General features: G+C 36.9%; 62 protein-coding genes and 1 tRNA gene (1 of these 63 running past the window's edge). 36 read left to right on the top strand and 27 right to left on the bottom strand.

All coding sequences use genetic code 11. The features are described from left to right. A protein-coding gene (locus tag GXZ72_05995) for a phosphoglycerate dehydrogenase (protein ID HHT19093.1) crosses the window boundary here: on the bottom strand, positions 1 to 412 show its start. It extends 1,160 nt beyond the left edge of the window; only the first 412 of its 1,572 coding nucleotides appear in the window; its start codon is at positions 410 to 412; its stop codon lies beyond the left edge, outside the window. A 399-nt stretch (positions 413 to 811) separates the two neighbouring features. On the opposite strand from GXZ72_05995, the gene GXZ72_05990 reads away from it, so the two are divergent. Continuing rightward, the gene (locus tag GXZ72_05990; GenBank protein ID HHT19092.1) at positions 812 to 1,153 is read left to right on the top strand and encodes a heavy metal-binding domain-containing protein; all 342 of its coding nucleotides are present in this window, start codon (positions 812 to 814) and stop codon (positions 1,151 to 1,153) included. Positions 1,154 to 1,197: 44 nt separating this feature from the next. Further along, the gene (locus GXZ72_05985) at positions 1,198 to 1,947 is read left to right on the top strand and encodes a hypothetical protein (protein ID HHT19091.1); all 750 of its coding nucleotides are present in this window, start codon (positions 1,198 to 1,200) and stop codon (positions 1,945 to 1,947) included. Positions 1,948 to 2,004: 57 nt separating this feature from the next. On the opposite strand, the gene GXZ72_05980 is transcribed toward GXZ72_05985, so the two are convergent. Beyond that, entirely contained in the window at positions 2,005 to 2,964 is a 960-nt protein-coding gene (locus GXZ72_05980; protein HHT19090.1) for a transcriptional regulator, read from the bottom strand. Positions 2,965 to 3,002: 38 nt separating this feature from the next. Between GXZ72_05980 and GXZ72_05975 the strand changes: the two genes are divergently transcribed. From GXZ72_05975 to GXZ72_05905, 15 genes are all read left to right on the top strand, one after another. Next, positions 3,003 to 4,298 carry a DUF1743 domain-containing protein gene (locus GXZ72_05975; GenBank protein ID HHT19089.1) on the top strand — a complete coding sequence of 432 codons (1,296 nt, stop codon included), beginning with the start codon at positions 3,003 to 3,005 and terminating at the stop codon, positions 4,296 to 4,298. A gap of 76 nt (positions 4,299 to 4,374) precedes the next feature. After that, positions 4,375 to 5,718: an MmgE/PrpD family protein gene (locus GXZ72_05970; GenBank protein ID HHT19088.1), complete on the top strand. Its 1,344-nt coding sequence runs from the start codon at positions 4,375 to 4,377 to the stop codon at positions 5,716 to 5,718. 58 nt (positions 5,719 to 5,776) lie between these two features. After that, entirely contained in the window at positions 5,777 to 6,676 is a 900-nt protein-coding gene (locus GXZ72_05965) for a peptidase (protein ID HHT19087.1), read from the top strand. Between the two features lie 45 nt (positions 6,677 to 6,721). Beyond that, on the top strand, positions 6,722 to 7,588 hold the full coding sequence (locus GXZ72_05960; protein ID HHT19086.1) for a fumarate hydratase: 867 nt from the start codon (positions 6,722 to 6,724) through the stop codon (positions 7,586 to 7,588). Positions 7,589 to 7,593: 5 nt separating this feature from the next. Further along, the gene (locus GXZ72_05955) at positions 7,594 to 8,445 is read left to right on the top strand and encodes a citryl-CoA lyase (GenBank protein ID HHT19085.1); all 852 of its coding nucleotides are present in this window, start codon (positions 7,594 to 7,596) and stop codon (positions 8,443 to 8,445) included. 112 nt (positions 8,446 to 8,557) lie between these two features. Next, a complete protein-coding gene (locus tag GXZ72_05950) occupies positions 8,558 to 8,872 on the top strand; it encodes a V-type ATP synthase subunit H (protein HHT19084.1) in 315 nt (104 codons plus the stop codon). 10 nt (positions 8,873 to 8,882) lie between these two features. Next, complete coding sequence (locus GXZ72_05945) at positions 8,883 to 10,895, top strand: V-type ATP synthase subunit I (protein HHT19083.1); 2,013 nt, start codon at positions 8,883 to 8,885, stop codon at positions 10,893 to 10,895. A gap of 1 nt (position 10,896) precedes the next feature. Beyond that, a complete protein-coding gene (locus tag GXZ72_05940) occupies positions 10,897 to 11,376 on the top strand; it encodes a V-type ATP synthase subunit K (GenBank protein HHT19082.1) in 480 nt (159 codons plus the stop codon). 16 nt (positions 11,377 to 11,392) lie between these two features. Then, positions 11,393 to 12,016 (top strand): V-type ATP synthase subunit E, encoded by a 624-nt coding sequence (locus GXZ72_05935; protein HHT19081.1) that lies wholly within the window; start codon positions 11,393 to 11,395, stop codon positions 12,014 to 12,016. A gap of 10 nt (positions 12,017 to 12,026) precedes the next feature. Continuing rightward, positions 12,027 to 13,184 (top strand): V-type ATP synthase subunit C, encoded by a 1,158-nt coding sequence (locus GXZ72_05930; protein ID HHT19080.1) that lies wholly within the window; start codon positions 12,027 to 12,029, stop codon positions 13,182 to 13,184. Then, positions 13,181 to 13,498 (top strand): V-type ATP synthase subunit F, encoded by a 318-nt coding sequence (locus GXZ72_05925; GenBank protein HHT19079.1) that lies wholly within the window; start codon positions 13,181 to 13,183, stop codon positions 13,496 to 13,498. The genes GXZ72_05930 and GXZ72_05925 overlap by 4 nt, the downstream gene beginning before the upstream one ends. Next, positions 13,495 to 15,249, top strand: coding sequence for an ATP synthase subunit A (locus GXZ72_05920; protein ID HHT19078.1), 1,755 nt, complete (start codon positions 13,495 to 13,497; stop codon positions 15,247 to 15,249). Before GXZ72_05925 ends, GXZ72_05920 begins: the two co-directional genes overlap by 4 nt. A 2-nt stretch (positions 15,250 to 15,251) precedes the next feature. Beyond that, positions 15,252 to 16,643, top strand: a complete 1,392-nt coding sequence (locus tag GXZ72_05915; protein ID HHT19077.1) for an ATP synthase subunit B — start codon at positions 15,252 to 15,254, stop codon at positions 16,641 to 16,643. 43 nt (positions 16,644 to 16,686) lie between these two features. Next, positions 16,687 to 17,343 carry a V-type ATP synthase subunit D gene (locus tag GXZ72_05910; GenBank protein HHT19076.1) on the top strand — a complete coding sequence of 219 codons (657 nt, stop codon included), beginning with the start codon at positions 16,687 to 16,689 and terminating at the stop codon, positions 17,341 to 17,343. Further along, on the top strand, positions 17,336 to 17,719 hold the full coding sequence (locus GXZ72_05905; protein HHT19075.1) for a DUF22 domain-containing protein: 384 nt from the start codon (positions 17,336 to 17,338) through the stop codon (positions 17,717 to 17,719). Before GXZ72_05910 ends, GXZ72_05905 begins: the two co-directional genes overlap by 8 nt. 66 nt (positions 17,720 to 17,785) lie before the next feature. Here GXZ72_05905 and GXZ72_05900 read toward each other — a convergent pair whose 3' ends face one another. Together GXZ72_05900 and GXZ72_05895 are read right to left on the bottom strand one after the other, a co-directional pair. Further along, the gene (locus GXZ72_05900) at positions 17,786 to 18,196 is read right to left on the bottom strand and encodes a hypothetical protein (protein ID HHT19074.1); all 411 of its coding nucleotides are present in this window, start codon (positions 18,194 to 18,196) and stop codon (positions 17,786 to 17,788) included. 42 nt (positions 18,197 to 18,238) lie between these two features. Continuing rightward, positions 18,239 to 18,574, bottom strand: a complete 336-nt coding sequence (locus GXZ72_05895) for a hypothetical protein (protein ID HHT19073.1) — start codon at positions 18,572 to 18,574, stop codon at positions 18,239 to 18,241. 63 nt (positions 18,575 to 18,637) lie between these two features. Between GXZ72_05895 and GXZ72_05890 the strand changes: the two genes are divergently transcribed. Together GXZ72_05890 and GXZ72_05885 are read left to right on the top strand one after the other, a co-directional pair. Further along, entirely contained in the window at positions 18,638 to 19,045 is a 408-nt protein-coding gene (locus GXZ72_05890; GenBank protein ID HHT19072.1) for a DUF61 family protein, read from the top strand. A gap of 80 nt (positions 19,046 to 19,125) precedes the next feature. After that, a complete protein-coding gene (locus GXZ72_05885; GenBank protein HHT19071.1) occupies positions 19,126 to 19,326 on the top strand; it encodes a hypothetical protein in 201 nt (66 codons plus the stop codon). Positions 19,327 to 19,351: 25 nt separating this feature from the next. Here the strand turns inward: GXZ72_05885 and GXZ72_05880 are convergent, their stop codons facing one another. The 7 genes from GXZ72_05880 to GXZ72_05850 form a co-directional block, all read right to left on the bottom strand. After that, complete coding sequence (locus GXZ72_05880) at positions 19,352 to 20,515, bottom strand: ATP-grasp domain-containing protein (protein ID HHT19070.1); 1,164 nt, start codon at positions 20,513 to 20,515, stop codon at positions 19,352 to 19,354. Between the two features lie 21 nt (positions 20,516 to 20,536). After that, positions 20,537 to 20,608: transfer RNA gene (locus GXZ72_05875), tRNA-Gln, on the bottom strand. A 103-nt stretch (positions 20,609 to 20,711) separates the two neighbouring features. Beyond that, positions 20,712 to 21,398 carry a CRISPR-associated protein Cas4 gene (locus tag GXZ72_05870; GenBank protein ID HHT19069.1) on the bottom strand — a complete coding sequence of 229 codons (687 nt, stop codon included), beginning with the start codon at positions 21,396 to 21,398 and terminating at the stop codon, positions 20,712 to 20,714. A 123-nt stretch (positions 21,399 to 21,521) separates the two neighbouring features. Then, positions 21,522 to 22,166 (bottom strand): hypothetical protein, encoded by a 645-nt coding sequence (locus GXZ72_05865; GenBank protein HHT19068.1) that lies wholly within the window; start codon positions 22,164 to 22,166, stop codon positions 21,522 to 21,524. A 361-nt stretch (positions 22,167 to 22,527) separates the two neighbouring features. Continuing rightward, on the bottom strand, positions 22,528 to 22,677 hold the full coding sequence (locus GXZ72_05860; GenBank protein HHT19067.1) for a hypothetical protein: 150 nt from the start codon (positions 22,675 to 22,677) through the stop codon (positions 22,528 to 22,530). Positions 22,678 to 22,875: 198 nt separating this feature from the next. Beyond that, entirely contained in the window at positions 22,876 to 23,640 is a 765-nt protein-coding gene (locus GXZ72_05855; GenBank protein ID HHT19066.1) for an ABC transporter permease, read from the bottom strand. A 2-nt stretch (positions 23,641 to 23,642) separates the two neighbouring features. Continuing rightward, positions 23,643 to 24,584, bottom strand: coding sequence for an ATP-binding cassette domain-containing protein (locus GXZ72_05850; GenBank protein HHT19065.1), 942 nt, complete (start codon positions 24,582 to 24,584; stop codon positions 23,643 to 23,645). A 167-nt stretch (positions 24,585 to 24,751) separates the two neighbouring features. Here GXZ72_05850 and GXZ72_05845 point away from each other — a divergent pair, with 167 nt between their 5' ends. Next, positions 24,752 to 26,116 carry an MBL fold metallo-hydrolase gene (locus GXZ72_05845; GenBank protein ID HHT19064.1) on the top strand — a complete coding sequence of 455 codons (1,365 nt, stop codon included), beginning with the start codon at positions 24,752 to 24,754 and terminating at the stop codon, positions 26,114 to 26,116. Positions 26,117 to 26,322: 206 nt separating this feature from the next. Here the strand turns inward: GXZ72_05845 and GXZ72_05840 are convergent, their stop codons facing one another. Then, the gene (locus GXZ72_05840; GenBank protein HHT19063.1) at positions 26,323 to 27,717 is read right to left on the bottom strand and encodes a response regulator; all 1,395 of its coding nucleotides are present in this window, start codon (positions 27,715 to 27,717) and stop codon (positions 26,323 to 26,325) included. Positions 27,718 to 27,928: 211 nt separating this feature from the next. Between GXZ72_05840 and GXZ72_05835 the strand changes: the two genes are divergently transcribed. Both GXZ72_05835 and atwA read left to right on the top strand, forming a co-directional pair. Next, positions 27,929 to 28,513: a DUF134 domain-containing protein gene (locus GXZ72_05835; GenBank protein HHT19062.1), complete on the top strand. Its 585-nt coding sequence runs from the start codon at positions 27,929 to 27,931 to the stop codon at positions 28,511 to 28,513. Between the two features lie 48 nt (positions 28,514 to 28,561). Then, positions 28,562 to 30,160: a methyl coenzyme M reductase system, component A2 gene (gene atwA / locus GXZ72_05830; GenBank protein HHT19061.1), complete on the top strand. Its 1,599-nt coding sequence runs from the start codon at positions 28,562 to 28,564 to the stop codon at positions 30,158 to 30,160. A 423-nt stretch (positions 30,161 to 30,583) separates the two neighbouring features. Here the strand turns inward: atwA and GXZ72_05825 are convergent, their stop codons facing one another. The 4 genes from GXZ72_05825 to GXZ72_05810 all read right to left on the bottom strand — a co-directional run bounded on the left by GXZ72_05825 (position 30,584) and on the right by GXZ72_05810 (position 33,327). Next, positions 30,584 to 31,273, bottom strand: a complete 690-nt coding sequence (locus tag GXZ72_05825) for a DNA alkylation repair protein (protein ID HHT19060.1) — start codon at positions 31,271 to 31,273, stop codon at positions 30,584 to 30,586. A 26-nt stretch (positions 31,274 to 31,299) separates the two neighbouring features. Further along, positions 31,300 to 32,139, bottom strand: a complete 840-nt coding sequence (locus GXZ72_05820; protein ID HHT19059.1) for an amidohydrolase — start codon at positions 32,137 to 32,139, stop codon at positions 31,300 to 31,302. Positions 32,140 to 32,308: 169 nt separating this feature from the next. Next, positions 32,309 to 32,767 carry a GyrI-like domain-containing protein gene (locus tag GXZ72_05815; GenBank protein HHT19058.1) on the bottom strand — a complete coding sequence of 153 codons (459 nt, stop codon included), beginning with the start codon at positions 32,765 to 32,767 and terminating at the stop codon, positions 32,309 to 32,311. A gap of 11 nt (positions 32,768 to 32,778) precedes the next feature. Next, positions 32,779 to 33,327: a PadR family transcriptional regulator gene (locus GXZ72_05810; protein HHT19057.1), complete on the bottom strand. Its 549-nt coding sequence runs from the start codon at positions 33,325 to 33,327 to the stop codon at positions 32,779 to 32,781. Between the two features lie 158 nt (positions 33,328 to 33,485). Between GXZ72_05810 and GXZ72_05805 the strand changes: the two genes are divergently transcribed. After that, the gene (locus tag GXZ72_05805) at positions 33,486 to 35,444 is read left to right on the top strand and encodes a potassium transporter KefB (GenBank protein HHT19056.1); all 1,959 of its coding nucleotides are present in this window, start codon (positions 33,486 to 33,488) and stop codon (positions 35,442 to 35,444) included. Between the two features lie 414 nt (positions 35,445 to 35,858). Here the strand turns inward: GXZ72_05805 and afpA are convergent, their stop codons facing one another. Then, complete coding sequence (afpA, locus tag GXZ72_05800) at positions 35,859 to 36,419, bottom strand: archaeoflavoprotein AfpA (protein ID HHT19055.1); 561 nt, start codon at positions 36,417 to 36,419, stop codon at positions 35,859 to 35,861. Between the two features lie 93 nt (positions 36,420 to 36,512). Continuing rightward, positions 36,513 to 38,021, bottom strand: a complete 1,509-nt coding sequence (locus GXZ72_05795; GenBank protein ID HHT19054.1) for a catalase — start codon at positions 38,019 to 38,021, stop codon at positions 36,513 to 36,515. Between the two features lie 111 nt (positions 38,022 to 38,132). Between GXZ72_05795 and GXZ72_05790 the strand changes: the two genes are divergently transcribed. The 6 genes from GXZ72_05790 (at position 38,133) to GXZ72_05765 (ending at position 43,714) form a co-directional block, all read left to right on the top strand. Then, complete coding sequence (locus GXZ72_05790) at positions 38,133 to 38,519, top strand: transcriptional repressor (protein HHT19053.1); 387 nt, start codon at positions 38,133 to 38,135, stop codon at positions 38,517 to 38,519. Between the two features lie 507 nt (positions 38,520 to 39,026). Next, positions 39,027 to 39,320 (top strand): DUF2769 domain-containing protein, encoded by a 294-nt coding sequence (locus tag GXZ72_05785; protein ID HHT19052.1) that lies wholly within the window; start codon positions 39,027 to 39,029, stop codon positions 39,318 to 39,320. Positions 39,321 to 39,419: 99 nt separating this feature from the next. After that, a complete protein-coding gene (locus tag GXZ72_05780) occupies positions 39,420 to 39,857 on the top strand; it encodes a small multi-drug export protein (GenBank protein ID HHT19051.1) in 438 nt (145 codons plus the stop codon). Positions 39,858 to 40,121: 264 nt separating this feature from the next. After that, positions 40,122 to 41,225 (top strand): inositol-3-phosphate synthase, encoded by a 1,104-nt coding sequence (locus tag GXZ72_05775; GenBank protein HHT19050.1) that lies wholly within the window; start codon positions 40,122 to 40,124, stop codon positions 41,223 to 41,225. Between the two features lie 296 nt (positions 41,226 to 41,521). Beyond that, positions 41,522 to 43,240 carry a sodium-extruding oxaloacetate decarboxylase subunit alpha gene (gene oadA, locus GXZ72_05770; protein HHT19049.1) on the top strand — a complete coding sequence of 573 codons (1,719 nt, stop codon included), beginning with the start codon at positions 41,522 to 41,524 and terminating at the stop codon, positions 43,238 to 43,240. Positions 43,241 to 43,414: 174 nt separating this feature from the next. Next, positions 43,415 to 43,714: a hypothetical protein gene (locus tag GXZ72_05765; protein ID HHT19048.1), complete on the top strand. Its 300-nt coding sequence runs from the start codon at positions 43,415 to 43,417 to the stop codon at positions 43,712 to 43,714. Between the two features lie 12 nt (positions 43,715 to 43,726). Here the strand turns inward: GXZ72_05765 and queC are convergent, their stop codons facing one another. The 4 genes from queC to GXZ72_05745 form a co-directional block, all read right to left on the bottom strand. Continuing rightward, positions 43,727 to 44,419: a 7-cyano-7-deazaguanine synthase QueC gene (gene queC / locus GXZ72_05760; GenBank protein HHT19047.1), complete on the bottom strand. Its 693-nt coding sequence runs from the start codon at positions 44,417 to 44,419 to the stop codon at positions 43,727 to 43,729. 148 nt (positions 44,420 to 44,567) lie between these two features. Continuing rightward, entirely contained in the window at positions 44,568 to 45,761 is a 1,194-nt protein-coding gene (larC, locus tag GXZ72_05755; GenBank protein HHT19046.1) for a nickel pincer cofactor biosynthesis protein LarC, read from the bottom strand. A gap of 369 nt (positions 45,762 to 46,130) precedes the next feature. After that, entirely contained in the window at positions 46,131 to 46,307 is a 177-nt protein-coding gene (locus GXZ72_05750) for a hypothetical protein (GenBank protein HHT19045.1), read from the bottom strand. Then, the gene (locus tag GXZ72_05745; GenBank protein HHT19044.1) at positions 46,307 to 46,810 is read right to left on the bottom strand and encodes a hypothetical protein; all 504 of its coding nucleotides are present in this window, start codon (positions 46,808 to 46,810) and stop codon (positions 46,307 to 46,309) included. The genes GXZ72_05750 and GXZ72_05745 overlap by 1 nt, the downstream gene beginning before the upstream one ends. A gap of 264 nt (positions 46,811 to 47,074) precedes the next feature. On the opposite strand from GXZ72_05745, the gene GXZ72_05740 reads away from it, so the two are divergent. From GXZ72_05740 to upp, 4 genes are all read left to right on the top strand, one after another. Then, the gene (locus GXZ72_05740; protein ID HHT19043.1) at positions 47,075 to 47,521 is read left to right on the top strand and encodes a phosphatidylglycerophosphatase A; all 447 of its coding nucleotides are present in this window, start codon (positions 47,075 to 47,077) and stop codon (positions 47,519 to 47,521) included. A gap of 8 nt (positions 47,522 to 47,529) precedes the next feature. After that, on the top strand, positions 47,530 to 48,339 hold the full coding sequence (cobS, locus tag GXZ72_05735; GenBank protein HHT19042.1) for an adenosylcobinamide-GDP ribazoletransferase: 810 nt from the start codon (positions 47,530 to 47,532) through the stop codon (positions 48,337 to 48,339). Next, positions 48,340 to 48,870 (top strand): tRNA (cytidine(56)-2'-O)-methyltransferase, encoded by a 531-nt coding sequence (locus GXZ72_05730; GenBank protein HHT19041.1) that lies wholly within the window; start codon positions 48,340 to 48,342, stop codon positions 48,868 to 48,870. Positions 48,871 to 48,965: 95 nt separating this feature from the next. After that, positions 48,966 to 49,601 carry a uracil phosphoribosyltransferase gene (gene upp, locus GXZ72_05725; GenBank protein HHT19040.1) on the top strand — a complete coding sequence of 212 codons (636 nt, stop codon included), beginning with the start codon at positions 48,966 to 48,968 and terminating at the stop codon, positions 49,599 to 49,601. Between the two features lie 30 nt (positions 49,602 to 49,631). On the opposite strand, the gene GXZ72_05720 is transcribed toward upp, so the two are convergent. The 5 genes from GXZ72_05720 to rplJ all read right to left on the bottom strand — a co-directional run bounded on the left by GXZ72_05720 (position 49,632) and on the right by rplJ (position 54,930). Beyond that, entirely contained in the window at positions 49,632 to 50,126 is a 495-nt protein-coding gene (locus tag GXZ72_05720) for a fumarate hydratase (GenBank protein ID HHT19039.1), read from the bottom strand. Between the two features lie 140 nt (positions 50,127 to 50,266). Continuing rightward, positions 50,267 to 50,512 carry a hypothetical protein gene (locus tag GXZ72_05715; protein ID HHT19038.1) on the bottom strand — a complete coding sequence of 82 codons (246 nt, stop codon included), beginning with the start codon at positions 50,510 to 50,512 and terminating at the stop codon, positions 50,267 to 50,269. A gap of 374 nt (positions 50,513 to 50,886) precedes the next feature. Further along, positions 50,887 to 52,029, bottom strand: coding sequence for a tyrosine decarboxylase MfnA (mfnA, locus tag GXZ72_05710; protein HHT19037.1), 1,143 nt, complete (start codon positions 52,027 to 52,029; stop codon positions 50,887 to 50,889). A 79-nt stretch (positions 52,030 to 52,108) separates the two neighbouring features. After that, entirely contained in the window at positions 52,109 to 54,400 is a 2,292-nt protein-coding gene (gene ppsA / locus GXZ72_05705) for a phosphoenolpyruvate synthase (protein HHT19036.1), read from the bottom strand. Positions 54,401 to 54,447: 47 nt separating this feature from the next. Beyond that, on the bottom strand, positions 54,448 to 54,930 hold the full coding sequence (gene rplJ, locus GXZ72_05700; GenBank protein ID HHT19035.1) for a 50S ribosomal protein L16: 483 nt from the start codon (positions 54,928 to 54,930) through the stop codon (positions 54,448 to 54,450). 294 nt (positions 54,931 to 55,224) lie between these two features. Here rplJ and GXZ72_05695 point away from each other — a divergent pair, with 294 nt between their 5' ends. The 3 genes from GXZ72_05695 to serS all read left to right on the top strand — a co-directional run. Then, positions 55,225 to 56,013, top strand: coding sequence for an AAA family ATPase (locus tag GXZ72_05695; protein ID HHT19034.1), 789 nt, complete (start codon positions 55,225 to 55,227; stop codon positions 56,011 to 56,013). An 18-nt stretch (positions 56,014 to 56,031) separates the two neighbouring features. Continuing rightward, on the top strand, positions 56,032 to 56,274 hold the full coding sequence (locus GXZ72_05690) for a hypothetical protein (GenBank protein HHT19033.1): 243 nt from the start codon (positions 56,032 to 56,034) through the stop codon (positions 56,272 to 56,274). 3 nt (positions 56,275 to 56,277) lie between these two features. Beyond that, a partial coding sequence (gene serS, locus GXZ72_05685; GenBank protein HHT19032.1) for a serine--tRNA ligase occupies positions 56,278 to 57,671 on the top strand: 1,394 nt, incomplete at its 3' end.

Raw genomic sequence — 57,671 nt, 5'->3', positions numbered from 1 at the left:
TATTGAGTTCCATTCCCATGAACTGGCTTTTCTCCCATTTACCATCTTTAACTGAACTATCTGCAATGGAGATCTTTCGCGACAAAGATAAAATAAGCCCAATAGTGTGTTCAGCAACGGTTATTGAAGTTGATTCAGGTGCGTTCACCACCATTATCCCACGTTCGGTGGCTGCTTGCACATCCACATTATCTACACCCACTCCTGCCCTAGCAATAATTTTAAGGTTAGATGCGACTTCAATAACTTCTTTGGTAACCTTTGTCCTGCTTCTGACTATAATAGCATCAAAATCCTTAATATCCTTTACCAATTCTTCTGGAGTGATATCTGTTCGCACAATAACTTCTGCGACCTCTTTTAATTCTTCAATTCCTTTCTGGTTTATCTGATCAGCAATAAGTACCTTCATAATATCCACATTATCCATTTTTTTACCAGCCCATAAGGTCCAGTCAATTTCGTTATTTTATCTATGAAGGGATATAGATTTAAAACTGTTGTGAATATCAACTCTAAACGAAAAATATCTGATAGTCAAAAAGTACTGGTGATATTATTTGATGTGAAATCTGTTCTAAATTCATATTGTATCTGGAAACAGATAAGGACTTTCTCTCTTGTGATTTTTATTCCAATAATAATAATTATTTAAGAGATTTTTATTATATTAGGTGATAAATATTATTTTAAAGAAGATTGTACCTCTAATATCCTAAAAAGAACAAATTTTATATCGTTGAATTCCCATGTAATAAATAATTAAATTTTGTTAAAAAAAAATTGATAAAATATTTTGGGAGGTTTGATTATGGTCTCAGTGGATGAATTCATAATTGTAAGCTCAAACTATGTACCTGGATATGAGATTACAGAAACGAAAGGATTTGTATATGGTCTTACAGTCCGTAGTAGGGGTGTTGGAGGCCAAATAGGTGCAGGAATACGTTCCATGTTTGGTGGGGAAATTAAAGAATATGTAAATATGATGGAAGAAACTAGAGAAGAAGCATTATATAGAGCTATTGATCATGCCAAAGCAATGGGCGCTAATGCCATAATAAGCGCTAGGTATGATTCTAATGATATTTCCGACGTCATGCAAGAAATATTGGTTTTCGGAACTGCAGTTATAGCCCATAAAGTTGAATAACTTATTCAATCTAACAAAATTATTCCCTTAGAACTATGATTTAAATGTTGGAAGGTTACATCAAACTAAATGGACAAAAATTGCCCCGGACATTACTAGGAACATCCCCCTTCATTGGAGCACCCCAGTTTGGACACCGGGCTAGGCTTTACATTTTAGATTTATATCGGAAACCTGAAGCTATGGCCAAAATTATGGTGAAATCCTACCAGCTAGGAGTTAGAGGAATACAACTCTTACCATACCCTCCTGTGGTGGAAGCCCTTGAAATAGCGCGTGATGAAGGTTGCCCCCTTGATATTATAGGCACAACCCGTCCAGAAGAAGAAAACCATGATATAGAACTTTTATCAAATTTAGGTGCCAAAGCCATAATTTTACATGCAACGATAACAGATAAGGGAGATTGGAATAACATCAGCAGCAAATTGAATGATATCACTGATTTTGGAGCTATTGCTGGCTTAGCAACCCATTTACCATTCAAAACAACTGCAATCCTTTTAGAATCATCCGTCCGGGATGATTTCCAACTGTATATGGTTCCTGTGAATCGTTTGGGATATTTGATGGACTGTGATACTCATGGTCCTGATGAAAGAGAACATTTGAGGAAACTGATACATAAACTGGGTAAAACAGTGATTGCCAAAAAAGTACTTGCTGCAGGTATAATGACTCCAGATGATGCTTTTGATTACCTTAAAACACTGAATTATGTAGATATGGTGGCTTTGGGAATTGCTTCTGAAGATGAAGCTGAAGAAACATTCCACAAGCTTTTTCAACGCTGATTTTGTAAAAACAGTGGATTTGCGCAATTGAATTAATTTTTTATGATTAATTTAATTTTAATTACATTCTCTTCTTTCAGCCAGCATCTTCAGAAACTCAGCAGGGTTTTTCATTTCACCTATTTCCCAGTTATGAACCACAGGAACCCCGTCAATACAATCAACATCCTTTTTTTTCTCTAAGATGAAAACTGACTCTGTGCCAATGACATCAGAAAGATCCTTTAAATTTAAGGCCATTCTAGTGAGAGCCTTGTTATTCCTGTTCTTCTCAAGATCAGTTATGAGTGGTTCTGCTTTTTTTAATCTTTCCGATTTTTTAGTTTCAGGTTGGGCGAGTGCGTCGAATGGTGTTCGATTGGTGTTAATAACCCCAAATCCCAGATCAACCAATTCTCGAGGTTCACCTTCCCTCGATTCATGGGTTTTTTCATGTCGAGGTGCCTGAAATAGATTAACAGAAAGGGTTATCTTCATATCTAGGATACTTTCCAAAAGAAACGCAGTTTCTGGTTGTGCTCGCACCCTACCTGTCTCATATTTATATATGGTTTCCCTAGATACATGGGCTTGATCTGCCAGATCCTTTAAGGAGAGGTTCTGCTCTTCTCGAACATTCTTAATAATCTGTCCATCGATTTGTACATAATATCCGCCACGATCTGCAAATATTTCTGGATATATCTCCTCAACTACAATATTTCGAAGAGTTGTGGGTGATATTACAGGTATTCCGTGGCGTTCATAAACTACATCTTCTTCTAAAACCTCATTTTTGGATTTGAGTCCGATTAATATTGGTGATGCTAAGAAAATTTGTGCGACTCTTTTTATTTCTTCAGCATGGGCAATGCTGAAACCATCCACATTTACCAGTACCTTCATTAAAAGTAATAGTAATTCTCTGCGGGCCACCAGATCAAAACAACTTCTATCATATATATTAGAAGTATCAAAACCATGCTTGGAAAGTAGATCATTGATCTCAGTTAAAACTTGATCTCTATTGAATGGCATGATGGATGGCATCGTAAAAACACCTGGTGATATATTTTATGAATGATTTTGAAACTGATAATTCTGACTTGTTTCCTCTTTATGTTGGTATAGATGATACTGATTCAGTTAGTGGAATGTGCACCACTTATATATGTTCTGTGATATTGGATCGTCTTAAAGATTGCGGTTTTAAACTAGATGGGCCACCTCGACTAGTACGTTTAAACCCTTTTGCACCACATAAAACTAGAGGAAACGGTGCTGTATCATTTAAACTTATTTTGAAATCAAGAAATGAAATTAAAAAAGCTAAAAAGATTATTCTAAAAATGGTGCAGGAATTAGCGGTTTTAGAAGACCCTAAAACCAATCCAGGGCTGGTATTTTTTGAAGGAGATTTAAAAGACCAAACAAAGGTCGAACTTCGCGAATATGCACTGAAAACAATTCGAACTATTATCAAAAAGAAAGAAACTGAAAAACTGGCAAAAAAATTAGGGTTTGAACTTTTCGGATTTAAAAAAGGAATGGGAGTTATTGGGGCTCTGGCAGCTGTTGGCTGTCCTATGGATGATGCTACCTATGAGCTCTTGGCATATCGTGACCCATTAAACTATGGGAAAAAAAGAAAAGTGGACCTAGAATCTGTCAGAGAAATGGACAGACAAACCTATCCTGATACTTTTGATAATTTAGATAATGGTTATATGGCTATAACTCCCCATACTCCGTGTCCTGTACTTTATGGAATAAGAGGCGAGACATTTAATGCAGTTTTAAACGCAATGAAGCTAGTTAAAGTTTCAGAACCCATAAAAGGTTTTTTAATATTTCTTACTAATCAACACACCGATCTTCATTTGCAAGTTGCCAATAATATTTCGCAGATGGAAAAATTCCAGTGTTACATTGTTAAAGGGGTGGTTAAAGATTTTCCAGTGGTTATTGAAGGAGGGCATGTTATTTTCACCATATATGATAGTTCGGGAGAAGTGGAATGCGCTGCATATGAACCCACAAAAGATTTCAGAGAAATTGTGCGTCAAATAGCTCCAGGTGATCACCTGAGGGTTTATGGAGGAATTGGAATGAAGGGAACCCTGAACTTGGAAAAAATTCAGATAATCACTCTGGCATCAGTTTATGAATATATGAATCCATTTTGTGAATGTGGGAGGCGAATGAAATCTGCAGGAACCGGTAAAGGTTACAAATGTCCGGGTTGTGGGAAAAAAATGCGCAGCAATTCTAAAGAAAAAGTAAAAATTGAAAGAAAAATTAAAACCGGTTTTTATGAAGTCCCACCTTCAGCAAGGAGACATTTGAGCAAACCACTAATTAGAGGAATGTAAGTTTTAAATCAAACTACAGGGTAAGGAATATAGATTATAACTGTAAATCACTGGTAAAATATGAGTTGTAATAAAAATGAATACCAAAGATCTAGCGAAATTTATAATATCCACAAATTACCCCGAATTTTCCAAAAATGTTACTAGGCAAGCTAAACTCTGTTTTATGGATTTTTTAGCGGTTTCATTAGCTGGTTCTCAAACTAAAAGTGCACAAATCATGATAGACCTAATCAACAAAGGGCAAAAAACTGGCAAATCAACGGTCATTGGTGCAGCTCGTGCCGATCCAATGAATGCGTCATTAATTAATGGAGTTTCTGCCCATTCTCTTGATCTAGATGATGGGCATCGTCTAGCTCAAATTCATCCAGGCGCGTGTATAATCCCTGCAGCACTATCTTTATCCGAAGCCTATAGAAAAACTGGAAAAGATTTCATAACTTCCATAATAGTCGGATACCAGATTGCAATCAAATTAGGCATGATTCTAAATCCGGGTCACCGTGAAAGAGGTTTTCACAGCACAGGAACATGCGGCACGCTTGGATCGGCAGCTGCAGCTGCGAAAATAATGGATTTAACATATGAAGAGGTTTTAAACGCCCTTGGAATTGCTGGAACACAAGCAGCAGGTTTACTTGAGGCAGATCATTCGGGAAGCATGTCAAAACATCTCCATGCAGGTCGAGCTGCTCAATCAGGAGTTTTATCTGCATTACTAGCAAAAAAAGGTTTCACAGGAGCGCATACCATTCTTGAAGGGGAAGAAGGAATTTTAAAAACCATGGGTAATGATGATTTGTTACAGAAAGGTGCCCAAATTTTGGGCCAATATGAAAAATTAGAAATTCTCAAGGTTTACTTCAAAAAATATCCGGTTTGCAGACACCTCCACAGCTCTTTAGATGCCGTAAAGACTATTATGAAAAAAAACAATCTTCAAACTACTGATATACAAGATATAAACGTTGAAACCTATAACATTGCTGCTCTCCATAACAATTACCAACCTTCAACACCTGAAGGAATCAGGCAAAGTTTACCAGTTAGTATGGCCATCCTAATTAATGAAGGAGATTTAACTATTGAGAATATTTCAAAAATACCAATTGAGAATAAAATTGCTGAAACTGCTAGTAAAATTCGAATAAAAAAAGATGATGACCTCAACATTGATTATCCTCAAAAAAGACCAGCTAAAGTTACTATAAAATGTAAAGATCATATTTACACCAATCGAGTTGATCTGGCAAAAGGAGAACCTGAAACCCCATTTAGCAAAGAAGAATTATTAATAAAATTTAAAAAACTCAACCCACATGTCAATTTAAACCATTTAAAGATTTTAGATGATTTAGAAGATAATTATGTATTTAATCTAATGAATAAACTTAATAATGAATTTAAAAAGAATTAATGAGATTATCAAAGAGAGTGTTAGTTATTAACCTACAATAAAGAAGAAAAGTGATTTTATGGACACTTCTAATTTTTTGAAGAAAAATGGAATCATAAAACTTGAAAAGTTAAAAGATTCCATCAAAAGGTTTCCTGATGGTTCCCAGTACCGATTTGAAGTTCCCGGTATTCAGAAACCAGAAACTTTAGAAAGTTTTCTGGATGCTCTGGATAAATATGAAGTTAGAGTACATCGAGTAACTCAAACCAAAGGAATAATGCTCCTAACAGATCATGAGATAATTGAAATGGCAGACATGGCTCGAGATGCAAAGATAGAACTATTTTTGAGTGTTGGTCCTCGTGCACCCTATGATACAAGTGCTACTGCCAAAACTCCGGAGGGTGCTAGGATAGGATACCGTCTTAGGGGATATGATAATCTTAGTTATGCCATTGAAGATGTGAAAAGAGCTGTAGACTTAGGTGTAAGGGGAATAGTAGTTTATGATGAAGGACTGTTATGGGTTCTCAATAAAATGCGACGAGAAAGAGAACTGCCAGCCAATGTTCACTTCAAAGTTTCAGCACACTGTGGTCATGGAAACCCTGCATCGGCACTACTTTTGGAAAAAATTGGGGCAAATTCATTTAATCCAGTGAGGGATTTACAAATACCAATGCTAGCTTCTATAAGAAAAGCCATTAATATCTCTCTGGATGTTCACATGGAAAACCCTAAATCTTCCGGGGGGTTCATCAGACACTATGAAGCTCCTGAAATTATTAGAAAAGCTTGTCCAACCTATTTGAAAACAGGCGGATCAGTTGCGGCTCACCATGGATACGATACAACACTAAAAGAAGCAGAAGAAAGAGCAAAACAAGTTTTATTGGTTCAAAATATGATTAACCGTTTCTACCCTGAAGCAACCATGTCTTCTATAGGAGTGGCTGACTTAGCCATACCTCACTAAATCAACATATCACTATTAATGAAAATGTATACTCTGGATGATGTAATGTCTGAACAAATTCGTGAAATGGTAAAAAATGCAGTTGTTGAAGCAAGTACCACCTTCAAAGAAGATCAAATTGCTGCTTATGAATTTGCAATTAATAAAGAAGAAAATGACAATTCCAGGTGGGTGCTGGAGTTGCTCCTTGAAAATGCACATTTGGCAAAAAATAATCAAGTTCCCCTATGTGATGACACTGGAATTCCCCACATTCTAGTTGAAGTGGGTCCCAACACAAGTATGCCGGAAGATTTTTTTGATAATCTAGAAATGGGTGTGGCCGATGGCCTTAGAAATCTTCCTGGGAGGTCAATGGCAGTTTTGGGAGATGATATTCAACGGATTGAACAGAATAATGGCCTTTCTGAGGATCCTGGGAAGGTGACTCCTCCATCATTTTTGGTTGATAAAATGGATGAAGAGGGTTTGAAAATCCATGTAATTATGTTAGGTGGTGGTCCTGAGATTAGAGCCCATACAAGTCGTGTTTTTCACCAGAGGGATCATGAAAAATTTTTTAAAGAAGCGTTGACATGGATGAGATCAGAGATTCCTAAGTTGGGATGCACACCATGTATTCCTGTATTGGGCATAGGTCGAACACATTTTGAAGCTTCTTCACTATTGTTGAAAGCAATGGTATATGGGAACCTTAAAAACCAATCTCGAATTGAAAATAAAATAACCAACTATTTAAATCAAACAAACATAGGTGCCCTTGGTTTAGGTGGGTCAGTGACTGCTCTAGGCTCTTTGGTGAAGGTTGGACCTCAGAGGGCCAGTGGCGTTCGTATCATTAGTATGAGACCATGTTGTTGTGTGGAACCAAGAAAAGCATCAATTTTCCTATCACAAGATTTATTGGAGTGAGTAAAATGGCAATTGGAAGAGAAACTGTGGGAAATTTGTTAAAAATTACCAAACCGAGATGGAAAACTTCCATTACTAAGGTGGAACCCAACCGAATTATCACAAGAGGATATCCTCAGGAAGATTTGATTGGAAATATTTCTTTCCCGGAAATGGTTTATTTACTCATAAAAGGTGAACTTCCCAACAAAAATGATGCAAAAATGTTAGAAGCTGTTTTAGTCTCTTTCTGTGATCATGGAGTAACTCCACCAAGCACTCAAGTAGCCAGGATAATGGCATCAACCGGAGCATCCATGAACTCCTGTGTTTCTGGAGGGCTTTCTTCATTTGGAAAATACCATGCAGGAGCGTTAGAACATTCCATGCGCCTTTTCCAAAAAATAATAAATGAAAAAGCCGATTGTAATGAAGATATAACTTCCGGTAATGGTTTGAAAGACTTAGCACTTACTATAGTAGAACAGTATATTGAAAATGATGAAAAAATACCAGGATTTGGGCATAGATTCCATGATAAGGACCCTAGACCTAGTAAATTAATAATAACAGCTAAAAAATATAATTGTTTTGGTATTCACACCGAATTGGCAGTTAACATTGATAACCTTCTCCGGGAAATGAAAGGTATCCGGATTAACATAGATGGTACTAATGCAGGCATACTATCTGATATGGGTTTTGACTGGAGATTTGGAACAGGCATATTCATGATCGGGAGAGTTCCAGCTTTAATTTCACATATTTATGAAGAAAAAACTTATGAAACTCCTTTTAGAAAGTTTGTTGAAGTTGATGATGTGCGTTTCCATGAATTTGATTCTGTAGATCATAATTTAAAGAAAAGAGAACTTTGAATTACTAATAAATCTATTAAATCTTTTTTTCTACTCTGAAAAATAAATAGTAAAAGATATATATGTCCCTTAATAGATTTCCGTTTATCATGGTCATATTAGGGTGATTTAAATGACAACGATATCGGAAGCGATAACAACGATAAAGAAGGCTGAAAGTGATGCTGATAAATTATTAAAGGACACGAAAGCCAAATCTTCTGAAATGATTCAAGAAGCCAAATCTAAATCAAATGAAACCATAGAAAAGGCAAAAGAATCGGCTCATAGTGAAGCTGAAAAAATTACATTTGAAGCCGAAACCAATGCCAAAAAGGAAGCATATCACATAACCAACAAAACCAATGAAAAAGTAGAGATAACGAAAAGTAAAGCTACCGGTATGGTTGATGAGGCTGCAGAAATCATTGTAAAAAGCATATTATAGTGTGAGTACCATGTTCAAGCCGGCAAGGATGAAAAAGCTCAGGATAATCACCTTGGACAAGTACGCGGATTCTGCGGTGAATGCACTGCACGAAGCAGGATTGGTCCAAATTGAAGATATATCCGAGCGAATACAACAGGACGCAGAATGGAGACAAATCCTGAAACCATCCAGTGCCTCTCCTTTTACTGGTAAAGTTTCCTCCCTTTTGATGAAAACATCGGGCACAGTTGATTTTTTAGAATCAGTAGCCCGGAAAGAGAAGGGAATTTTACCTTTGGTGAAGGGTTTTATTAATCCTCCCCCTATTGAAAAAGTAGAAGTAGATGCACTGTCTGTTCAGGATCTTATAAAAAAGGCCGAAAATACCTTGGGAGAAGTTGAATCCGAGACAACCCCTAAGGAAGAAAAATTAAGTCAACTTGAGTCTAAGAAAACTGAATTTGAAAATGCCCTTAAAGTGGCGCAAAACCTTATTAATTTTGATCTTGATCTTGCTCTTCTGGAAGGATCAGAGTATGTTTCTGTTATTAGCGGAAAAATATCCTCAGAATCCTATGATAATTTCATTTCAAATCTAAATGACATTACTGATGAAATAGTTGTTTTTGACCAGGAAAGTGATGAAAAAGGATTTAAAACACTAGTTATTGTAACCTTAAAAGCGCATTCTGACGAAGTGTTAACTCAGCTAAGGAAACTTGAATTTGAAAGATTTGAGTTTTCTGCCTTAGAAGGTAAACCCCTTGAAATAATCTCAAAATCTGAATCTGAAATCGAGTCCATTAGTTTAGAAAAGGAATCTGTATTAAATGACTTAGCAGATGTTTCTGATAAGTGGTTAAAAACACTTATAGGACTTAGAGAACAGTTAGAGATTGAAAAACAGCGTAATGAGATTTTTTCTTCATTCGGGAAAACTGAAAACACGATGATGTTTGAAGGATGGGTTACTGAGAAAAAATTAAAAGAAGCCTTGGAAACCATTGATACTTCAACAGAAAGCCATTCTATTGTAGATGTGACTGATCCAGATATCAACAATGATGAAATTCCAGTTCATCTTGATAACCCACGATTTGCCAAACCTTATGAAATGTTTGTGCACATGTACTCTCCACCAAACTATCGGGAAATTGACCCAACAATACTCATGGCAATAGTATTCCCTTTCTTCTTTGGTTTCTGCCTTACAGAAGCCGGTTATGGGATAGTTGACGCACTTGTAGGTTATATCATATTCAGAGGAATGGGAAGAAACAGTAAAACATGGGCTGACTTGGGCCTGATTATGATTGCTTGTGGAGTGTGGGCCATAATTCTTGGATTTGTTACGAACAGTTTTATTGGGGATTTTATACCCCGATTTATATGGGGTGATCCGAATTTATGGCTGCCAACCACTATTCACTCTATAAACTCCTTTGTGCACCCTGAAAACATCCTTATAATCGCTTTAGTTGTGGGTGTTATTCACCTAAACTTAGGTTTAATATTTGGAACTTACAACAATTTGGTACGAGGAGATGTTCGGGAAGCTTTAGGAGCCCAAATAGTATGGTTTGTCCTTGAAGCAGGAGTAGTGTTACTAGCAGCTGGATTCCTTTTATTTGGAGGAGGAATTCTCATGTACGCAGGAGTAGGTGTTTTTATTCTGAGTCTGATTATGCTCCTATACTTCAACGGTATGTTCGGACTAATGGATGTTTCAGGTTTCTTGGGAAACGTCCTTTCGTATGCTAGGTTACTGGCATTATGCTTGTCAACTGGAGGAATCGCTACTACAGTAAACATATTAACTGGGATTGTTGGAGAAATGATCCCTTTTATTGGAATAGTTCTTGCACCAATAGTCTTTATAGGAGGGCAGATTGCAAACCTTGCCTTCCAGACCCTGGGTGCCTTTATAAATTCATTGCGTTTGCATTATGTTGAGTATTTTGCTCAGTTTTACATTGGAGGAAGTCAGAAATTTAGGGCTTTCAGAGCCAAAAGAAAGTACACTGATTTAGGAGGAAAATAATATGGTAGAAGTCGCATTAGGAACAGCATTAGCAGCAATCGGTGCCGGCATGGCAGTCGGTTTTGCAGGATTAGGATCAGGTTTAGGTCAAGGAATAGCAGCAGCAGGGAGTGTAGGTGCTGTGGCGGAAGATGAAGACATGTTCGCCAGAGGTATCATATTCACAGCACTGCCTGAAACCCAAGCTATCTACGGTTTCCTGATTGCTATACTCCTCATGGTATTCACAATTATGGCTAACAAAGCACTGCCTGTGACTACTGGTCTGGTGGCAATAGGTGCTGGAGCTGCAATAGGATTCGCAGGTCTTGGTTCGGGTATGGGTCAAGGTATCACCGCATCTTCATCTGTAGGGGCTGTAGTTGAAAACGAAGACATGTTCGCCAGAGGTATCATATTCACAGCATTATCCGAGACCCAAGCTATCTACGGTTTCCTGATTGCTATACTCCTCATGGTATTCGGTGGAATTCTGGGATAATTCCGGGATGATAAAGATGAGTGCCGGGACAGAGAAGATAGTCTCAAGTATAATGTCTGATGCCCAGATCAAAGCAGATTCCATATTAGCTGAAGCTGAAAAAGAAAAACAATCCATTCTCTCTGAAGGTGAAGCCCAATCAGTTATCGAAAAGGAAAAAATCTTAGAGAACGCGGAAAAAACCGCTAAAATGAGATATCAGCAAGTTATCTCAGAAGCTAAGATGAATTCCAGGAGAATGGAACTTGAGGCTCGAGAAGAAATAATAGAAGAAGCTTTCGAAAAAGCCGAAGAAAAGCTTAAAGAAATTGCTTCTTCAGATGCATCAGAATACAAGGCATCCCTTGAAAAAGTGATTATAGAAGCAGGTACTGAAATTGGCGGAGGAGACCTTGTTATTCTTGTAAAAGATACCGACGTTACTAAAATAAAAGGTTCATTACCTACACTTGAAAAAAGTATCAGTGAGAATACCAGCAATCCTACCAAACTGGAAATGGGAGCAAATATAACCACCATTGGCGGTGCCATTGTAAAAACCACAAACGGTGAAATAGAGGTAAACAACACCATCGAAGCAAGGATGCTCCGCTTTAAAAAATCTCTAAGATCCGAAGTTGCAGGGATACTATTCAAATAGGGGGAATTAAATGGCAGAGGATCTTACTTCATTAATCACTGGACTCGGATTTCCTAATATTGAAGCGTTTTTAGCACTAATGTTCCTTGTACTGGCCATTTTCGGAGTAGTTATAGTAATATCAACCCTCAGACCTGTTCTAAGTATGTTCCCCTACACTTATCCCAACGCCAGAATAAGAGCTAGGATAGGGAGAATATTCGATGAAAAACAGTTTCAAGAAATTATCGAAGCAGGCAGCATTGAAGAAGTGAAAAACTACCTCCGAGGATACCCAGATTATGCAAAATACATTGACCAGTACCCCTTGGAAAAAGCTTTAGACACACAATTAGCTGAAAACTACGATTTAGTAGCACGAATAACCCCTGAAAACAGCAGAGCAGCATTCAGGTTTCTCTTGAAAAAATGGGATATAAAAAACATTAAAAGCGTGATAATTGCCAAGGAAGCCGGGTTAACCACAGAAGAAACAATAGACTTAGTTATACCATTTGGAGAGCTCACTGACAAGTTAGACACACTTATAGATGCAGATGACATCAACGAAGTATTAAACACTCTGGAAGGAACAGAATACGCTCCAATACTGGAAGATGCAATTCCAATTTATCAAGAAACAGGTAAATTATTACCATTGGAAGCTTCTCTCGATAAATACCTCTTAAAAAATCTCTTAACAACTGTTGCCACCCCTGAAGATGACAACACCTCACACCTAAAGACATATGTGGGAAACATGGTAGATGGATCTAACCTAAAAATCATCTTAAGGGCAAAAGTTGATGGATTGAAATATGAGGACATTGAACCCTACATGATCAGTGCTGGTTATCAGATTAGAGAATGGAAATTAAAAGACTTAATGGAGTCAGAAGATGTTGCAGGAGTTGTTAGTGGATTGGAAGGAACTGAATATGCTCCTTTACTTGCAGAAGCAATGACCACTTACAATGAAACTGGTTCCATTTCTGCCTTTGAAATCGCTCTGGACAATAACATAGTGGAAACAGCTAAAAAGATATCATTGAAAAATCAATTCGGAATTGGGCCAATGATTGGATTTTTAAGTCGAAAAGAAAAAGAAATCAAAAATTTGAAAATTATAGTCCGTGGTAAGCGGGAAGAAGGATTTACCCCTGCTATGATTAAGGAGATGTTAGTATGAGTTCAAAAATAGCAGTTATGGCAGATCCAGACACAGTAACCGGTTTCATGCTTGGAGGAATTAAAGACGGATTTCCTGTAAAAAACATGGAAGAAGCAGGAGATAAATTAAAAGAACTTGCCAAGGAGTACTCCATTATAATAACAACTGAAAAAATAGGAGACAATTTCAGAGAAACAATTGAAAAAATGAGCAGTGAAAGTGCACTGCCTATGATAATAGAAATACCAGATAAAGAAGGCTCAGTAGAAAGGGAATCAGACCCAATCAGAGAGCTTATAAAACGAGTAATCGGGGTAGAGATGGTAGAATGACTGCCGAAGGAAAGATAATAAAGATAGCGGGTCCTGTTATAACCGCTGATGGTATGAAAGGGACCCAGATGTACGAGATGGTTAAAGTAGGTGATGATAAACTCATTGGAGAAATCATCGAACTAGAAGGTGACACAGCCACCATCCAAGTTTACGAAGAAACAGCCGGAATGAAACCCGGAGAAGTAGTTGAAAGTACAGGAGGGCCACTCTCTGTGGAATTAGGACCTGGGATTATTGGTTCCATATTTGATGGAATCCAGAGACCCTTGGAAACCATCAAACTAAGCGTGGGTGATTACATTGAGAGGGGTGTAGACGTACCTTCACTACCAAAGGATAAAAAATGGACATTCAAACCCACGGTCAATGCTGGCAGTGAAGTGCAAGGTGGAGACATCATTGGTGAAGTGCAAGAAACCACTGCAGTAATCCAGAAAATAATGATTCCACCAAATGTATCTGGTACCTTGAAAAGTATAGTTGGAGAAGGCCAGTACACCATAACTGAAGATATTGCTGAGGTTGAAACACCAAAAGGTCCAGTTAAAGTTCAGATGATGCAAAAATGGCCGGTGAGGGTTGGAAGACCATATAAAAACAAGTTAGACCCGGACATACCCTTAGTAACCGGTCAAAGAGCACAAGATACTTTCTTCCCAGTGGCTAAAGGTGGAACCGCAGCCATACCAGGACCATTCGGGTCTGGTAAAACTGTTACACAACAACAGTTGGCTAAATGGGCAGATGCCGACATCATCGTTTATGTAGGATGTGGTGAAAGGGGTAACGAGATGACAGAGGTTCTGAAAGAATTCCCAGAATTAGAAGACCCTAAAACCGGGAAACCATTAATGGACAGAACAGTTCTCATCGCTAATACTTCAAATATGCCTGTAGCAGCCAGGGAAGCTTGTGTGTATACAGGTATTACTATTGCAGAGTACTTCCGTGACCAAGGTTATGATGTGGCTCTGATGGCTGACTCCACTTCCAGATGGGCAGAAGCAATGAGGGAAATTTCAGGACGATTAGAAGAGATGCCTGGTGAAGAAGGATACCCTGCATACCTAGCATCACGTTTAGCACAGTTCTACGAACGAGCAGGACGAGTGACCACAGTAGGAAGCAAAGATAAGATTGCATCTGTTAGTGTGGTTGGTGCAGTTTCACCACCAGGTGGAGATTTATCTGAACCAGTTACACAGAACACCCTACGTATATGTAAAGTATTCTGGGCACTGGATGCATCTCTTGCAGATAAACGTCACTTCCCCTCAATAGACTGGCTACAAAGTTACTCATTATATGTGGACAGTGTAGAAGGATGGTGGGATGATTCAGTCAAAGCAAATTGGAGAGCAGCAAGGGACAATGCCATGGCACTCCTTCAGAAAGAATCAGAACTACAGGAAATCGTTCAACTGGTGGGACCTGATGCCTTGCCTGACAGAGAAAGGATCACCCTAGAAAGTACTCGCATGATTCGGGAAGACTTCTTACAGCAGAACGCTTACCACGAAGTTGACACTTACTGTTCACCTACTAAACAGTATCAGATGCTTGAAACTATCCTCCGATTCCAAGAAAAAGCTATTGCTGCCTTGGAAAGAGGAGCAGCATCCAGTGATCTGACTGACTTAAAAGTCAAAGAGGAAATTGGAAGAATGAAATTCATCCCAGAAGATGAATTTGACGCTGCAATTAAAGAAATCCAGGAAAAAATAGACAAACAGACAAGTGAGGTGTGAAAATGAACGCTAATATCAAAACCAGAGAATATACCACAGTTAGAGAAGTGGCTGGCCCTCTCATGATCGTAGAAGGTGTAGAAGGTGTTGCCTATAACGAAATAGTGGACATAGAAACACCAAACGGTGAAATGAGAAGAGGACAAGTCCTGGAAGTTAAAGGTGACGTTGCTGTGGTTCAAGTTTTCGAAGGAACTAGTGATCTAAACACTGCAACAACTAAAGTACGATTTACTGGAGAAACAGCTAAGATTGGGGTTTCGCTAGACATGCTTGGACGAGTATTCAGTGGAACAGGAAGTCCAATAGATGGTGGGCCGGAAATCATCCCTGAAAAAGAATTAGACATAAATGGAAGCCCAATGAACCCATCTGCCAGGGAATTCCCAGCAGAATTCATCCAAACAGGTATTTCAACCATAGATGGTATGAACACGTTGGTACGTGGACAGAAACTACCCATCTTCTCTGGATCAGGTCTTCCACACAATGAACTGGCTGCTCAGATCGCCAGACAAGCAAAAGTGTTAGCCGAAGAATCAGAGTTTTCGGTGATATTCGCAGCCATGGGTATCACCCACGAAGAAGCTAACTACTTCATGCGTGATTTTGAACGAACAGGAGCACTTGAAAGAGTGACTGTATTCATGAACTTGGCTGATGACCCAGCAATTGAAAGGATCATCACCCCCCGTATGGCTCTAACAACTGCAGAGTACTTTGCATTTGAACATGACATGCACGTGCTGGTTATATTGACTGATATGACCAACTATGCAGAAGCTCTAAGGGAAATTTCAGCAGCTCGTGACGAAGTACCTGGACGAAGAGGATATCCTGGTTACATGTACACTGACCTTTCCAGTATATATGAAAGAGCAGGCCGTATTGTAGGAAAAGAGGGCTCCATCACACAGATGCCAATACTGGTGATGCCTCAAGATGATATTACTCACCCTATTCCAGATCTAACTGGTTACATTACTGAAGGACAGATTGTGCTCTCCAGAGACTTGCACCGTAAAGGAATATATCCACCAGTAGATGTGCTCCCATCACTATCACGATTGATGAGCGGCGGGATTGGTGAAGGACAAACCCGTGAGGATCACAGCGGTGTATCTGACCAGCTTTACTCTGCATATGCTGAAGGACGTGACTTACGTGATTTAATGGCAGTAGTAGGTGAAGAAGCACTGACTGAACGTGACCAAAAATTCCTAAAATTCGCAGATGACTTTGAAGACAAATTCATCACCCAAAATAGGGATGAAGACCGATCTATCCAGGAAACATTGGACCTTGGTTGGGAATTAATGAGCTTGCTACCTGAACAAGAGCTTAAAAGGGTACGTGCAGAGCACATTCCTAAATACCACCCTGCCCATAAATAAAACCCATCCTTACTTTTTGAGAAATAAAATAGAGGGATGAAAAATGGCACAAGAAATGATTGAAGGCATCAACCCCACTAGGATGGAACTTTTAAAACTCAAAGAGAGGGAAAAGCTGGCAGTTAAAGGCCACAGCCTCCTTAAAGAGAAACGAAATGCTCTAATCATGGAGTTTTTCAACATCCTTGAGAAGGTTAAAGGATCCCGTGAAACCGTTGCCAAAAACCTCGAGGAAGCTTACCGTGATTTAACAGCAGCCCAAATAAACATGGGTGATCTTGCAGTAAAAAAAGCGGCCATGTCGGTTACTGAATCAGTTGATGTTGATATCGATTCTAGAAGTATTATGGGAGTGGTGGTTCCAATAATTGACTCTGAAATTCAGGAGAGAACTATTGTTGAACGTGGCTACGGATTCATGGATACCTCCGTAAAAGTTGACGAAGCAGCTAAAAAGTTCGAAAAATCAATCCAACTCATTATTGAACTGGGAGAAACTGAAAAAACAATCATGTTATTGGCAAGTGAGATTGAATCCACTAAAAGACGTGTTAACGCATTAGAACACATCATCATACCCCGATTGCAGAACACTGTCAAGTATATTGAAATGCGCTTAGAAGAGATGGAAAGAGAAAGCTTTGTACGCTTGAAGATGGTTAAAAAGTCCATGGAAAGTGAGGAGGCTGCCAATGGTTAGAATAATAACAAGACTGGATCAGGTTAAAAAAGAACAAATCAAAAAGGCCAAACCTGTCATTGATTTCGAAATCGGCAACATCTCAGGAAAAGTTCGTGCTATTATCGCTGCTGAAGAGAAGGAATTTAAAGCAGGGGAAACAAAACCAGTCCAAATCAAAAAAATTAACATCAACGCTAACCACATCTGTTTCATAAGTGCTTATGGAACTAATATGTATGGACATGCTCTGGCAGTTGGTGAAGAAACATACCTTCCCATAAGCATGGAAAGAACAGCAGATCACGCCCTTTTCGCAGCAGCATTGGACTATAAAGTAGAAAAAGAGGATTTATTAGGCATTTTGATACTTTTACCTGTAGATATCAACTTCTAATAGATTAAAGTGCGAAAAACTGCCTATAACATATTTTTTTTATAAATTTTTTTAATGATAATTACCCTACAATCCACCTAATCTACCTTTTATATAGTTATTAAGTGGATCTTTGGCATCTTTAATCTGAATGTATAATTCATCCAAAATATAACGCACAGCATGATATGATTCTAAGGTTTCATCACGTTTTTCTTGAAGTTTTTTCAACTCTTTAACCTTAGATTTCCCTCTAACTCTTGATATCACTCCTGACGAACGACCTTCCGCATAATCAACATTTATCTTATGTTTTTTTTCTAAAAAATCAAGTTCAATGTTTTGAATATCTTTCTTAACACGTTTTATAAGCTCAGCAACTATATTTTCCCTTTCATTGAGTTCAGCTAAAATCCGTCTAGAATCCGCAATGGAATTAGCTTCTAAGTCTATATCAGATAATTCTTGTATCAATTTTTGGTACTCTTTAATTTTCATTCATGCACCAACAAAAAAGAATTTATTAAAGTTATAGAGTTTTTACGGGTTAATATTTATAATAATCTTAAAAATGTTATCTTCAACCTCACAATATGTATTTAAATCATCATGCTCCTTTTCCATATCTCTAATCTTGTAAAGAACATTTGTAATAGAATAAGTATGTAAAATCCCTGTAATATTGTCTGGTTTAGATGATATAAGAAGAATTATCACTTGGTTTTCATTAACCAACACGTTATAATTTATGGCATTAATGTATATGGTATCCGATAATCTGAGAAGTAGTTTTATGTGTTTAATTGGAAGGCCACTGGTACTGATAATATTCTTTATCTTGTCATTTTCTCTGCATTGCTCTATATCAATATCCACAATATTCACCATGTTTAATTCTATACTACAATATTATATTCATCAAAGAATAAAATCTTAACGATGATTGGGGATCAAAACCGAAACAATAGGCTTCTGAAAAAACAGATCATGAGTCTTAATCGTCATCTTCCCAAGGAAAGAAAAAGTTTAAAAGAACTTTTAGGAGAAAATAAACCCCATGTACTGGGAACAGATGGAACAAGGCATCGTTTTAAAAGAAATGAATTGAAAAAAATTTCTTCTATTATTCCCAATGAATTATGGGGGCAATTAAAGCTTCCAATTTATATTGAGATTGATTCTGATTCTAGTGGATCCAGGATAACTGGAAAACTTGAATGCCAGATTTTTTGCCAGATACTGGGAAGGGATGATTGTGATGATGAAATCTATATTTACCGGCCAGACATAAAATTAGTAAGGAAAATATTGCCCACCACCTCACAGTATATATTTCTAGTGAGATGAAAATTTTATCTCTACATCTACGTTTTTAATCAATTGTAAAATCGCTTCAAATGAATGATAAAAATAAAGGATTGAATTTAATTATGGGATTTAAAAATTTATGGAAAAAATTGAAATCATTTAACCTCGACTTTTTATACGATTTTAATTGGGAAGAAATAAAAAAAGATCCGGATAAGATGGCCATAGTATCCATTTTAACTTTCGGTGCTGAGATAATGGTTACAGTGGGAATTGTAATTGGAACGCTCATTTATATTTATTTAAGGGTATTCACATAAATGATAATATTTTATACAATGTGACTTACATAACCGGTTTTAAGGATGTATAAACCCTTTGAACCAGTTTTTGAGCGGAGGTTATTGCATCTTCTTTATGGGGACTGGAAGTTAAAACTGTAACCACTGGTTCGCCTTTTTCAATAATTACTCCCTGATTAGGCAGGTCATGAATTCCTTTAAAATGCATGTTACCTACTTGTGATCTATGCTGGGCATGGATGATCATTTTCACTGCAAATCTTTCAGGAAGGGAAACTTTCATAAGATGTCCTTGGCAAGCTTTAAGATGAAGTTCTGCCATATTTACGCCTAAAACTATTTCAGCACATTCGAATGTTCCCTGCAAGCGGGGGTTTACCTCAACAACATATAATTCATCATTTTTAATGATGAAATCCACTCCATTTGAACCAATGAGGGATAGGTGATCAATTATTTTTTCGGCAGTTTCAGAGATTTCCCCATCTACAGGGTAAGGCACAATGTTCCCACAATATCCAAATGGTTCTAACTGCCCCAAACTCTTATTTCCTATGATTTGACAACTGTTTAATATTGTATGGGCTTCATTTTTTGTGGAAAGGACTGAAGCGCTGATATTTTCTCCATCAATAAATTCTTGCATAATCCAGTTATTTTCATCTATTTTTAGTAGGTTGCTAAATAGTTCTGATTTATTTGAATCTTTAATTAACAAGTTTAACATTTGAATTCCATAGCCACCAGAACCATGTCGAGGTTTGAGTATGAAATTTTTTTCAGGTGAATCACTGGCAATATCAAGGGCTTCATCAAAATCACCTATCATATAGGTATCTGGGACATTAAATTCAGATTTAAGTTTTCCAAAAAGGCGATATTTATCTTGAACATCTTGTATATCATAGTTTCCTATGATTTTATCTGATGGGAATCTACGTGGCGATACACCTGCACAAAAAATAATGCCATCAACATCATCCACCATTTCCAGAGCTTTTTCCTCAATCGCTTTGGAATCAAATCGTTCTAGAAATTTACCACATGATTTTGCTGGTTTTTGATTCAAAACAGAATTTGAAATATCAGCACATGGTCTTAAATCCATAACTCCAAAATAATCAGCAGAATAAACCGTATATCCTAATTTTTTAAGAGAACAAGCTACAGCGCGGGTGTTTGCACCTGCAACTAGAATTTTTTCCATGTAATTACCCTTGAAAATAAATAGTCCCGAGCGGAGTCGAACCGCCGTCACCGGTTCCAAAGACCAGTAGGATTACCACTACCCTACGGGACTAAAACATAAAAAAAGCCGTAACTACAGCAATCTCTTTTTAGACTGAGGTGATATTTAAACTTATCTACATCTTATTTTAAGTAGGTTAAATATTCTAAATTGATCAGGGTAACGCTCTTTTGTCACATTTTCTTTTAAAACGGCAACTACGGCATTTTCTGGGATTTTGAGTTGGCACAAACTCTTCGTTACCAGAGATCAAGTTTTGAACCCGGTTAATGAGGTTAATTATAACTGATTCTGCCTTATTATCGAAGTATGCTGACCAAAAAATGTTATCAGTTCCTCTCTGCCTTAAAGCAGCTGTGATTCCCCTTTTTGCCCCTATTATATTCTTAAATGGCTTTATCGTGTCCTTAAATGCCAGACAATAACCATAAACTTGGTTGATTGATGAAGCAAACGCTTGAGTGCCAGGTTTATCGTCTATAATGATGAATTCATCTGGAGTCATCCATACTTCATCAATATAACCCCTAACACCATAATGAACTGAAAGAACTGGCAGTTCTCTTGACAATATTTCAGTTGTTTTTGAAGTCTCTAACATCTCTTCAAATGTAGCCGGCTTTGCATCTTTTTTAAAATCCTCCTCTAAACGAGCGTGTTCTTTTGTTCCAACCACCATGTCTAGGGTGGGTTGCATTTGAATACCCTTTACATTTTCTAGATATATACTGTACTCACAGTATCCCTGTTTATTCAACCAGCTAATTGGGAAGTTATTTTGCCCATCCATTATCATTACTTGAGATATGTCAGGATGGGGTTTTGATCTGGTTTTGGGCATGATGAAACCTTAAAAAATTTTTTTATTGGTATTTTTTGTATTGAACTTTCTCTGAGTTGTCTATATTAAAAATGAATCTTTAAAAAAATATGTTTGATGTGAGAGCAGAAAATAAGTAATACATTATTTTTCTTTTTCCTCCTTCTTGGATAATCGACTTTTAATAACAGTCCATATATCCTTATCTTCTTTGTCTTTGATATCTTCTATCATATCAGTTTTAACTGATTTTTCTTTTGCTGTGGTTGCTTTTTTTAATATATCCAATTCTGATGACATTTCATTACCAGAAACTAATTTTTCGTCTAAAACCTCTTGTTTAACTATTTCAGGAACCCTATTAACATTTTTTTCGATTTTCAATGCATTTATAAGTTTAATTTTATCGTTTTGCAGAATTTTGATCTTTTCGTGGAGTTCCTGCTGTTTCCTACGAGTTTTGTTATGTTTATTCAGTAGATCTTTGTATGATCTGGAAAGTTGACTATGTTTCCACTCCAAATCAGCAAGTTCCCTTTTGTAATGATCTATGTGCATCTTATAGTCATTTTTTTGGACATTAATATCCTTAAACTCACCATTTTCATCGAGATACTGTTTAAAATCACTTTGAGGTATGATGAAAACTTCCATACTGCAGTCCAGATTATCAGACCGTTTCAGGGGAACAAGATACTGGTTGTACTCGTAGGTCTTCTTTTTACCAGCCACACTTTTTTTGGTCTTTTTTTTGTAGCATTTGACTGCAGATTTAACCATTTTCACCATTAAAATACCCCTCTAATGATTCAAAAATGAGTCCATTTAAAGTTATGATGCTCTTATCTAATGTTATGTTCTTGCAGTTCATAAATATATTCCAGTGCCATCCAAATGGATTCATATTGGATAGATGTGCACAAATATTGACTGGATATTTTTTTGAAAAAATATATTGATTTAATCTAAAAATGAGTATATAAAAGATTTCAATTAGTAATTCTAATTATTAGAACATCAAGAACTTGATTTTCATTTTAAACATGGTTTAAGATGTTCTTAATCAATTAGGACACGGAAATGTATATTAAAATTAGTGTGATATGTTAAAGAATATTATTATGAGCTATTGAATGTTATCCAATAATCATTAAAACTTGTTTCTGGCTTTGCTAGCTATGTTCAATATTTGTCGGTATTTAGCACGTAAATATCCATAATTTTCTTCGATAAGTTCTTTCATGAACTTATCCACACTTTCGTCGTCCAGAAAGTCGTGTACTTTATAAAGTTTTTGCACGTTAACAAATCTCCCTATGATGAACAATATTTGTTTTGAAAGCTTATATACTTAACGAAATAAAACTTCAATTTCGAATAGTACATACAATTCATCCGGAAAAAAATAAAAAACCAATCTAAAAAAAATCCTTCGTTACTTAATTTATCGGAAATTTACTCTAATTTTTAGATTCGTTAAAAAAAAATCTTAAAAAATTTACATCAAACTCTGTTCCTTCTTGCTAAATATAAATGCTGAGATCAAAACCATTGTAACAGCAAAACTGGTGATCACTGCCAAATCTAAATATAAAGGTAGAACTGATGAATGAAGGATAATTGCCCTTAAAGCATCAACCCCATAGGTTAAAGGATCAAGGTAAACAGCAGCTTGTAACCATGCAGGTAATCCTGTAACTGGGAATAGAGCACCACTTAAAAGAAAAATAGGCATTACTATAAAACTCATTATGAGGTTAAACCCTTCCATACTGTCAGTGAAGGATGCTATCAAAAGGCCCATGCCGGACAGTCCCAAGGAAATGATTATAATTACTACTGTTGATGCCAGGAGAATTGTAATATCCATCTTAACATTAACCACAAAGGATAGCAGAAGTAGAACTACTCCTTGAACTAGGGCTGTAGTACTTATTCCAATTGCTTTCCCTAAGACAATAGCTGGACGAGATATGGGAGCTACTAGTATCTCTTTCAAAAATCCGAATTGCCGGTCTTGAATCACACTAAGTCCGGAAAAAACAGAGGTAAACAAAATTGTTTGGCAAATAATCCCTGGAAAAATAAAAGCTTGGTATCCGCCAGGAGTATTGCCAAACCTTATGGCTGAACCTAGCCCAGTTCCGAATATTAAAAGCCATAAAAGTGGGGTCACCACTGATGTTAGTATCCGTGAACGGTAACGGAGGAATCTTTTGTTCTCCCTGAGCCATATAGTATAAATTCCTTCAATTTCTGCCATTTTTATTCCTCACCCTGAATGGTTCTGCCGGTGTATTTAAGAAATACATCCTCCAAGTTTGGATGCTCTAGTTCCACAGAATTCACAAAAATGTCCAAGTGGTTGGCAAAATTCACAATTTCTGGAACTAGGTAATCTCCCCTTTCAACCATAAGCTTAATTTCAGAGTCAGTTCTGAAGATATCCCTGACAAATTCCAGTTTTTCAGCTTCTTCCATGAATAGTTCGGGTTTATCAACTATTATAGTAATGGTATCTGCTTTAAGCTCCCTTTTCAAGTTTTTTGGTGAATCTGCAGTGATTATCTTACCCTGATTTATTATAGCCACCTCATCACATAGTTGGTCTGCTTCTTCCATGTAATGGGTGGTCATTAACACAGTAACATCTTGATTTTTATTTAACTCATTGATATATTCCCAAATACTCTCTCTGGTCTGAGGATCTAAACCCAAGGTAGGTTCGTCTAAAAAGAGAACCTTAGGATAGTGAATTAGTCCTCTCCCAATTTCCAGTCTCCGTTTCATACCACCCGAGTAAGTTTTAACGAATTCATCGGCCTTTTTCCCCAATGCAATGAGATCTAATATTTCGGTGATCCTGCTTTCTCTCACATCTTTTGGCACACCATACAATGAAGCATGCATTTCCAGATGTTCACGACCAGTGAGAATATCATCCAAGGCTCTTGACTGAAAAACTATTCCTATTGATTCTCTAACCTCTTTAGGATTTTTTACAACATCGTAACCATTGACTCTTGCCCACCCACTGGTGGGATGCAAAATAGTGCATAACATGGATATTAATGTAGTTTTACCCGCACCATTAGGTCCTAAAACTCCATAAACACTGTTTTTTGGAACTTTAAGATTAACACCGTTAACTGCAATAAAATCATCGAATCTTTTTACTATGTCTTGGGTTTCAATGATGTAATCCATGGTTTTCCTCCTTGGAAAAATCAACTTGGTAATAAATTGGGTAATGGTAATTTAAATGGTGTGTGATTTAATGCTATCGACCATTACCTTAATTGATAAAAAAAATAAAAATAATGCATAAACAATCTACAAAAAAAAACATTAAATAAATGGGGGATTCGTTATTGATATTTAAACTGATAAAATCAGAGGGGATTGCCCATCACTCCTATTTTATCGGAGTTAATGGGCAAGCTGTAGTTGTGGATCCGCGTCGAGATGTTGACATTTATATGCGCTTGGCAGAGTCAGAAGGACTTGAAATTACCCATATTTTTGAGACACATCGTAATGAAGATTATGTTATTGGTTCTCTGGAACTAGCTAATTTGACTGGGGCTGAGATATTTCATGGAAAAAAACTTGATTTTGCTTATGGGACTCCAGTCAGTGATAAAGATAAATTCATCATCGGATATATAGAATTAGAAATTTTAGAAACTCCAGGTCATACATTAGAAAGTATAACAATAGTACTACGGGATTTAAGAGTTTCAGAAGATGTTCAAATGATTTTTCCGGGTGATGTGATTTTTGCCGGTGAAACAGGACGTATTGATTTTTATGGATTAGATAAGCGATCCGAAATGGCAGGATTACTCTATGATAGTATTTTTGATAAAATATTACCTTTAGGTGACCAAGCAGTTTTATGCCCTGCACATGGAGCAGGTTCAGTTTGTGGTGCTGACATCCGAAGACAAGACTTCACAACCACAGGTTATGAAGCAAGAACAAACCCACAATTGAAATCGAAGTCTAGAGAAGATTTTATCAACTTAAAAATAAAAGAAGAACATTACACACCCCCTTATTTCAAGAAAATGGAAGATTTCAACAAGAACGGTGCTCCAATCATAGGGTGTGTTCCTCACCTTAAAGCAATACCTCCCAAAAAATTAGTGGAAATGAAAAATAATGGAGTTCAGATTTTGGATGTACGCAAACCCACCAGTTATGCTGGGGGCCACATTCCAGGGAGTCTAAACATTTGGAAAGAAGGTGTTGCCACATTTGCAGGGTGGTTTTTAAATTACGAAGAATCTATTGTCCTGGTTGATGATGATAGCTATGGAATAAATGACGTTAGGAATTCACTGATTAGATTGGGCTTTGATAATTTATATGGTTTTCTGGCAAATGGTTTCCCGAGTTGGTATGTAACTGTGGAAAATGTGGACAGTTTAAGACTTTGGACTGTTAAGCAGTTGAAAGAACACCAGTTTGATGGTGATTTCTTCCTCCTTGATGTACGTAAAATCAACGACTGGAAAAAAGGGCACATTGAAGGTGCTCATCATTTATACATTGGAGAAGTTCCTGAAAGGCTATCTGAAATTCCACAGGGCATTCCAGTGGTAGTGTATTGTGATTCTGGAAATAAATCCACCGTTGTCTGCAGTTTTCTCAAAGAAAATGGTTACAATGATGTTATCAGCGTGTTGGGAAGCATAACTGCTTGGAAAAAAGCAGGTTATCCTGTTAAAAGCTGAACCTATCAGTGAAAATAGGGGGATTTTAGATTTTATGAATTTTAATATAGTATGTGGATATAAATTTAGAGGATTGGTTGAAATTTGTCATTATAAATTGAAAATGAACTGCCAAGTTAAAAAAAAATAAAACTTGTCCCGCATTATTGCATCAAATAAGATATTCCATTCGAAATATAGTTATAAAGTTGAATTCCAAGACAATTTTATAATTTTGTTCTGTCTTGATAGGGTAGTTCTCTGAATTTAATAACAAATTTGGTTCCTTTACTTCTGTCAATTTCCATTACACCATTCAATTGATTCACTAATGTTTCCACAATCAATAAACCCAGTTTTTTAGAGTTTGCAGAATTGATATTCTCAGGGATACCTATCCCATCATCAGCATAAGTTAGAACGTATGAATCATTGACAGATTCTAGTTGAACAAAGATATTTCCCATATCTCGATTTGGAAATGCGTGTTTAATACTGTTAGTTGAAAGTTCATTTATTATAAGTCCGCAAGGCATTGCAGTTTCTATCCCCATTAACACATCTTCAACATTGGTGTTTATTTTGATGGAATTAGAAACTTGATATGAACGTTGAATGGCGGATAACATCTTATTTAAGTAAATTCCAAAATCAATATTGTTTATATCATTAGAGTGGTACAAATTTTCATGGATCATTGCCATTGCCCTGACCCTTCCCTTGCACTCATTCAAGATATCTGCTGTTTCCGTATCTCCGAATTGATGCTTTTGCAAGCTCAGGAGACTGGATATTACTTGTAAATTATTTTTTACTCTGTGATGAATTTCTCTTAACAAAATCTCTTTTTGCTTTAACGATTTTTTAAGATTATCCTCAGCGATTTTACGTTGAGTAATATCAAAAACAGAAACCATGCTCTTTTTTGTTCCCGGAATCATGGCTACAATCATGTGAATATCTTTAATATCATTATTGCGTGTTACTAATCGTGTTTCATAGTTTTTAGGGGCACTATCTGGATTTACTCTGCGGAGGTAATGATAGTCTTCCACCATGGAAAGTTCTTCCGGTGCAAAGAGTTTGGTCCATTTAATCTTATGTTCTATTTCTTCTTTTGAATAGCCAGTTAAGTTGGAAAACTCAGTATTAACCAGGGAAAGGGTTTTATCCTCTTCAATGATCGCGGTTGCTGTGCCTGTATTTTCAAAAATAGTGTGATAATAATCTTCTTGACTTTTTTTAAGTCTTTTTTCCATCCTATCCTTATAGAGGGCTACTTCAATTGATATTTTCAATTTACGATTATCAAATGGTTTGATGATGTAACCATAAGGCTCACTCAGCAAGGCTCTGCTAACAGTCCTATCATCAAGGAGGCCAGTGAGAAATATTATAGGAATTTTAAATTTTTTAATGTGTTTTGCTGCTTCAATACCATCCATATCCCCTTTCAAAACAACATCCATCAAAATAAGATCAGGTTTTAATTTTTTAGCTTTATCTATAGCTTCATCTCCACTGGATGCAACAGCTAACACATCGTAACCCATTAATTGGAGGCTATTTTTAAGATACATAACCTCCACAACTTCATCTTCAACAATTAGTATATGTGCCATATTACTCCCCATACTGGACTTTATCCTTGGCATCTGCAAATTGTCAATTAAGATCTTAATCTTAATTATGTATTTTAAAAATTATATAGTCATCTATTAAAGCATTGCGTGAATAAATAAGAGGAGAAATTTAATACACATAATTTATTTGTTGACTTTGATTTAGTCCATGAAAAAATATATATTAGACAATTGAATATATATTCACAATATGGCAAGACCCCGTAGATTCCGAAGAATATCACAAGAACCCCAAATAAGATGTTTTAAACCAGAACGAGAAGATTCAGAGAATATAAACCCTATTCAAATAGGGATAGATGAATTTGAAGCAATCCGATTAAGAGACTATCTTGATATTCAGCAAAAAAGGTCAGCAGAGATAATGGGAATATCTCAACCTACATTTCATAGAATATTGAATTCATCACGTAAGAAGATAGCTAATGCCTTAATAAATGGCAATCCACTAATCATCATCGGAAAGGATAGTGAAACTAAATACGAGTGTAATGAATGTGGATTTGAATGGCAACATCCCCGCAAAGAATACAAAAAATGCCCAGATTGTAAATCCACTAAAATAATTTTTATAAAGGATAAAACGCGTTCTGACTCTGAAGATTCATTACTACAAAGAAGATCATATGGAGGAACTGGACTGGGAGTTGGAGCTCCAACAATTTGTAAATGTCCAAATTGTGGCTATGAATCTCCAAAAACTCAAGGAGTGCCTTGCAGTAATAATAAATGCCCTAAATGTGAAACTCCACTTTGTGGGGCCGAAAAACAATAAATAAATTAATAAATAAGTGTTATTTGATGAAGAAGAATTGGTGGTTTAATGTCTTTCATAGAAATAAAAAATATAACCAAAACCTTCAATGGAGTTAAAGTCTTAGACAACTTGAATATCAACGTTGCAGAAGGAAGCATTCTAGGAATTCTCGGTAAAAGTGGTTCTGGAAAATCTGTCCTAATAAATATGTTACGTGGTATGAAGGATTACAAACCAGATAAAGGTCAAATAATTTACCATATCGCAATATGCCCTAAATGCCTCAGTGTAGAACCACCATCACTGAACAATAAGAACTGCAAATGCGGAGGAAAATTCGAAAAGATGGAAGTTGACTTTTGGAATGCTGATCGGAATATTTTCGCTGCAATCAGGCGCCGAATCTCAATAATGTTGCAGAGAACCTTTGCATTATACGAAGATGACACCGTGATTGATAATGTGCTAAAATCAATTCAAGGGCATGATGAAGAAGAAAGCACTTATTTAGCAATAGATCTTCTTGATTTAGCCCAGATGACACATAGAATAACCCATATAGCCCGAGATCTTAGTGGTGGAGAAAAACAGAGGGTAGTTCTAGCCCGTCAGCTAGCAAAAGAACCTATGATCTTCCTGGCAGATGAACCCACCGGTACTCTTGATCCCAACACTGCTCAACTGATTCATCAAGCACTGATTGAAGGTGTGAAAAGTCAGGGTCTCAGCATGGTAATCACATCCCACTGGCCTGAAGTAATGGAAAACCTCTCCGACCATGTGATATGGTTGGATAAAGGTGAAATAATTGAAGAAGGAGATCCTGAGACTGTTGTTAAGAGTTTCATGGAACATGTGCCTCAACCAAAAATTAGTGAAACCTTTGAAACAGGAGGACCCATCATCAAAATGGATGATGTTAAAAAGCACTATTACTCCATTGAAAGAGGAGTAATTAAAGCTGTGGATGGTATTGATCTTTCAGTAAATGAAGGGGAGATTTATGGTGTGGTAGGTCTTTCCGGAGCAGGGAAAACAACTTTATCACGCATTTTGTACGGACTCACCGATCCTAGCAGTGGCCAGATCGATGTTAAACTGGGAGATAATTGGATTGATATGACAGAAAAGGGTATTTTTGGTCGTGGTCGAATAAAACCTTACCTTGGAATTCTTCATCAAGAATACAGTCTTTATCCCCACCGCAATGTTTTGGGAAATTTAACTGAAGCTATTAGTCTTGAGTTACCAGCTGAATTTGCGAAGATGAAAGCATTATATGTTTTAAATGCTGTTGGATTCGATGAAAACTATGCAGAGAGTATTCTTTACAAATACCATGATGAACTGAGTGGTGGAGAACGTCATCGAGTTGCTCTGGCCCAAGTTCTTATTAAGGAACCTAAAATTGTAATTCTTGATGAACCTACAGGTACCATGGATCCTATAACCCGGGTGCAAGTTACAGACTCCATTAAAAAAGCACGTGAAGAGCTTGATCAAACTTTTCTCATAATCAGTCATGATATGGATTTTGTTTTGGATGTATGTGACCGAGCTTCCATAATGCGAGGTGGTAAAATCCTTAAAACTGGGATTCCCAGTGAAGTTGTGGAAGAATTAACGGTTACTGAAAAAAATAAGATGCTAAAAGAAGAAACATAAAAATAATACTGATTTTTTTAGCTTACCAATATCCATTTTCTAGATTATTAAGATTCGAAAAACTTTTTTTAAATAATTTAAGAATGTGATAATGTGTATAAAATTGTTTTAATTGTTCTGGCCATTGTTATTGTTGCTTATGCAGTGATAAATGATCCCGTGAATAATAATGAAGCAAAACTCCCTATAATCCTTTCAATATTATTTTTTTAAAAATAAATTCGATGCTACATTTATTATAGGGACATTGTATCAGATTGAATATATTGAACAATTAACGTCTGGTTTTAAACAATCCCTTTCAGCCCTATTTTCAAGATTACCTTTGTAAAAAAAAGGTCAAAGAATTTTCAATTAGTTTTTTAATTTATAGGAGTGATTTAACACTTGAATGATGAAAAAGATTTAATTTTGTTTTCAATATTAGTAACCAATTTTTTTGGTCAATAACTTTTGAACTTTGTCACTTTGTAACTCATGTAAAGCATGTTTTGCAATCCATTGAGCAGCTTTAGAATCACTTTTTAACATATTTTTTGAAACTTTAACAGATTTTCGATTTAAATTTATGTTTCTTTTTCCAATCTGCCTTAAAGCCCAATTAACTGCCTTTTTAACGTAAATACGGTTATCAGTTGATTCTCTAATTATTATTGGGAAAAATTGTTCAAAATTCTGATCAGGGGCTTTTTTATCATGAACTGCCAGAACCGCTATTAAAGTAAATGCAGCTCTTTTTACAAATTGTTCTTCCCGTGTGCTCCATTCAAATACTTTTTTATACGCGTAAGGAGTCTTATGGAATAATTTGATGCAACATTGATCACAGACTGCCCAAGTATCAAATTTAAGAACCCAATCATCCATTTGTTCTTCGGTGACAGCTTTAGGATCTTCAATCATACAAGCCAGGATCATGGATTCCTGGTAGCCTGCCTGCCATAGTTGGCTGGCTAAACCATGATCATTACTAGCCTTTTTGGCTATTCGCCGTAATTCTGGCATTCTTACGCCAAAAACTTTCTGGGGATTGATCCCAAAACGGGCCATCCCTTCAATATCATCGGAATTTGATAATGACTCTAGTTCTTGTATAATCTCTTTATATTCCATTTTTACCCACCAATCAAGTTTGAGATTTATTTTAAGTTAAAAAATTTAAAAGCATTTTCACCAAGTATGCGTTTTTTATCGTTTTCACTTAAATCTAGACTATTAATCCGTTGAACATCCCCTGAAGGGTTTATCCATGGATAATCCGAACCAAACATTATTCTTTCAGAGCCTATAGTTCGGATTAAGTCCACAGCTTCAGCGTCATCCAAGGTGGTTGGTGTATCGATGTGGGAGATGGCTATGGCTGTGTCAAACATGACATGAGGGAATTTTTCTGCAATTTCTATGGTCTGATCCCAGAAACCATTCCCCAGATGGGCAATGATTAACTTTAAATCAGGAAAATCTTCCAGAACATTTATCCATCTTTTTGGTTCGCCGAGTTCTGATTTTTCGTCAATATTTATACCTGAATGGGCGGTTATGGGTAAATCGTGTTTAACCAGCCATTCATAAACTGGCCACATCCTATCATCATCTGGTGCGAATTTTTGTGCAACAGGATGGATCTTTAAACCTCGCATTCCCCATTTAAGTTTGTGCTCCAATTCTTCAACGGGTTTTCGGCCAGTCATGGTGGGGCTTACAGAGATAAATGGGATGAACATAGGATATTTGGCTGGCCGATTTTTCCCAGTCTTGGTGATGGCTACAGTCCAGAAGTTATTGTTTTTAAGTTGATTATCAAGTGCAAAACTGAGTATAACTGCCTTATCAATGTTTGCAGCACTCATATCACCCACATAATCATCTGGTGTGCCGTAACTGTAATAACCCACACCATGTTTTTCTTTAATCAGTTCTACAACCATTTTTCCAACTTCTTCTGTTGGATGCAGGTGTACATGAGCATCTACTATCATAGATAAATCCTCCAAGTGACATGTAACTCCAAATGACATGTGAACTAGTTAAATCCCCCGTGAACTAGTTAAATCCTCCAAGCGATACATCCCCCATAATGTTTTTAAGATACTTATTCATCGAAAATCTCCCCTTTACCATCAATTTAAAAAAAATGTAATTTTAGACCTATTTTTTCATCACTGGAAAGCACATCTCTGTTAATAGGTCATCTTCTGGTGTTTCATTGGGGTCTGAGATGTAGGTCTCCATTGGAGGCCCTATGATTTCATATCCATTTTGGTAGGCGTACTGTACCAGTGCCCCTATTGTGCTCCCACATTCGCTGTAAGGTCCTTTATATATTGTTGATAGAACCAGTTGTTCAGGTATTGTTTTGATTTTTACTCGTCTTTCTTCTTCCGCTTCCCCTGAAATAGGCATTGCAATTTCATACATGAGCTTTTCTACTGGGACTTCCTGGGGGCTGTTGAAGTAAACACCAAATGGAGGGCCCATTATCTGCAGCCCCTTGGCCATTATAAATCCCACAACTTCCCCCATGAGTATTGGGACTTCTTCATAAGATCCCTTATACTTTATATAAGCCACTTGTCTTTTTCCAATTTTCTTTTCGACAATTTCCATTTTTCCACCTTTTAAAGATTTTCTTCCCTTTTAATTTCTTCAATAAATTCTTTTACCCATTCCATCTCAGTTTTAAGGCTTGCTAATGGCCTGCTGAAAAGCGCAACAACATAGTAAGGGGATTTTAATTCTTTCTGCATCTTCACTGAGCTTTCCAGGAATTTTATTCTACCCTGGGCCGATTCTAAGTAATTTTCCAGACAATCAATAACTTCCTGTGGTTCCAGATAGTTAAGATAAGCCAGGCCAAGATCAAATGGATTTATTAACTTTTTATTCCAAGAAAGAAGACTGGTTAGCTTTTCTTTCATGGTATTTTTTCCCAAGTCCGTGATGGTGAACACTTTACGAGAAGGTTTTCCTTCGACTTTTTCTAACTTTGATTCAACTAATTCCTTTTTTTCCAGCTTTTTTAAAACATAATAAATGGATGAAAACCCTATTGGGGTCCAATTACGCATTCCCCATCCTTCAATAGTCTTTTCCAATTGATAACCGTGCTGAGGTTCCTCATATAGTAGGCCAAGTATAGCTGTCTCCAAATCTGATATTCTAGACATAGAATATTCTAATATTATAATAATATTTAAATCTTTCTCCCACCCATATTTGAATCACAACAAAAAAAATAGATGAAGTTTATTTACTTCTGATTAAATAACAATGAACATTATTATACACAAAATTTTTTTACATCTCTGTTTGAGGAGCAAATTGAATGGAAATTCCTTTATTAAAAGAAGTCGTAATAATTATTGGTTTATCAGTAATTTCGGTCTTATTATTCCGTAAAATGCGAATTCCAGCAATTCTGGCCTTTTTCATCACAGGGTTACTGGCAGGTCCCCATGGTTTAGGACTGGTACCCATTGATGAAGTAAATTTTTTGGCGGAGTTAGGAGTCATATTTCTCCTTTTCACTATTGGAATTGAATTTTCATTGGAAAAAGTTTCACAAATAAAAAGATATGTAATTCTGGGTGGTTCACTACAGCTTACGTTAACATTATTAGCAACTTACCTTCTTTGTTCAAATTTAGGCCTTAATACCTCTGAATCTATTTTTATCGGACTTTTAGTATCCTTCAGCAGTACCGCTGTGGTATTAAGAATTCTTCAAGAAAAAGATCAAATTTATAGTATACATGGACAAATATCACTGGGAATTTTAATTTTTCAGGATATTGCAGTAGTATTAGTTATTCTTTTCATACCAATGCTGGCTGGTGTGGACAATGGTATTTTTAACAACTTGCCATTATTACTGGTCAAAGGAGTTGGTTTAATTGTATTCGCACTAATTAGCGCAAAATGGATAGTTCCAGGACTTATACATTATATAGCTCGTTTTAAGAGCCGTGAATTGTTCATCCTCACCATAATTCTAATATGTTTTGGAGTTACTTGGATGACTTCCAGTATAGGATTATCAACAGCATTAGGAGCTTTTTTAGCAGGGTTAATAATATCTAACACTGATTACAGTAATCAAGCTCTTGGAAATGTTTTACCATTTGCAGATATTTTCATGAGTTTTTTCTTTGTGTCCATTGGAATGTTATTAAATATTGGTTTTATTATGGAGAATCTTCTCTTAATAATCATTTTATCCATTATTGTAATTCTATTAAAATCATTAATAGCTGGTTTAACAGCAGGAATTCTGGGACTATCACTCCGAGTCATGATCTTGGTTGGTTTAATATTAAGCCAGATAGGGGAATTTTCTTTCATTTTATCTGCAAAAGGACTGGAATTAGGACTTATTAATGAAGGGTTTTTCCAGATGTTCCTGGCCGTTTCTGTAGTCACAATGTCGATCACTCCCTTTGTCTTGGCTGTTGCCCCACGAATATCACATTTTTCCGATAGGTTACCATTACCCCACCGAATTAAAAAGGGATTTTATCCTTTTAAAACTCCCCAGGAAAAAGTTTTTAGTGATCATTTAATAATTGTTGGATTTGGGGTAAATGGAAAAAACATGGCTAAAGCTGCCTCGAAAGCAGATATTCCCTATGTAGTAATTGAAATAAATCCCCAAATCGTCAAAAATGAAAAATCTCGCGGAGAATCAATCCATTATGGTGATGCTGCCCATGGAACAGTTCTGAAAAATGTTAACATTAAAAATGCGAGGATAATGGTAGTGGCAATTTCAGATGCTATTGGGACCCGTAAAATTCTTGATATCGCCAAAAAAATAAATCCCAACATTTACATCATCGTCAGGACACGATATATTCGGGATATGGAGAGTTTGTATCAAATGGGTGCTGATGAAATAGTGCCTGAAGAATTTGAAACTTCAATCGAAATTTTCAGCCGCGTGCTTGAAAAATATAGTTTGCCAAGGCAGAAAATTAATGACTTTATCCATGAAATTCGATCTGATGGCTATGAAATGTTTAGAACTCTTTCAAACGAGGAATTAATCACTTCCACTTTAGATGAGAGCCAAGATATTGAAATTACTTCAACAGTATTGAGTTCTAATTCAGATGGGAAAACTATTGGGGACTTAATAACAAATTATGATATTGAAATAGTAGCAGTTTTGCGAGAACATAAAATCTTTAAAAAAATTGGCGCTAATTTTAAACTAAAAAAAGAAGATGTATTGATTGTGAGTGGTGAAGAAGAACAACTATCACGTTTTGAGAAGTTTGACTGGTAAAAAATAGTTTTGAACAATATACATGAATTAATTGACTATTTTAAGGTTTTAAATAAATGAATATTAAAGTTGCTCCTATCCCCACTAAGTTAGCAATAAATTGAGATAAAGATAAGAAATAATTATTGAGTGATTCACTTCACTCCATAAAAAAAAATACTTTGGGGTTTTACATCTATGATATGCTTTGTTTGTTTTAATAATTTATTTAACTTCCAAAGGATCAATTATTTGAAATCAATCTTTCAACTTTTTTGAACTTTTTACAAAAAAATATGAAGCAGGACCAGGGAATGGATGGTAAAACTGGTAGAACAACCCCAAAACACCTATCTTCAAACATATCATGCCTAAACTGAATATAAATTTGCGTTTCGGCTTCCCATGAGTAACCCCAGATTCAGTTATTGTGACCTATTTCGGGAAATGTTTCTCAAACACACCCACCAGTTCTTTTGGTTCTTTAACGATGTAGGTTTCATACATTTTGGCCAGTTTTTCCACATGCTCCACATCTTCCTTTCGGATGGTTATCTTCAGATCCTTACCATCCGGCAGTTGGGTAATAGTAACTCCTTCTTCAACATCTGAAGGCAATATATACATGGGAACATCAGCTTTTTGACCCATTATTGCCGCATTGGAGATTAAAGTATCGCCCATCCTCATGGCAATTTTTGCTACAGTGTTAGAGGTTGCCGGAGCAATTAACATGCATTCATATTTACCTAATTGAATATTTCCTGCTAAAAATGGAGCATTAGCATTTATTTCTACCCAAACCTTATCAAAATTGGATTCAATATCATTAGATATTCCATAATATTTTACCACTTGATCTCCAGATTTTGAGATAAAAACTTCGATATCCACAATGTCCCCATAATCTTTCTGTATTTCCAGCATGAATTTCAGGGTTTCTAGTATTTTATCACCAGCACCGGTGATTCCCCAAGCAACTTTAGGTTTTTTCATGTTAAAACTTCCCTCCCAGTTCTGAATACCGATTATCTTAACAAAAAAAAATGGGAAAATAAAAATTCCCAAAAAGTTTTCATTACACCATTTTCAATTTCTTGTTGCCTCCACTCTTTCTTCTTGGCTCATGGAAGCTAATTCTTTAACCCGGTTAATGTCAAGTTTCAAATTTTCTGCCAAGCGGGTTCCATACTCCACATCACACTTGTAGAATAAAGCAACTTGACGATATTGGATGTTTTCGTTGGCATCGCCCAAGTGACCAGTTATATTAGAAATAAGGTTTGTTTTGGCTTCATCATCCATTACTCTCCGGTATAGTTCGCCGGCTTGGATGAAGTCAACATCTTCAGTTGGTCTGGTGTGTCTGTCAATGACAGCTTGAACTTCAATGGCTGGAGGTGCAAAAGATATGTCTGGTTCAGGACCGTTCATGGTGTTTGGGTAGTAGTTAGGTCTAGAACCTCCATTACCATCAACATTCATTGGACCGTCACGCTGGTAATTTGATGCTTTAGCATTTTTTGGCCTGTTAACTGGTATCTGGTGGAAATTCGCTCCTAATCTATGGCGTTGGGTATCTTCATACGAGAATAACCTTCCTTGAAGGAGACGATCAGGTGAAGGACCTATTCCTGGTACGAAGTTTGATGGGGCAAAAGCAGCCTGTTCTACTTCAGCAAAGAAATTGTCAGGTGCACGGTTTAAAACCATTTTACCCAATGGAATAAGGGGATAATCACCGTGGTACCATACTTTGGTGATGTCGAAAGGATCAAACTGGTAATCCTTGGCTTCTTCTGGAGTCATTATCTGGACGTAAACCTTCCATTCAGGATAATTTTTTGATTCTATTGCATTGTAAAGGTCTTCTGTTGCGTGGTTAGGGTTTTCTCCGGCCATTTTAACTGCTTCATCATTGGTGAATGTTTTGTTTCCTAAAACTGTCTTGAAATGAACTTTAACCCATACATATTCCCCAGCTTCATTGTACCACATGAAAGTGTGGCTGGAAAACCCATCCATGTGTCGGAATGAGTAGGGTGTTCCTCTATCTGAGAACAATATAGTCACTTGATGTACTGATTCTGGTGTTAACGAGAGGAAATCCCAGAACATGTTGGCATCTGGGAGGTTTGTTTGTGGATTTCTTTTCTGCGTGTGTATAAAGTCAGGGAATTTTATGGCATCTCTTACAAAAAATATGGGAGTGTTATTTCCCACCAAATCATAGTTTCCCTCTTCAGTATAAAATTTGACTGCAAACCCACGTGGGTCGCGTGCAGTATCTGCTGAACCACGTTCTCCGCCTACAGTGGAAAATCTTACGAACACCTCGGTTTTTTTACCAACTTCTGATAAAAAATTGGCTCTAGTATACTTTGAAAGATCATTGGTCACTTCAAAATATCCGTAGGCTCCAGCACCTTTAGCGTGCACCACCCGTTCTGGTATTCTTTCCCGGTCAAAATGAGCTAATTTTTCTACCAAGTGCACATCCTGAATCAATGTGTAGCTTGATCCACCACCCGTGGTTATGGACGCTTGGTCATTTGAAATTGGCTGCCCCTTATTTGATGTGAGTTTTTCTTCTTTCACTTTTACTACCCCCAATAAATTATCTATCCGGATCGATTTTTATATAGAACTGAGTTCTATATAAGTCATATTCCCATATATTTTTATTAAGATTCTAACTAATTATATTTAATGGAAAAAAAATTACAAGAAGAAAAAATCAAAATCACCCCTCAGAGGATTGAACTAATCCGAAAACTACGCGAATTAGAAAAAACTCATCCCTCATTTAACAGTGTTTACAATGCTATTAAAAAAACACACCCCCACATAAGTCGCTCCACAGTACATGAAAACCTTAAATTGCTAGTTAAAAAAGGAATGATACGTAAATTTTATTATAAAGGAGAAACACGTTATGAAATCAATCCAAAACTTCATATTAACTTGGTAGAAGCTGATGGGACTATAAAAGACATTGAAAATAATGAAATCAATCAACACTTAAAAGAAATAGAAAAAATTCTTAGAAAAAATGAAAAAATCAAAGTAAAAAATTTACTAGTGCTTGTAGAATAAATTAAATTTACTATTATCTTTTTATTATTATCTTTCAAAAAACTACTAATAGTCAAGTTACAAGACTATTTTTTCTTGTAGAGTATACTGGAATCTTGAACTACATTTCAAGAATGTTTGAAAAATTTAATGATGAAAAAAAGGCAAAAAACAGGAAATAATAGTATTGCCAATATCCAACACAATAAAAAAAAAAACTTGTACTTCTCTTTTTCTTAATTCAATATCTATCCCTTTTTATCAATCATTTAAGTTAATTGCTGCTTTAAATCTTCAATAGATGATGGAAATATTTATTAAAGTTACCTTCAGAATAAATAATGATGATAACCCGAACAAGAAATAAAATTCTGTTTACAGGACTTATTCTGGTTTTATTTTTATCCATAGAAAAGTTTAGTGCTTACCCCCCCATACAAACACTGCCCCTATTATCCCTATTTACTGATGATTCCATGAAAAAGTGTTCTCTTTTTTTTTCAGATGCACATACCATGAGGTGATTTAATGAACAAATTTGTAGAGTTAATGGAAGAACTAAGCAAACTAGAAAATGAAGAACGTTCTGAAAAGATCAAACAGTTAGAAACAGATTGTGTGTGTCCTACTTGTCCTACCTACAACGACTGTGCTAAAGATAAGGGAGAAAATGTTTTTTGCATCATCGGCAAAAGCAAGGAGTGTATCACCATGGAACTTGGATGTTTATGCCCTACTTGTCCTTTAGCACAGAAATATGGAATCGGAATCACACACAATTTTTACTGCAGTCGTGGCAATGAAATGGAACAAAGTAAATAATTATCAAAGATTGCATTTTAACTTTAATATCCTTTTTTTCTTCTTTTTATATACGTCTTTAATATAGAAGTTCAATTAAATGGTAAAATCTGTGACAATATGAATTTAGAAACCATAATAATACTTTTTGCGACAAGTATGGTTGAACTATGGATAGCCATACCTTTAGGGTTTGTTATGGAAGTAAATCCCTTAGTTATTGCCATTATATCAGCTGCGGGATCAATATTGTCTGCTGTTTTAGTAATAATTCTGGGCAATAATTTAAGACACAGATTACTAAAATGGAAATATAAAGATGAATCTGCATTGAAAAAAAGTAGATTATACGAAATTTGGAACAACTATGGAGTGATTGGTTTAGGATTATTATCCCCACTACTTCTTGGCGCACCACTTGGTTCTGCAGTAGGTATTGCATTGGGGGCTGGTAAAAAACGCCTAATCTTATGGATGAGTATAGGTATTCTACTTTGGAGTGTTGGGTTAACTTTAGCAGGATTTATGGGTTTTTTAGCCTTTGAAAATGTAGTGTAATGTTTTTATGATGATTTAATTATATTCTGTTGTCTGAAATATTCTTATGTCTAATTCTTTAAAATCTAAAAATTAATTTCAAACAGTTTCTGATGTGAAACATTTAATAGGTGATTGGACGAAACATTTAATAGTATACTGGGCTAACTTTACACTCAGACGAGATATATTAAGCTTTAGATAATATGTAATGAGAATTTTGATTTTATCATAACATCAACAACCATAATTCGTTGATATTTAGTGTTTTTAGAAGGTGTAAAATTGGAAAAGATAAGGATAGCTATAATTGGTATTGGTAATTGTGCCAGTTCACTGATCCAAGGTATCTACTATTACAAGGACAAAAAACCAGATGATGCCATAGGCCTCATGCACTGGGAAATTGGCGGATACAAACCATCAGACATGGAAATAGTGGCTGCATTTGATATTGATGCACGTAAAGTAGGGATGGATGTAAACGAAGCAATTTATGCGTCACCAAACTGTACTTGTATTTTTTGCCCTGACATAAATCCATGTGGAGTTAAAGTGGAAATGGGCTGTCTGCTAGATGGAGTTGCACCACACATGGCAGATTATCCTGAAGATCATACATTTACTGTTTCAAAAGAGCCTGAAAAAAGTAAAGAAGAAATTGTAAGAATACTCCAAGAAACCAGAACTGAAATTCTCCTAAACTACTTACCAGTGGGATCAGAAAAAGCAGTGCGATTCTACGCAGAATGCGCCTTGGAAGCAGGTTGTGCATTCATAAACTGCATGCCAGTATTTATTGTCAGTGACCCTGAATGGGCTGCTCGTTTTAAGGAAAAAGGCATTCCAATGGTTGGGGATGATATTAAAGCCCAGATTGGGGCCACCATAACACATAGAACTTTAGCTAATCTCTTTAAAGAAAGAGGCGTGAAGTTGGAACGAACATATCAGCTTAACACTGGCGGAAACACTGATTTTTTAAATATGCTTAATCGGAATCGTCTTGACTCGAAAAAAGAATCGAAAACTGAGGCGGTTCAGTCAGTTCTTGGTGAAAGGTTGGATCCAGATAATATTCACATTGGCCCCTCAGATTATGTGCCTTGGCAGAAAGATAATAAACTTTGCTTCCTCAGAATGGAGGGTAAAACCTTTGGAGATGTGCCCATGAACATTGAACTGCGCTTGAGTGTGGAAGACTCGCCAAACTCTGCAGGATGCGTTATAGATGCCATTAGGTGTTGTAAATTAGCCATGGAAAGAAGTATTGGAGGTCAACTCACATCCATCAGTGCCTACACCATGAAACACCCCCCAGAACAGTTCACCGATGATGTGGCTGTGGAAATGGTAGATGAGTTTATTAAGGGTAAGAGAGAACGATGATAAATTTATTCCCCGCCTTACCCCCATTTAACATCAGTTTTACGAGACTTTATAAATTCAATCTTTTTTAAAACATACAAATGGCAATATTGTATATTATTTTCATAATTTATTTTTTAAACATATGAATAAGAATAAGATAACTACTAATTTCAATAACATTTCCAGTTATGAAAATTTATATTTTTCCAGTTATTGTGGAGTTTAAAGGTAAGGATATAAGGAAGTTTACACTATCTATATAAGGAATTAAAAATTCGATTCATGACAATTCTATCCAATGTGTGAGGATCACCATGACGAAGATAAAGCTAATTGAAACCGCTTTTAGAGATGCACATCAGTCGCTCCTGGCCACGCGTATGAGAACCCGGGATATGCTACCCATTGCTGAAAAAATGGATAAAGTAGGATACTTCTCAATAGAATGTTGGGGAGGTGCCACCTTTGATACTTGCATCCGTTATCTGAATGAAGATCCTTGGCAAAGATTAAGGGATATTAAAGAGTTGGTGAAGAAAACCCCCCTCCAGATGCTACTCCGGGGACAGAACTTAGTGGGATACAAACATTACCCTGATGATGTGGTGCGAGAATTCGTGGAAAAAGCTTACACCAATGGCGTGGACGTTTTCAGAATTTTTGATGCTTTAAACGACGTGCGAAATATGGAAACATCCATTAAAGTAGCTAAGGAACAGGATGCTCATGTTCAAGCAACTTTAAGTTACACCACTAGCCCTTACCACACTATTGATACATTTGTGGATGTGGCCAAGGAACTTGAAGCCAAAGAATGTGATTCATTGGCTATAAAGGATATGGCAGGACTCATATCACCACATGATACATATGAAATAGTTGAAACTTTAAAAGACGAAACCGACCTTTTAATAAATTTACACTGCCACTGCACTAGTGGTATGACTCCCATGAGTTATTATGCTGCCTGTCAAGCTGGTGTTGACATTTTAGATACTGCTATATCTCCTTTAGCTTGGGGAGCATCACAACCACCTACTGAAAGTGTAGTAGCAGCCCTTAGAAGAACCCCATATGACACCGGATATGATTTAAAACTCCTGACCGAGATTAAAAAGTATTTTGAAGAAATAAGAGAAAAATATAGTAGTATTCTTGACCCAATTACCGAAAGAGTTGACACAGATGTTCTTCTCTATCAGATACCCGGAGGAATGCTCTCTAACTTTGTTTCTCAACTAAAACAACAGAATGCACTAGACCGTTATGAGGACGTTCTAGAAGAAGTTCCACGGGTAAGAAAAGACTTGGGTTACCCACCACTGGTTACCCCAACCAGCCAAATCGTCGGAATACAAGCAGTTATGAATGTTTTAGGTGGAGAAAGATATAAAAATCCATCTAAAGAAGTTAAAGAGTACGTAAAAGGTTTTTATGGAAGGTCACCAGCACCTATTGATCCAGAAATTGCCCGTAAAATAATTGGTGATGAAGAACCCATAACTTGCCGTCCTGCAGACCTTTTGGAGCCTGAACTGGAAAAATATCGTAAAGAAGGGGAGGCACAGGGCATTATCAAAAAGGAAGAAGATGTTTTAACCTTTACTCTGTATCCTGCTGTTGCCCCAAAATTCTTAAAAGGTGAAGCAGTAGAAGAAACATTAACCCCACCTAAAAGTGATTCTCCTAGTGAAAAACCTGCTTCGTTACCAACTGAATATCAAGTAGATGTGGATGGTGAAAGCTTCCAAGTTAAAGTTGTACCCACGGGTTTCATGGAAATTGAAGCTAAAAATGATGTTGAAAAGTCAGTGTCAGTGGAAGGAGGAGTTAATTCAACCATGCAGGGAATGATACTAAAGTTAAAGGTAAATGAGGGGGACAAGGTTAAGGAAGGAGATGTGGTGGCTGTTTTAGAAGCCATGAAAATGGAGAATGATGTCCATGCCCCAGAATCCGGAGTGGTACAAAAAATCTTTGTGGAAGAAGGAGATACTGTAGGTACTGGAGAAACCCTGATGGTCATCAAATAAACCATTCCCTTTCTTTATTGAGAATTATATCCCACATAACTGATGATATTTGCGAGTTAATTTTTATACCATACCTTATAATTATTGAAAAAGTGATTCAAAGTTTCATATCCTTCTCTAGAGCATGATACCTTTATAAAAAACGAAAATAGTTATTATAAGGTAGTGGTTCCTATGAGTTCAAAAGATTATTATTCAAGGAAAATATCAAAATCAGAGGCAGAAAATAATTTTATATTTATTTTAAAGAATAAATTATCATTTTTCCCACGATTAGGGGAAGATTTTATACTTAAAGATGATGAAATATCCTGTGAAGTTCAAGTCGAATCTTATCCCTGCACATGCCGAGGACCAGAGAGGCCCCATGAACATTATTTTATAAAATGGGAAGGTTTAAAACCGGGAAACAAAGTAGAAATAGAGAAAATAAGCTCCAAACACAATGAATATGTTATGAAAGTATTCTTTTGAAAATAAATGCATTCACTTATCATAATGGGTTTGATCTTGCACACCAGCAAATTCGAAGGCCCTTTTTCGTCTCATGCAAGATTCACAACTCCCGCAATGCTGGTTTTCACCCATATAACATGAATAACTAATATTCATTGGCGAACCTATCTTTTCACCCATTTTTACAATTTCTTTTTTATTCATCTGAATCAGTGGAGCTTCAATTTGAACATCATCCATTGAACCAACTTTTAAAAGCTTATTAAAAGCATCTAAAAATTTTTTAGAATTATCCGGGAAGGTGGCTGCTTCTTCAAGGTCCCATCCCACGATTATCTTCTTTGCCCCTTCTGCCTCTGCAAATGATAATGCAATGGATGTGAATACCACATTCCTACCAGGGACCCATACTTTCTGGGCAGTTTCTTCGCAAATTTCTTTATCATCTAACTGGTTCATTTCCAATTCTGGAACAGTTTCTTGACTGGTTAATGCAGACCCTCCCAGCAAGGCAAGCCATGGAAGTTCAATTACAGAGTGCTTGAGACCTAATTTCTGACATATGGCCTTTGAAGATTTAATTTCCATCTTGGCACTCCTTTGACCATAATCAAAGGTAATTGCATGAATTTCATATTCATCAGCCAGGAGGGAAGTGGCAACAGTGGAGTCCAATCCTCCTGAAAGAACTGATATTGCCTTTTTAGAGTTTGAATTGTTCATTTTCAGCACTTATTGGATTAACTATTATTCAAATGATTTTGTTTATTTAAAAATGTTTTTCCGTTAATTCTAATGACATTCAGGGCATTGTTGGTTTTTACTTTCCTATTTTCGCCTTTGATTCCGGTGCCCCAATATCTATATCTATTTATTTCAAGTTTGTTTTTTGGTTAATGATCCTTATTACATCTTTTAAAGGAATACCCATCTCTTCTGACACTTTTCTGGCATCTTCATATTCAGCAGTTATGTTTATTATTTCTTCACCTATCTGAGCCACTTTCACCCTCACTGTCTTGATGTGACCATGAAAATCTATGTTTAACGGGATTACTTCCCTTTTAACTATGTTTCTATGAACATAAGGTATGGTTCTAACTCCTAGAGTTCCTGTTTCCCGGATTATAATTTCTGAAAGAACATCACTCATGTGCGATTTTGTAATCACACGTAAAAGATGTGCTGGCCTGTTTTTTTTAGCTATAGTGGGAATTATTGTAACGTCAAGAGCTCCTTCTTCCATTAACCGGTCTACAGTGTGCCCCAATATTTCTCCAGTAACATCATCCAAGTTAGTCTCCAGGATAGAAATTTTATCGGCGGGCATTGGAGAAGTGCCAGTGACTATCCTTAGAACATTAGGAAATTCCAGATCGAGTTTTCCAGCACCATAAGAGATAGTTCGGTTAATTATCATTGGATAAAAATTTGTGAATTCATCCACCATATTCACCAGCAAAGCTGCACCAGTAGGCGTGGTTAGTTCATGGTCTACAGGACCGCCCATAACAGGAACATTTTTAAGTATTTCAAGAGTGGCAGGTGCAGGTACACTTATATTACCATGTTTACTTTTTATTCTTCCACCGCCAAGTGAAGGAGGGAGTCCATAAACTTTTTTTGAATTAAATCCCAGCTCAAAAAATGCATATGAAGATCCCATTATATCTGCTACAGCATCAGCAGCACCAACCTCATGGAAATGAATTTTATCAAGGTCAACTCCATGCACATGTGATTCTGCCAGTGCCAGTGTTTTGAACACATTTTTAGCAAATTTCAAAATATCAGGTGTGACATTTTCATGACTAATACCCTCTAAAGTTTCCACTAAATCCTTGTAAGCTAAGGTGTTGTGGTCCGAACATTGGACATCTGCAAAGCTTGCTTTAATTCCTGATTTGTTTATAAGACTTATCTCAACCTTGACATCTCCAAAATATGATCCATAATGCCCCATAATGTCTTTAACAATTTTAAAATCTGCACCAGAATTAACTAAAGCCCCTACCATCATGTTTCCAGATATTCCGGATTGTTGAGGATCAATTAATACAACCATGACTTAAATCCTCCAGTATTGCAATTATTATTTTTTTAATCTGATAAATTCAAGTTAATGTCTTTTTTATTATTATTATTCTATTTAATATCATTAAAAAGGTTGGTGTATGCTTTTTTCTTAGGAATTTAATATAATTTATTTTATGTCCTAATGCTTAACTTAAAAAAGAGTTTAACTCACAAATATAATTTGAATTATAAAAAGAAATAAAACGTGAATATTTGGGATAAAAAGAGTTTGTTAGGAAGATAATAGCTGATACAAATAAAATATAAATATAACTCGCGAAAAAAAGTCATATAAGTCAATTGTTGACTAAACGTATGTTCAATAAAAATATGGAATGGTTTAAAAAGGTGTTAATCATTACAAATCACTTTTAACCGGTAAATCCACCATGTGGAAAGTGTAATATCGGGTGAATCCACAGTCCCGGCAACGAATCTTGATGTTATATTGGTCGACTTTTACATCATGGATTGTGGCATCTCCACAGTTATAACATTTGGCACCTTTTTCTAGTTTCCATTTTTTTATAACCATTATTTTCCCTCCTTCTCTACACCCTTAACAAGGTAATAACGAGCCGCCCCACAATTCGTACACCATATTTTAGCTTTGTTCATATCTATTTTGACTCTCTGAACAGCATTTTCACCACAGTAAAAACAAGGAACTTCCTTTTCTAATAGCCAAGTTTCAGCCCGTTTTGATTCTTTATCCTTATAGTTCACGATTATGCGTTTTATAGGAACTTCTAGAATTGTGTACTTTTCTCCTTCCATTAACTCCATAACCTTTTCAACGATTTTGTCAGTTTTTTCCTCATCCACCACACAACATATGAGCATTGCATCATTAGCATGATCTCTGATGAGTCTTACCGCTGATTTCGGGTCTTCTTTTATAGAGAAACCTTCCCAGTCCTGAGGAGACATACCTTTGTATTCAAGAATATAAAATCCAGTAATACCTGCTTCAACAAGGGCATTCATGGCTTTCCCCAAGTTTTCTACTTCAACAAATATTCTAAGATGGACTTTCAAAAACAACACCCCCATTTGTTGATCTAGTCACTTATAATCACTGGAATAATCCAATGAGCACTTATTTATTCCATTCAATTTTTTATACATTAGCTAAATTTGATGATATTTATGTTACCATATATCTAAATAATTTATCCATAAAAGTAGTAACATGCATTTTACCAGTGCAAAAAAAAATAGATTCGGAGTTATTCCTCCTTATTTAAAATAAATATAAAGAATAACACGTCCTTATAATATTTATAATCAATAGGTGTTTTAATGGAAGAAAAAAGAATATCTCATTCTATTTATAGTTTGATGTCAGAAGTGGGGGTTGAAGTACCACAACTAGTGGAAGCTGGTCTTGAACTTTTGGAAGGAGTTGAAAAAACAGATAAATTAGAAATATCTCTGGAAAAACAAATCAGAAAATCGTTGGAAGATATTAATGTAGTTGTATTGATTGTGGCTGGGATTCGCGTTGAAGATGATCTCAGAAATCATCGCATCCAAGGGGTTGATGTTGATGATGATCCTGCATATCTTTACTCAGATGAGGTTCTAGGTATGGCTATTGCCAACCAGATCGCTGGCACTAAGGCCATATTCAACTTTAAACGATATGATGAAGCAAAACCTGGAGTTATTGGAACTTTAGGCCCTATGTTAGACGATGTTTTCGCAGGATTAGTGGCTGGATGTATGTCCAAGCTTTTTGAGGAGTGATTAACACCATGAAGCGTTCACCCCGGGAGGAATTATTTTCCGATGATAAAAAAACTGAAAATTCTCCTTTTAGTTGGCAAGGCTTTCTGGGTCTGGTATCCTTCTCCACTATACTGCCCCTAAATATACACAGCACCATCCAGGAAATGGCAAGGTTCACATTTTTGTGGCCATTAATTGGGGCTTTCATTGGAATTATTGTAGGGGGCTTTGGCTGGCTACTTTTCAATCCAATCCACCTATACCCATTGTTATCTGCTGCAATGATCTACAGTTTGGCCATATCATTCACTGGCTTCCATCACTTGGATGGGTTAGTTGACTTTGGTGATGGTTTAATGGCCCATGGAAGTCCAGAACGTAGAATAGAGATCATGAGAGATAAGAAAATTGGAACTGGTGGTCTGGCTATACTTTTAAGTGTTTCCCTGATAACATTTGCATCTATAGCAACTATTCCCCTAATTTACATCTTTTCCACCCTTTTCGTTTCTGAAATTGCTGCTAAAATGAGTTTGATAAGCTGTGCAACCTTTTCAAAACCATTAGATAATGGTACTGGGCAGTACTTTATAGAAAATATGAATGGGAAACTACTGATGATTTCGGTAGCTTTTACCCTCACTTTAGGATTTTTTGCCTTTAAATATATCGGTATTCTGGGAATAATGGGAGGAATAATAGCTGGGATCATCATGGTCTTAATAACCAGAAGAAGTTTCAAATATACAACCGGCGATATTTTAGGGGCTTCCAATGAAGTTGGACGAATGTTATCAATCTTAATTATGGTCATATTCATTCTGTGGGGTTTTTAAATGGAAGTAAAAGTTTTACGTCTGGATCATCGTCGGCAGCGTGACGCCCGCATAACCACCCATGTTTGCCTCACAGCACGTGCACTAGGTGCATCAGGAGTTTTTTTAAGTGGGGACCATGATAAAAAGCTCATAGAAAATGTTCATGATGTTGTTAAACGTTGGGGTGGTGAATTCCAAGTAGAATACCAGGAAAAATGGGAGAATCTCCTGGATGATTGGAAAAATAGAGGAGGAGAAATAATTCATCTAACAATGTATGGTGAACCTGTGCAAGATGTGATCACCAAAATCCGTGCATCTTCACAAGATAAACTGGTTGTAGTGGGGGGTTCCAGAGTTCCCAGCAAAGTATATCAAGAGGCAGATTGGAATGTTTCCGTGACCACACAACCCCACTCTGAAGTTTCATCCCTGGCAATATTCCTCCACATGTTTTATGAGGAAAAAGAGCTGGATTTAGAGTTTGAAGGTGGAGATATGAAAGTTATACCCTCACAAAAGGGGAAAAACGTGCAAGTCAAAAAATAAAAGAACAGATGTTAGGTCCTAAACAAAGATTATAGGATCAAAAACCGAATAACTCAATAGGGATTATTAAATCTATTTATCAAAGGGTGCTAAGTATGATTAAAATTATTGACCATTTACTGGTTCAAGAAAACCTTACCAAAATTAGGGTAGAAGAAATAGATAGAATTAATTTTAGGGGAGGAATAATTGAAATAGGCCGCTGGTTAGCCTATGAACTAGCAAACACGCTTGAAAAAGAGAATGTAACCGTTCAAACCCCCCTGGGTAATGCAAATGGTGTGAAAATAAAAGATAAAAATGACATGGTCGTGGTTAACGTCCTTAGAGCGGCCATCCCCCTTGTTGAGGGAATTTTAAGGGTTTTTAAGGATGCGCAATATGGTGTGGTTGGAGCTTGGAGAAAAGATGAACCACCCTTTCCAGTGGAGGTAGGTTATTTTAAACTTCCTCCAGTAGACGATAAGATAGTGGTAGTTGCAGACCCTATGTTGGCCACTGGAAATACTATGAATGCAATTTTAGACAGAATTCATGAGAAAGGAAATCCCAAGAGGCTAGTAGTGCTTAATGTAATAGCCTCTAAACAGGGCATTGAATCTGTGAAAAACACTCACCCCCATGTTGAGATATACACTTGTGCAGTGGATGAAAAACTCAATGAAGATGGTTACATCGTCCCAGGCTTGGGAGACGCGGGAGATAAAGCTTTTGGAAAACCAGGACCTTAAATAAATTTGTATTTTGGTTAAAGGATGAACTTAATAAATAGATTCCCTATGAGCCACAGCCACTATTGCAGGGAAATTCCTTACTTCCAGGCGATGAAATGCTTCCATACCCTCTTCAGGAAATGCAAGCAAATCTGAGGATACCACGGTAGTAGTGAGGAGAGCTGTTGCAGGTGGTGTGACCACGAAAACAGACCCATTTTTATTCAGTTCCTCTATAGTTTTAACAGATAATCCACCTTTTCCAATATGCATCTTCACACCGGCTTTTGATAGCGGAGCAATACTATTTTCTATTTCGGTTTTGTTACTGCTGGTTGGCCCTATACCTGCAGCACTAACTGCAGTGTGCATTATAACTCCACCTTCCAAGTCCACAGGACTTGAATTTTTTTCTATAAGTTTTACCAGACGAGGGAGTGCTGCATCACGGCCTGTAAATATGGTACCTGAAATTGTAAGTCTATCCCCAATTTTGAGTCTTTTAATGGTTCGAGATTTAATTGGGGTTTGAATTTCGTTAATATTTTTAATCATTAATAACCGGTGATGATTTATTGTATTTTAATTTTCCCCTGCACTCACACTTACTGAAGTCATCGCTAGTTCAACTGTCTGAAGTTGATAATTATCCATCACAACTTTCACAAACCAGATGATCTGCATCAGCATTCTATTTCTGTTCCCTGTCTTTTCGCAGATCCTGTGAATATCACATAACGTCCATTTGCACTGATATCTGGTTTTTCACTGTTATAATCGCCCTCTTGGCCACGTGTAGAGATGCTAACACGTTCAGTGATGTTTAAAAAACGGTCCATTACAAAAACATCCCAATAACCATTGGTATCACCAGCCACCAGGTTATCTGCATCAGAACTAAAAGCTATATAACTACCATCTGCACTCATAAAAGCATCAAAACTGCCTTGATTTCCATGAATACTGTTATTAGCGATATTAACAATTTAATTAGTGCTATTTGCAGTATGTACGACCCCAAATAAGGTAAAATCAGAACAATCGTGACAATCAAAAGTAATGAATGTTTTTTTAGCTAGTTACCTAGATTTCAACAAAAATCCATGTGAATGGATAATAAGATATTATTACTTTATTCCAAGATTATGCTCTGTTATGTGGTGATATCCTACAAACATTACTACTTGAACCACACTTTCATACCCACAGCAAAAATGAAAAAAATATAATCTAAATTTTGAAAATAGAAAAAAAAATCAGTATAGTTGATAACAAATAATAGTATGTTTAATGAAAATACAAATCAAATATGATTTAAATCATTAATAAACGCCTCAATGTGTTCCAATTTTAAATGAGGCATTACAATAATCCTTATTGCTTTGGGGTAGGATGCTAAGGAAACGGCCCATCCTTTATTTTCTAGTTTACGGGCGATTTCTTCAACCGATATTTCGGAAGAACGAAAAGCAACTATGTTAAGTTCTGGGTGGGTTATAAGTTCAAATCCTGCTTTTTCCACACCTTCAGCCAGGATATAGGTGATTTCCATACATTTCCTGGAAACTTCTTGGTATCCCCCCCGACCAAGGTACTTCAAAAGAGCCCAAGTTGCAGCTGTGGCTGCCCCGGTACGTGTACCCACAACTGTGGATTGCAAATCTTCAGTGAGATAGGGTGTTTCAATAGCCATAACCTCCAAAAACTTCCGTTCCCTGAAAAGTATTCCTCCGGTGGGTATAGGTGCTAGGCCCATCTTATGTGGATCAATGGTTATAGATGAGACCCCGGGAAGTGAAAAATCGAATTCTGGCAGATCATAACCAACATCCTTAAGGAATGGGATGCTGTAACCGCCAAAAGCAGCGTCAACATGCAAATAGATATCATTTTCCAAGCAAATATTGGAAAGATCACTTATTGGGTCTATTTTCCCCAGTTCGGTGGTTCCAGCTACTCCAACAACTGACACGGTGTTAGGGGAAATCAGGTTTTCCACTGAAGCCAGGTCCATCTTGTAGTCTTCATCCAAATCTGCAACCTTTAAATCAAGGCATAGCATATCTGCAGCTTTTTTAAATGAAAAATGAGCAGATTTTGGCACAATTATCTCTGGATCTTTCACATTACACAAGTTACGGGCTGCCCGCATGGCCATGAGGTTGGCTTCAGTCCCACCAGTTATTATGTGACCATGGACATCTTTTTTTCCCAGTATTTCACCCAACATGGCTATTACTTCATTTTCAAGGGCTTTTGTTCCAGGGAATAAGCCAGGATCTCCCAAGTTTGACTCTAAAAACATGGAATATGCTTTAACACCTACAGGATCAGGACAAGTACACATAGAACCTAATATCTTACCTGAACGGTGCGTAAGGTCATTGTTTTTATATTTCCGGAGCATTTGATATATTTGCTCTTTTGGTATTCCCTTATCTTGCATTTGAATCCCTAAAAATAAATATCTATTCTAAAAATAGAATATAATGAGTGAAAAATAAAAAAGAATATAGAATTATTCTTTATTCTTGCATCATCTTCCGGGCAGCCTTTAAGAGTAGTTTTTTCTCCACTCGTGCCACTGTTTCGCGTACTGTGGCCACTGCATCAGTATTAGCTGATACTGAAGTGATTCCCAGTTCCACCAGTTTTTCAACAATTGAAGGTATGCTCCCAGCTTGTCCGCAGATACTGGTTTTTACTCCTGCCTTGTTACATTCAACTATAACTCTTTCTATGAGTTTTAAGACGGCTGGATGGCTTTCTGTGTATAGGTCTGCCACTTTTTCGTTGTTTCGGTCTATGGCCAGGGTGTATTGGGTTAGGTCGTTGGTTCCAAAGCTGACAAAATCAAGTCCTTCAGCAATGAAGTCTTCTATGGTCATGGCTGCTGCTGGTGTTTCCACCATAATTCCGAATTCAATGTTTTTCTGAGGTTTAAGTCCTGCTTTTTCAGCTATTTTTTTGGCCTCTTTTAGTTCGTCAGAGTGTTGTACCAATGGCAACATGATACCTATGTTTGTATATCCCTGTTCGTGTAATTTTTTAATAGCCTTGAATTCTGCCAGGAGTATTTCTGGTTCGTCCAGTTCTCTGCGTATTCCTCTCCAACCTAACATGGGGTTGTGTTCATATGGTTCCCCTTCCCCGCCATCAAGGGATTGGAATTCATCAGTTGGAGCATCTAAGGTACGGTACCATACTGGTTTGGGGTAGAAACTGTCAGCTACTTTTAGTATGCCCTCTACAAGTACTCTTACTAGTTCTGCTTCATTACCTTCTTGGATGTACTTTTTAGGATGTATTCCAGTAGTGAGCATCATATGTTCTGTTCTGAGGAGTCCGACTCCGTCAGCACCAGTTGCAGCTGCTTTTTTAGCTGCTTCAGCCATGCTAACATTTACTTTTACCTCGGTGACTGTTAATGGTGCTTGTACTACCACGCTTGGTTCTTCTACTGATTCTGGTTTTTTCTCAGTTTCAACTAGTTTTCCTTCCCATACTATTCCTTTGTTTCCATCCAAGGTCACTTGGCTGTTTTCAGGGAGTATTGATGTAGCATCTCCAGTTCCCACCACACATGGTATTCCCAGTTCTCGAGATACAATGGCTGCGTGACAAGTTACACCACCTTCATCAGTGATGATTCCATTGGCTCGTTTCATGGCAGGCACCATATCAGGGGTGGTCATTACTGTTACCAATATGTCTCCTTGCTGGACTTTGTCCAGTTCATCAGTACTGTTAATAATTTTTACCGTTCCAGATGCCATTCCAGGGCTGGCTCCTAATCCTTTGGTGATTACGGTACGTTCACCTTCATTTAAGGCTTTTCCTTTGCCCAAGGCCATGTCCAGTGTGGTCACTGGCCGGGATTGTAACATGAATATTTTACCATTTTCAATGGCCCATTCTGTGTCTTGTGGGAATTGGTAGTGTTCATGAATGTTTTTCCCGAGTTCAACCAATTGAGCTAATTCATGTTCATTTAAAACTTGTTTATTTTTAAGTTCATCAGGGACAGGTACTTGTACAGTCTGCCCATTTTCTGTTTTTTTCTGGAACATTGTCTTTTTCTCACTGACTTGTTTTTCCAGAATTTTTCCTGTAACTTTATCCATCCAGTAAGTGTCTGGGGTGACAGTTCCAGATACAACTCCTTCTCCAAGACCCCATGCTCCTTCAATTAGAATTTTTTCCTCACCAGTTGAGGGATGTACAGTGAACATTACTCCAGCCTTCTCAGCATCCACCATTTCCTGGACCACTACGGCTATGTAGACTTTAGAGTGGTCAAAATCGTTTTCTTCCCTGTAAAATATTGCTCTGGCTCCGAAAAGGGAAGCCCAACATTTTCTAACATATTTGATAAGATCTTCAGGACCTTTAACATTTAGATAAGTGTCTTGTTGACCTGCGAAAGATGCTTCAGGCAGATCCTCTGCAGTAGCAGAAGATCTTACGGCTACAAAAGCGTTTTCTTTTCCTATGCGGTGACATAATGCGTTGTATGCCTCTATGATGAGGCTGCTTATTTCGTCTGGGATTTCAGTTTCATTGATGATTTTTTTAATTTTACGAGCAGATTCCTGAAGTTCTTTGTTGTTGTTTACATCCAGCGCATCAAGAATGTCCATTATTTCCTGGGTGATTCCAGTTTCATTTAAGAATTTCTGATAGGTAGCGGAGGTTATCACGAATCCAGGAGGAACTGGTATCCCTGATTGGGTCAGTTCTCCCAGGTTGGCGCCTTTTCCACCAGCTATGTCCACATCTTCCTTTTTAAGCTCCTCGAAAAATTCGACATACTCCATGCTCATACACCACTTAGGATTTTTTGGAATTCATATATTTTAAGAATTTATTTAACTAATTCCTCACCTTCATCAATTACCACACGGCAAGAAACAGGGAATTTCATTGCTGCCCTTCTCAATGCTTCTTTAGCATCGGTGAAATTCTTTTTATTGGTTCTAATGGTTAGAACTCTTTGGTTGGCATTAACCATAGCTACGGAACTTACTGGTTTTCCGAATGCTTTTCTCATACCGTCCTGAACACGGTCTGCTCCAGCCCCGGTAGCCATAGGATTTTCTCGTACAATATGATGAGGATAAACCCTTATTTTCAAGTGATAACCCATCCTACCTGATTTTCGCTGCATGTATCGGTTAGTAGCTATCCTAGCAGCTTCCAGTGCATTGTGGGATAATTCAGCCTTGTCTTTTAGAGCCAAGCTCACTGTTAAAGGAAATTCTCCTGAGAGGTTTCCCATGTCATATTGAACAATTCTGGAACCAGGAATTTTGCGTATATAATCTTTTCTAGTGTATGCTCTTACCATCTAATATTCCTCCTAATATAAACATTATTTAAAGCTTGAATGCGAATATTTAAGCCATAAACATAATTTCTCTACCTAAAGAAACTACTATTCCATCTAAATTAAACAGGTAGAAATCAATAGTACAATTAGTTTGGAGAATTATAATATATAAAATGATCAATAGACCTTTACTAAATTAACATGAGAATTGTAAGCATAATATTACTTCACAAATAATCCCAATTGATAATCATTATATTAATACTTATTGAAAGTTAAAATAATCAAAAATTAACTGAATGGTGTAGAAATATGAAGATCGCAGTGACTGGAAAAGGAGGAGTGGGTAAAACCACCCTAGCAAGTGCATTGGCTGTTATTTTATCAGAAAATTATAAAGTATACGCAATTGATGCTGATCCTGACATGAACTTGTTGGGGAGTCTGGGCATTCACCAGCCGGTTACCCCTATATCTAAAATGAAAGGTTTAATCAAAGAAAGAACTGGAGCAGAACCAGGATCATCCTTTGGAGATGTTTTCAAGATTAATCCCACCATATCCGATCTTCCAGAGTCACTTTCCACTAACTATGACTCCGATGGTAAACTGAAAATTTTGGTGATGGGTACTGTGGATAAAGGTGGAGATGGATGCGTGTGCCCAGCTTCAGTAATGTTGAAGGCCATATTACGGAATTTAATCATTAAAAAGAATGAAATGGTTATTTTAGACATGGAAGCGGGTATTGAACATTTAGGACGGCGCACTGCAGAAGCAGTTGATGTTATGATTATTGTTGCTGAACCTGGACTCAAATCATTGGAAACAGCCAGCCGAATTAAAAAACTGGCTACAGATATAGGCATCCAAAATGTGGTGGCAGTGATAAACAAGGTTTCCAGTAGCATGGAAGAAAAATTCGTGGCAGAAAAACTGGGTCAAATGGGGGTGGATGTTTTAGGAAGCATTCCCCGTGATGAGATAGTTGTCCAAGCAGATATGGAAGGCCGTCCTCTTGTTGATTACCCTAATTCAGTTGCACTTCAATCAATTTCGAAAATTGCAGAAAATCTTTTAAAGAATGGTCCCTCTAATTAAAACATGGAGGTTCAAGCTATGGAGGTTAAGGCCACCATCACTTTCTGTTATCATAAGCAAAAACAGGCAAAAACCGCGTATGAATCATTATTACCAGATAATATGGGGTTTCTAGAATCATACCATGATCAAAATTCTTTGGTATGTACTTTAAGAGGAAACTCACTAAAAACAATTCTCTCAACTGCAGATGATCTTATATTTTCAGAGATGTTGGTTGAAAAAATATTAAAACTTCAAAAAAAACATATGGATGTTTAAAAAATGAAATTCACACTAAAAGGAGAAGTTTTACTAAGTAAAGACGCCGATAAAGCTTTAGATGATATTGCAGGATTTGTCAAACAGGCTAATAATGACATATTCCAGAAGGGGGTGTCACCTGAACAGAAGGATGATGCTTCCCGTATTGTGGAATGGAACCTTCAAGGTAACAGCCTTCATCTTAAAATACTCTCTGGCAGGAGAGGCAGAGCCCATGACGCACTTCTCCGGATTAAAAAACCATTAACTAATATTTTAGGGCCAAAATACCATATAGGTGTCCGAAAAATCACTGTTAAAAATTATGAAATTGAAATTCCATCACAGAAAATGGTTGATGTAAATCAGATGCCTTATGTGGAAGATTCTACCTTCCAAGATGGTCAGATGGTTATCAAATTTCAGGAATTAGGAGAAGGAGACCTTAGAAACCATGTGGTGGACAGGGTTGTTAAACATGTACTTGCTGAGACTGAAAAAAATGTTGAGAAAAAATCAGATGAAGATGCTGATGACATTTTAACCCGTCAAGTCACCAAAATCGAACCAGGAACCATTGTTGGGCGCAGCCCCAAATTTCCAACCTTTTTCAAGGGAGATCCTACTGAAGAAGCAGCACGTCTAGGCTGGGTGAAAAAGTTCCCAGGAAAAGGGCAATGGTTTTATGGGCCTCAATTTATTTCCCTGCATCGTGCCATTGAAGACATATTCCTGGAAGTTCTGGTGGAAAAACTGGAATTTTACGAGTGTATGTGGCCAAAACTCATACCCATCCCCGTGATGAACAAGATGCGATACTTGGAAGGACTTCCAGAGGGAATGTACTACTGCAGCGCCCCACGACGTGACCCTGAACTGTTTAAAAAGTTTAAAAATGAACTTTTAATAAAAAAAGAAGTTCCAATCGAACGTTTGAAGGAAGGTTTGAAGGATCCTTCCTATGTTCTGGCACCTGCCCAGTGTGAACCTTTCTATGAGTTTTTCAGCCATGAAGTACTTGATGAGAAAGAACTTCCCATTAAACTCTTTGACAAGAGTGGTTGGACTTATCGCTGGGAAGCTGGTGGGGCAAAAGGTCTTGATAGGGTTCATGAATTCCAGAGGACTGAACTGGTGTGGTTGGGAACACCAAGTCAAGTTGAAGATATCCGTGATGCTACTTTGGAGATTTCACAAGAGTTAGCCAACCAAATGGAACTAGAATGGTACACTGAAATTGGTGATGACCCCTTCTATCTGGAAGGTCGGAAAGTGGAAGAAAGGGGAATTGAATTTCCTGATGTGCCCAAATACGAGATGCGTCTGGTGGTTCCAGGAGTTGATAAGGGAGTGGCTGCAGTTTCTGCTAACGTGCATGGCACCCATTTTACTGAAGGATTTTCAATTAAAGAAAC

It is taken from the genome of Methanobacterium sp., from assembly GCA_012838205.1.
In the GTDB taxonomy this organism is placed as follows: domain Archaea; phylum Methanobacteriota; class Methanobacteria; order Methanobacteriales; family Methanobacteriaceae; genus Methanobacterium.
This window is presented reverse-complemented; position numbering and strand designations above follow the sequence as displayed.

Bases quoted from the DNA above. Each gene is read 5' to 3' on its own strand.
- GXZ72_05990 (HHT19092.1), top strand. From the start codon at position 812: ATGGTCTCAGTGGATGAATTCATAATTGTAAGCTCAAACTATGTACCT.
- GXZ72_05985 (HHT19091.1), top strand. From the start codon at position 1,198: ATGTTGGAAGGTTACATCAAACTAAATGGACAAAAATTGCCCCGGACA.
- GXZ72_05980 (HHT19090.1), bottom strand. From the start codon at position 2,964: ATGCCATTCAATAGAGATCAAGTTTTAACTGAGATCAATGATCTACTT.
- GXZ72_05975 (HHT19089.1), top strand. From the start codon at position 3,003: ATGAATGATTTTGAAACTGATAATTCTGACTTGTTTCCTCTTTATGTT.
- GXZ72_05970 (HHT19088.1), top strand. From the start codon at position 4,375: ATGAATACCAAAGATCTAGCGAAATTTATAATATCCACAAATTACCCC.
- GXZ72_05965 (HHT19087.1), top strand. From the start codon at position 5,777: ATGGACACTTCTAATTTTTTGAAGAAAAATGGAATCATAAAACTTGAA.
- GXZ72_05960 (HHT19086.1), top strand. From the start codon at position 6,722: ATGTCTGAACAAATTCGTGAAATGGTAAAAAATGCAGTTGTTGAAGCA.
- GXZ72_05955 (HHT19085.1), top strand. From the start codon at position 7,594: ATGGCAATTGGAAGAGAAACTGTGGGAAATTTGTTAAAAATTACCAAA.
- GXZ72_05950 (HHT19084.1), top strand. From the start codon at position 8,558: ATGACAACGATATCGGAAGCGATAACAACGATAAAGAAGGCTGAAAGT.
- GXZ72_05945 (HHT19083.1), top strand. From the start codon at position 8,883: ATGTTCAAGCCGGCAAGGATGAAAAAGCTCAGGATAATCACCTTGGAC.
- GXZ72_05940 (HHT19082.1), top strand. From the start codon at position 10,897: ATGGTAGAAGTCGCATTAGGAACAGCATTAGCAGCAATCGGTGCCGGC.
- GXZ72_05935 (HHT19081.1), top strand. From the start codon at position 11,393: ATGAGTGCCGGGACAGAGAAGATAGTCTCAAGTATAATGTCTGATGCC.
- GXZ72_05930 (HHT19080.1), top strand. From the start codon at position 12,027: ATGGCAGAGGATCTTACTTCATTAATCACTGGACTCGGATTTCCTAAT.
- GXZ72_05925 (HHT19079.1), top strand. From the start codon at position 13,181: ATGAGTTCAAAAATAGCAGTTATGGCAGATCCAGACACAGTAACCGGT.
- GXZ72_05920 (HHT19078.1), top strand. From the start codon at position 13,495: ATGACTGCCGAAGGAAAGATAATAAAGATAGCGGGTCCTGTTATAACC.
- GXZ72_05915 (HHT19077.1), top strand. From the start codon at position 15,252: ATGAACGCTAATATCAAAACCAGAGAATATACCACAGTTAGAGAAGTG.
- GXZ72_05910 (HHT19076.1), top strand. From the start codon at position 16,687: ATGGCACAAGAAATGATTGAAGGCATCAACCCCACTAGGATGGAACTT.
- GXZ72_05905 (HHT19075.1), top strand. From the start codon at position 17,336: ATGGTTAGAATAATAACAAGACTGGATCAGGTTAAAAAAGAACAAATC.
- GXZ72_05900 (HHT19074.1), bottom strand. From the start codon at position 18,196: ATGAAAATTAAAGAGTACCAAAAATTGATACAAGAATTATCTGATATA.
- GXZ72_05890 (HHT19072.1), top strand. From the start codon at position 18,638: ATGATTGGGGATCAAAACCGAAACAATAGGCTTCTGAAAAAACAGATC.
- GXZ72_05880 (HHT19070.1), bottom strand. From the start codon at position 20,515: ATGGAAAAAATTCTAGTTGCAGGTGCAAACACCCGCGCTGTAGCTTGT.
- GXZ72_05870 (HHT19069.1), bottom strand. From the start codon at position 21,398: ATGCCCAAAACCAGATCAAAACCCCATCCTGACATATCTCAAGTAATG.
- GXZ72_05865 (HHT19068.1), bottom strand. From the start codon at position 22,166: ATGGTGAAAATGGTTAAATCTGCAGTCAAATGCTACAAAAAAAAGACC.
- GXZ72_05855 (HHT19066.1), bottom strand. From the start codon at position 23,640: ATGGCAGAAATTGAAGGAATTTATACTATATGGCTCAGGGAGAACAAA.
- GXZ72_05850 (HHT19065.1), bottom strand. From the start codon at position 24,584: ATGGATTACATCATTGAAACCCAAGACATAGTAAAAAGATTCGATGAT.
- GXZ72_05840 (HHT19063.1), bottom strand. From the start codon at position 27,717: ATGGCACATATACTAATTGTTGAAGATGAAGTTGTGGAGGTTATGTAT.
- GXZ72_05835 (HHT19062.1), top strand. From the start codon at position 27,929: ATGGCAAGACCCCGTAGATTCCGAAGAATATCACAAGAACCCCAAATA.
- atwA (HHT19061.1), top strand. From the start codon at position 28,562: ATGTCTTTCATAGAAATAAAAAATATAACCAAAACCTTCAATGGAGTT.
- GXZ72_05825 (HHT19060.1), bottom strand. From the start codon at position 31,273: ATGGAATATAAAGAGATTATACAAGAACTAGAGTCATTATCAAATTCC.
- GXZ72_05820 (HHT19059.1), bottom strand. From the start codon at position 32,139: ATGATAGTAGATGCTCATGTACACCTGCATCCAACAGAAGAAGTTGGA.
- GXZ72_05815 (HHT19058.1), bottom strand. From the start codon at position 32,767: ATGGAAATTGTCGAAAAGAAAATTGGAAAAAGACAAGTGGCTTATATA.
- GXZ72_05810 (HHT19057.1), bottom strand. From the start codon at position 33,327: ATGTCTAGAATATCAGATTTGGAGACAGCTATACTTGGCCTACTATAT.
- GXZ72_05805 (HHT19056.1), top strand. From the start codon at position 33,486: ATGGAAATTCCTTTATTAAAAGAAGTCGTAATAATTATTGGTTTATCA.
- afpA (HHT19055.1), bottom strand. From the start codon at position 36,419: ATGAAAAAACCTAAAGTTGCTTGGGGAATCACCGGTGCTGGTGATAAA.
- GXZ72_05790 (HHT19053.1), top strand. From the start codon at position 38,133: ATGGAAAAAAAATTACAAGAAGAAAAAATCAAAATCACCCCTCAGAGG.
- GXZ72_05785 (HHT19052.1), top strand. From the start codon at position 39,027: ATGAACAAATTTGTAGAGTTAATGGAAGAACTAAGCAAACTAGAAAAT.
- GXZ72_05780 (HHT19051.1), top strand. From the start codon at position 39,420: ATGAATTTAGAAACCATAATAATACTTTTTGCGACAAGTATGGTTGAA.
- oadA (HHT19049.1), top strand. From the start codon at position 41,522: ATGACGAAGATAAAGCTAATTGAAACCGCTTTTAGAGATGCACATCAG.
- GXZ72_05765 (HHT19048.1), top strand. From the start codon at position 43,415: ATGAGTTCAAAAGATTATTATTCAAGGAAAATATCAAAATCAGAGGCA.
- queC (HHT19047.1), bottom strand. From the start codon at position 44,419: ATGAACAATTCAAACTCTAAAAAGGCAATATCAGTTCTTTCAGGAGGA.
- larC (HHT19046.1), bottom strand. From the start codon at position 45,761: ATGGTTGTATTAATTGATCCTCAACAATCCGGAATATCTGGAAACATG.
- GXZ72_05750 (HHT19045.1), bottom strand. From the start codon at position 46,307: ATGGTTATAAAAAAATGGAAACTAGAAAAAGGTGCCAAATGTTATAAC.
- GXZ72_05740 (HHT19043.1), top strand. From the start codon at position 47,075: ATGGAAGAAAAAAGAATATCTCATTCTATTTATAGTTTGATGTCAGAA.
- cobS (HHT19042.1), top strand. From the start codon at position 47,530: ATGAAGCGTTCACCCCGGGAGGAATTATTTTCCGATGATAAAAAAACT.
- GXZ72_05730 (HHT19041.1), top strand. From the start codon at position 48,340: ATGGAAGTAAAAGTTTTACGTCTGGATCATCGTCGGCAGCGTGACGCC.
- upp (HHT19040.1), top strand. From the start codon at position 48,966: ATGATTAAAATTATTGACCATTTACTGGTTCAAGAAAACCTTACCAAA.
- GXZ72_05715 (HHT19038.1), bottom strand. From the start codon at position 50,512: ATGAGTGCAGATGGTAGTTATATAGCTTTTAGTTCTGATGCAGATAAC.
- mfnA (HHT19037.1), bottom strand. From the start codon at position 52,029: ATGCAAGATAAGGGAATACCAAAAGAGCAAATATATCAAATGCTCCGG.
- ppsA (HHT19036.1), bottom strand. From the start codon at position 54,400: ATGGAGTATGTCGAATTTTTCGAGGAGCTTAAAAAGGAAGATGTGGAC.
- rplJ (HHT19035.1), bottom strand. From the start codon at position 54,930: ATGGTAAGAGCATACACTAGAAAAGATTATATACGCAAAATTCCTGGT.
- GXZ72_05695 (HHT19034.1), top strand. From the start codon at position 55,225: ATGAAGATCGCAGTGACTGGAAAAGGAGGAGTGGGTAAAACCACCCTA.
- GXZ72_05690 (HHT19033.1), top strand. From the start codon at position 56,032: ATGGAGGTTAAGGCCACCATCACTTTCTGTTATCATAAGCAAAAACAG.